General features: G+C 73.5%; 47 protein-coding genes (2 of these 47 only partly in view). 21 read left to right on the top strand and 26 right to left on the bottom strand.

Features of this window, described 5'->3' with window-relative positions; genetic code table 11:
• Positions 1-123, bottom strand: the 5' end (the start) of a protein-coding gene (locus ACGF3H_RS15325) for a SpoIIE family protein phosphatase (RefSeq protein WP_362498633.1). 2,559 nt of this gene lie to the left of the window's left edge; 123 of the gene's 2,682 nt are visible here — the first part of the coding sequence; its start codon is at positions 121-123; its stop codon lies off the left edge, out of view.
• A gap of 405 nt (positions 124-528) precedes the next feature.
• On the bottom strand, positions 529-732 hold the full coding sequence (locus ACGF3H_RS15320; protein ID WP_028964611.1) for a cold-shock protein: 204 nt from the start codon (positions 730-732) through the stop codon (positions 529-531).
• 379 nt (positions 733-1,111) lie between these two features.
• Between ACGF3H_RS15320 and ACGF3H_RS15315 the strand changes: the two genes are divergently transcribed.
• A complete protein-coding gene (locus tag ACGF3H_RS15315; RefSeq protein WP_362498576.1) occupies positions 1,112-1,846 on the top strand; it encodes a L,D-transpeptidase family protein in 735 nt (244 codons plus the stop codon).
• Positions 1,847-1,923: 77 nt separating this feature from the next.
• On the opposite strand, the gene ACGF3H_RS15310 is transcribed toward ACGF3H_RS15315, so the two are convergent.
• Positions 1,924-5,547, bottom strand: a complete 3,624-nt coding sequence (locus tag ACGF3H_RS15310) for an RICIN domain-containing protein (RefSeq protein ID WP_362498574.1) — start codon at positions 5,545-5,547, stop codon at positions 1,924-1,926.
• Between the two features lie 354 nt (positions 5,548-5,901).
• On the opposite strand from ACGF3H_RS15310, the gene ACGF3H_RS15305 reads away from it, so the two are divergent.
• Entirely contained in the window at positions 5,902-6,678 is a 777-nt protein-coding gene (locus tag ACGF3H_RS15305; protein ID WP_362498572.1) for a phytanoyl-CoA dioxygenase family protein, read from the top strand.
• 55 nt (positions 6,679-6,733) lie between these two features.
• On the opposite strand, the gene ACGF3H_RS15300 is transcribed toward ACGF3H_RS15305, so the two are convergent.
• Positions 6,734-7,720, bottom strand: a complete 987-nt coding sequence (locus ACGF3H_RS15300; protein WP_362498570.1) for an SMP-30/gluconolactonase/LRE family protein — start codon at positions 7,718-7,720, stop codon at positions 6,734-6,736.
• Positions 7,721-7,785: 65 nt separating this feature from the next.
• Between ACGF3H_RS15300 and ACGF3H_RS15295 the strand changes: the two genes are divergently transcribed.
• Positions 7,786-8,238, top strand: a complete 453-nt coding sequence (locus tag ACGF3H_RS15295; protein ID WP_362498567.1) for an Lrp/AsnC family transcriptional regulator — start codon at positions 7,786-7,788, stop codon at positions 8,236-8,238.
• A 75-nt stretch (positions 8,239-8,313) separates the two neighbouring features.
• Here the strand turns inward: ACGF3H_RS15295 and rox are convergent, their stop codons facing one another.
• Positions 8,314-9,774 (bottom strand): rifampin monooxygenase, encoded by a 1,461-nt coding sequence (rox, locus tag ACGF3H_RS15290; RefSeq protein WP_362498564.1) that lies wholly within the window; start codon positions 9,772-9,774, stop codon positions 8,314-8,316.
• A gap of 209 nt (positions 9,775-9,983) precedes the next feature.
• Positions 9,984-10,208, bottom strand: coding sequence for a hypothetical protein (locus tag ACGF3H_RS15285; RefSeq protein ID WP_362498562.1), 225 nt, complete (start codon positions 10,206-10,208; stop codon positions 9,984-9,986).
• Between the two features lie 235 nt (positions 10,209-10,443).
• Here ACGF3H_RS15285 and ACGF3H_RS15280 point away from each other — a divergent pair, with 235 nt between their 5' ends.
• Positions 10,444-13,080: a SpoIIE family protein phosphatase gene (locus ACGF3H_RS15280; RefSeq protein ID WP_362498560.1), complete on the top strand. Its 2,637-nt coding sequence runs from the start codon at positions 10,444-10,446 to the stop codon at positions 13,078-13,080.
• 37 nt (positions 13,081-13,117) lie between these two features.
• On the opposite strand, the gene ACGF3H_RS15275 is transcribed toward ACGF3H_RS15280, so the two are convergent.
• The 5 genes from ACGF3H_RS15275 to ACGF3H_RS15255 all read right to left on the bottom strand — a co-directional run bounded on the left by ACGF3H_RS15275 (position 13,118) and on the right by ACGF3H_RS15255 (position 19,667).
• On the bottom strand, positions 13,118-15,007 hold the full coding sequence (locus tag ACGF3H_RS15275) for an alkyl sulfatase dimerization domain-containing protein (RefSeq protein ID WP_362498557.1): 1,890 nt from the start codon (positions 15,005-15,007) through the stop codon (positions 13,118-13,120).
• Positions 15,008-15,056: 49 nt separating this feature from the next.
• Positions 15,057-16,232, bottom strand: a complete 1,176-nt coding sequence (locus ACGF3H_RS15270) for an acyl-CoA dehydrogenase family protein (RefSeq protein WP_362498554.1) — start codon at positions 16,230-16,232, stop codon at positions 15,057-15,059.
• Positions 16,233-16,261: 29 nt separating this feature from the next.
• Entirely contained in the window at positions 16,262-17,836 is a 1,575-nt protein-coding gene (locus ACGF3H_RS15265; RefSeq protein WP_362498552.1) for an AMP-binding protein, read from the bottom strand.
• A 202-nt stretch (positions 17,837-18,038) separates the two neighbouring features.
• Entirely contained in the window at positions 18,039-18,479 is a 441-nt protein-coding gene (locus ACGF3H_RS15260) for a hypothetical protein (RefSeq protein WP_362498549.1), read from the bottom strand.
• Between the two features lie 123 nt (positions 18,480-18,602).
• Positions 18,603-19,667, bottom strand: a complete 1,065-nt coding sequence (locus tag ACGF3H_RS15255; protein WP_362498546.1) for an aldo/keto reductase — start codon at positions 19,665-19,667, stop codon at positions 18,603-18,605.
• A gap of 131 nt (positions 19,668-19,798) precedes the next feature.
• Between ACGF3H_RS15255 and ACGF3H_RS15250 the strand changes: the two genes are divergently transcribed.
• The 13 genes from ACGF3H_RS15250 to treY all read left to right on the top strand — a co-directional run bounded on the left by ACGF3H_RS15250 (position 19,799) and on the right by treY (position 36,775).
• Positions 19,799-20,419, top strand: a complete 621-nt coding sequence (locus tag ACGF3H_RS15250; protein ID WP_362498543.1) for a TetR/AcrR family transcriptional regulator — start codon at positions 19,799-19,801, stop codon at positions 20,417-20,419.
• Between the two features lie 196 nt (positions 20,420-20,615).
• Positions 20,616-23,159 carry a discoidin domain-containing protein gene (locus tag ACGF3H_RS15245; protein WP_362498541.1) on the top strand — a complete coding sequence of 848 codons (2,544 nt, stop codon included), beginning with the start codon at positions 20,616-20,618 and terminating at the stop codon, positions 23,157-23,159.
• A 302-nt stretch (positions 23,160-23,461) separates the two neighbouring features.
• Positions 23,462-23,989, top strand: a complete 528-nt coding sequence (locus ACGF3H_RS15240) for a hypothetical protein (protein ID WP_362498538.1) — start codon at positions 23,462-23,464, stop codon at positions 23,987-23,989.
• 449 nt (positions 23,990-24,438) lie between these two features.
• Positions 24,439-26,577: a hypothetical protein gene (locus ACGF3H_RS15235; protein ID WP_362498536.1), complete on the top strand. Its 2,139-nt coding sequence runs from the start codon at positions 24,439-24,441 to the stop codon at positions 26,575-26,577.
• A 58-nt stretch (positions 26,578-26,635) separates the two neighbouring features.
• A complete protein-coding gene (gene pelF / locus ACGF3H_RS15230) occupies positions 26,636-28,153 on the top strand; it encodes a GT4 family glycosyltransferase PelF (protein ID WP_362498533.1) in 1,518 nt (505 codons plus the stop codon).
• Positions 28,150-29,556 carry a hypothetical protein gene (locus ACGF3H_RS15225; RefSeq protein WP_362498531.1) on the top strand — a complete coding sequence of 469 codons (1,407 nt, stop codon included), beginning with the start codon at positions 28,150-28,152 and terminating at the stop codon, positions 29,554-29,556. The genes pelF and ACGF3H_RS15225 overlap by 4 nt, the downstream gene beginning before the upstream one ends.
• A 93-nt stretch (positions 29,557-29,649) precedes the next feature.
• Positions 29,650-30,651, top strand: a complete 1,002-nt coding sequence (locus tag ACGF3H_RS15220; protein WP_362498528.1) for an SDR family NAD(P)-dependent oxidoreductase — start codon at positions 29,650-29,652, stop codon at positions 30,649-30,651.
• A 33-nt stretch (positions 30,652-30,684) separates the two neighbouring features.
• On the top strand, positions 30,685-31,398 hold the full coding sequence (locus ACGF3H_RS15215) for a sugar phosphate nucleotidyltransferase (RefSeq protein ID WP_362498526.1): 714 nt from the start codon (positions 30,685-30,687) through the stop codon (positions 31,396-31,398).
• 7 nt (positions 31,399-31,405) lie between these two features.
• Positions 31,406-32,332, top strand: coding sequence for an NAD(P)-dependent oxidoreductase (locus tag ACGF3H_RS15210; protein WP_362498524.1), 927 nt, complete (start codon positions 31,406-31,408; stop codon positions 32,330-32,332).
• A complete protein-coding gene (locus ACGF3H_RS15205; protein WP_362498521.1) occupies positions 32,329-32,991 on the top strand; it encodes a spherulation-specific family 4 protein in 663 nt (220 codons plus the stop codon). The genes ACGF3H_RS15210 and ACGF3H_RS15205 overlap by 4 nt, the downstream gene beginning before the upstream one ends.
• Complete coding sequence (locus tag ACGF3H_RS15200; protein ID WP_362498519.1) at positions 32,988-33,797, top strand: endo alpha-1,4 polygalactosaminidase; 810 nt, start codon at positions 32,988-32,990, stop codon at positions 33,795-33,797. The genes ACGF3H_RS15205 and ACGF3H_RS15200 overlap by 4 nt, the downstream gene beginning before the upstream one ends.
• Before the next feature lie 25 nt (positions 33,798-33,822).
• Positions 33,823-34,152, top strand: coding sequence for an antibiotic biosynthesis monooxygenase (locus tag ACGF3H_RS15195; protein WP_362498516.1), 330 nt, complete (start codon positions 33,823-33,825; stop codon positions 34,150-34,152).
• A gap of 241 nt (positions 34,153-34,393) precedes the next feature.
• Complete coding sequence (gene treY / locus ACGF3H_RS15190) at positions 34,394-36,775, top strand: malto-oligosyltrehalose synthase (protein WP_362499457.1); 2,382 nt, start codon at positions 34,394-34,396, stop codon at positions 36,773-36,775.
• 428 nt (positions 36,776-37,203) lie between these two features.
• Here treY and ACGF3H_RS15185 read toward each other — a convergent pair whose 3' ends face one another.
• Positions 37,204-38,142 (bottom strand): LysR family transcriptional regulator, encoded by a 939-nt coding sequence (locus ACGF3H_RS15185; protein WP_362499456.1) that lies wholly within the window; start codon positions 38,140-38,142, stop codon positions 37,204-37,206.
• Between the two features lie 117 nt (positions 38,143-38,259).
• Here ACGF3H_RS15185 and lpdA point away from each other — a divergent pair, with 117 nt between their 5' ends.
• Entirely contained in the window at positions 38,260-39,663 is a 1,404-nt protein-coding gene (lpdA, locus tag ACGF3H_RS15180; protein WP_362499454.1) for a dihydrolipoyl dehydrogenase, read from the top strand.
• Positions 39,664-39,696: 33 nt separating this feature from the next.
• On the opposite strand, the gene ACGF3H_RS15175 is transcribed toward lpdA, so the two are convergent.
• The 3 genes from ACGF3H_RS15175 to ACGF3H_RS15165 form a co-directional block, all read right to left on the bottom strand.
• Positions 39,697-40,125 (bottom strand): SSI family serine proteinase inhibitor, encoded by a 429-nt coding sequence (locus ACGF3H_RS15175; RefSeq protein WP_362499453.1) that lies wholly within the window; start codon positions 40,123-40,125, stop codon positions 39,697-39,699.
• Complete coding sequence (locus tag ACGF3H_RS15170) at positions 40,122-41,447, bottom strand: M14 family zinc carboxypeptidase (protein WP_362499451.1); 1,326 nt, start codon at positions 41,445-41,447, stop codon at positions 40,122-40,124. Before ACGF3H_RS15170 ends, ACGF3H_RS15175 begins: the two co-directional genes overlap by 4 nt.
• A gap of 191 nt (positions 41,448-41,638) precedes the next feature.
• Positions 41,639-42,190 (bottom strand): DUF1707 and FHA domain-containing protein, encoded by a 552-nt coding sequence (locus tag ACGF3H_RS15165; RefSeq protein ID WP_362499450.1) that lies wholly within the window; start codon positions 42,188-42,190, stop codon positions 41,639-41,641.
• A gap of 174 nt (positions 42,191-42,364) precedes the next feature.
• Here ACGF3H_RS15165 and treZ point away from each other — a divergent pair, with 174 nt between their 5' ends.
• Complete coding sequence (gene treZ / locus ACGF3H_RS15160) at positions 42,365-44,110, top strand: malto-oligosyltrehalose trehalohydrolase (protein ID WP_362499448.1); 1,746 nt, start codon at positions 42,365-42,367, stop codon at positions 44,108-44,110.
• A 25-nt stretch (positions 44,111-44,135) separates the two neighbouring features.
• Here the strand turns inward: treZ and ACGF3H_RS15155 are convergent, their stop codons facing one another.
• The 7 genes from ACGF3H_RS15155 to ACGF3H_RS15125 form a co-directional block, all read right to left on the bottom strand.
• Positions 44,136-45,077 (bottom strand): aminoglycoside phosphotransferase family protein, encoded by a 942-nt coding sequence (locus tag ACGF3H_RS15155; RefSeq protein ID WP_362499446.1) that lies wholly within the window; start codon positions 45,075-45,077, stop codon positions 44,136-44,138.
• Positions 45,078-45,123: 46 nt separating this feature from the next.
• Positions 45,124-46,254 (bottom strand): aminopeptidase P family protein, encoded by a 1,131-nt coding sequence (locus ACGF3H_RS15150; protein WP_362499444.1) that lies wholly within the window; start codon positions 46,252-46,254, stop codon positions 45,124-45,126.
• A gap of 162 nt (positions 46,255-46,416) precedes the next feature.
• Positions 46,417-47,001, bottom strand: a complete 585-nt coding sequence (locus tag ACGF3H_RS15145) for a PDZ domain-containing protein (RefSeq protein WP_362499442.1) — start codon at positions 46,999-47,001, stop codon at positions 46,417-46,419.
• Positions 47,002-47,151: 150 nt separating this feature from the next.
• Positions 47,152-49,368: a germacradienol/geosmin synthase Cyc2 gene (cyc2, locus tag ACGF3H_RS15140; RefSeq protein ID WP_362499440.1), complete on the bottom strand. Its 2,217-nt coding sequence runs from the start codon at positions 49,366-49,368 to the stop codon at positions 47,152-47,154.
• Between the two features lie 139 nt (positions 49,369-49,507).
• The gene (locus ACGF3H_RS15135; protein WP_362499438.1) at positions 49,508-50,704 is read right to left on the bottom strand and encodes a damage-control phosphatase ARMT1 family protein; all 1,197 of its coding nucleotides are present in this window, start codon (positions 50,702-50,704) and stop codon (positions 49,508-49,510) included.
• Positions 50,705-50,773: 69 nt separating this feature from the next.
• Positions 50,774-51,421 carry a ScbR family autoregulator-binding transcription factor gene (locus ACGF3H_RS15130; protein WP_362499436.1) on the bottom strand — a complete coding sequence of 216 codons (648 nt, stop codon included), beginning with the start codon at positions 51,419-51,421 and terminating at the stop codon, positions 50,774-50,776.
• A 189-nt stretch (positions 51,422-51,610) separates the two neighbouring features.
• Positions 51,611-52,264 (bottom strand): Tat pathway signal sequence domain protein, encoded by a 654-nt coding sequence (locus ACGF3H_RS15125; RefSeq protein ID WP_362499434.1) that lies wholly within the window; start codon positions 52,262-52,264, stop codon positions 51,611-51,613.
• Between the two features lie 457 nt (positions 52,265-52,721).
• Here ACGF3H_RS15125 and ACGF3H_RS15120 point away from each other — a divergent pair, with 457 nt between their 5' ends.
• A complete protein-coding gene (locus ACGF3H_RS15120) occupies positions 52,722-53,417 on the top strand; it encodes a DUF6230 family protein (protein WP_362499433.1) in 696 nt (231 codons plus the stop codon).
• Positions 53,417-53,875: a DUF6114 domain-containing protein gene (locus ACGF3H_RS15115; RefSeq protein ID WP_362499431.1), complete on the top strand. Its 459-nt coding sequence runs from the start codon at positions 53,417-53,419 to the stop codon at positions 53,873-53,875. The genes ACGF3H_RS15120 and ACGF3H_RS15115 overlap by 1 nt, the downstream gene beginning before the upstream one ends.
• Positions 53,876-53,924: 49 nt before the next feature.
• Here ACGF3H_RS15115 and ACGF3H_RS15110 read toward each other — a convergent pair whose 3' ends face one another.
• The 4 genes from ACGF3H_RS15110 to ACGF3H_RS15095 all read right to left on the bottom strand — a co-directional run.
• The gene (locus ACGF3H_RS15110; protein WP_362499429.1) at positions 53,925-54,884 is read right to left on the bottom strand and encodes an ABC transporter substrate-binding protein; all 960 of its coding nucleotides are present in this window, start codon (positions 54,882-54,884) and stop codon (positions 53,925-53,927) included.
• A gap of 77 nt (positions 54,885-54,961) precedes the next feature.
• Complete coding sequence (locus ACGF3H_RS15105; RefSeq protein WP_362499427.1) at positions 54,962-55,627, bottom strand: ABC transporter permease; 666 nt, start codon at positions 55,625-55,627, stop codon at positions 54,962-54,964.
• Positions 55,624-56,334: an ABC transporter permease subunit gene (locus ACGF3H_RS15100; RefSeq protein ID WP_362499425.1), complete on the bottom strand. Its 711-nt coding sequence runs from the start codon at positions 56,332-56,334 to the stop codon at positions 55,624-55,626. Before ACGF3H_RS15100 ends, ACGF3H_RS15105 begins: the two co-directional genes overlap by 4 nt.
• Positions 56,331-57,443, bottom strand: the 3' portion of a protein-coding gene (locus ACGF3H_RS15095; protein ID WP_362499424.1) for an ABC transporter ATP-binding protein. It continues 12 nt past the right edge of the window; 1,113 of the gene's 1,125 nt are visible here — the last part of the coding sequence; its start codon lies off the right edge, out of view — the gene reads right to left on this strand; the stop codon is at positions 56,331-56,333. The genes ACGF3H_RS15100 and ACGF3H_RS15095 overlap by 4 nt, the downstream gene beginning before the upstream one ends.

The following is a 57,443-nucleotide window of genomic DNA, read 5'->3' as shown; positions in this document are numbered from 1 at the left end:
CGCACGGGTGTTGTCGTTCCGGGACTGGATGACCAGGGCCACGAGGGCGGCGGCGACGGTGAGGACGACGACGATCACCTGGAACAGCAGCACCTGACCCGCGACGCTGCGCACTCCGAACAGGGACCGCAGCCGTTCCGCGCGTCGCGTCGGCGCAGTGTCGTCACCGTGCCGGCCGGAGGCGGTGCGCGGACGCCGCCCGCCGAGGGAGCGCGGCGACGTGGCCCGGGCACGACGGGGGTGTGCGCTCACGCTCCGTGTCCTCCCTCCCCAGTGTCCGGGCCCTGGGTGGGGTGCCGCCGTTCGCCGGGCGAGAAGTCCGGCGGGGAGCGGGGCGCGCCGCGGATCGAGTGACGCCGCCGTCGCCTGCCGGGCCGCTTTCCGGGATGCTCGTCGCATTCCTCACGAATGAGTCAACCGTACTCGCTCCGGCCCCACGACGCCGTGCGTCGTACGCCGCCCGGAAAAGCACACGGCGCCCGGAAGCGAAACGCTTCCGGGCGCCGTGCCGGGTTCAACGCATCCCGGTCAGGCGGGGGTGATGTTCTCCGCCTGCGGGCCCTTCTGGCCCTGGGTGATGTCGAAGGTGACAGCCTGGCCTTCCTGGAGCTCGCGGTACCCGCTGGCGTTGATGTTGGAGTAGTGCGCGAAGACGTCGGGGCCGCCGCCGTCCTGCGCGATGAAGCCGAAGCCCTTTTCCGAGTTGAACCACTTGACGGTACCGCTGGCCATGCCTTTGCCTTTCAGCCGATATCGGATCCGCACCGCGCGGACCCGGAGGTGGTCGTCCTGGTCCAAGGCACTGCACAGCAGACCGCCCGCACCACGGTGCGGGCGGCCGGGTCGAACCACGACATCTGCCGCTGACGCTACACGGCATGTCCGCGCCTCACCAGTGAGTAAGGGGTGTGAGCACGAACGGTGTTGCGTCCGGGTGCCCCTCCGCTCCCGGACGGTCCGACCTGATCAGCGCCGTCCGGGCCCCCTTCCGTCACTCCCCGCACACGGCGACGTCCGTGCGCCATACGGGCGAGACGCCGGGCATCGGCACGACCCGGTCGCGCGGGTGGTCAACCAATGAGGTGCCCACCTACCCGAACCGGAGGTCGAGATGAGCGTCAGGAAAGCCCTGACCCTGGTGATCGGCGCGGTGCTGTGCACCGCCCTGCTGGGGACGGGCTGCGCCTCGCGGACGCCCGGCACACCCCCCGCACGGCCGGCGTCCCCCCGTCCCGCTCCGGCGGGTCCCACGGCCCGGCCGCTTCCCGGGCTCGGTCCCGCCGTGCGGGCCCGGGTGCCCGCGGCCACGGATCAGGCCCTGGTGGTCCGGGGCGCGGCGGCGGACGCCAACCGGGCGCAGGTGGTGCTCTACGAACGGCACCCCGTGCGGGGCTGGCAGGCCGTGGCCGGTCCCTGGTCGGCGCACAACGGGCTGCGCGGCTGGACGAGGGACCACAGCGCGGGCGACCTGCGCACGCCCATCGGCGTCTTCGGGATCAGCGACGCGGGGGGCCGGCTGCCCGACCCGGGGACCCGGCTGCCCTACGACGAGGACCCGGAGTTCGCGCTCTCGGGCACCGGCCACCTGGGCGAGGACCTGGAGGGCTCGTTCGACTACGTGATCGCCGTCGACTACAACCGGGTGCCCGGCACCACCCCGCTGGACAAGACCCGGCCGCTGGGCGAGGACAAGGGCGGCGGCGTGTGGATCCACGTGGACCACGGCGGGCCGACCAACGCCTGTGTGTCGCTGGACGAGGAACACATGCGTGCGCTGCTGCGCGCCCTGGACCCGGACCGGCGGCCGGTCGTCGTCATGGGGCCCGCCGCGGCTCTGGCGCAGTAGCCACGCGGCGGCACCGGTCCCGCCGCGGCCCGGCGTGTGCCGGGGGCCGTGACGGGACCGGTGCGGGGTGCGCGGGGTCAGTTCCGCGTGGCCCGCCAGCGCTGACGGGCTCCCCCTTCGTCGGCGGACTGGACGACGAGGCCGTCGGCGGTGACGGTCAGGGCCAGTCCGCTGTGCCGCGCCTTCAGCGTGAGCGTCCCGTCCTGCGCGGTGACGGTCCACTGTTGGTTGGCGGTGCCGGTGCAGGTGTACTGGACCACCGTGGCCCCGGCGGCCTGCGAGCTGCCGGCCACGTCGGCGCAGAGGCCGCTGCCGGCGTTCTTCAGCCGGTAGGTGCCGTCGTCGTTGCGGGTGATGTTCCACTTCTGCGCGGGTGTCGTGGAGGCCGCGCCGACCCGCAGCGGTCCGGCCTCGGTGTCTCCGGGCGCCTCGAGCCGTTCGTCGCCTCCGGTGTGGGCCAGGGCGTACTGGCCGTCAGGGACCGGCGGGGGCACGACCTCCTCCTCACCCACGTCCAGGGCGAAGACGTGCACGGCGCTGTTGGCCGGCAGGGTGACGGCGGCGACGTCCTTGTCCGGGTCGATGCGCAGGGTCTTGGTGTAGAGGCGGTACTCGACGGTGTCGTAGGCGGGGCCGGACGGGGTGTTCTTGCCCTTGGTGGTGATCGCGGTCCTGGCCCCGTACCGGTCGGTCGGCAGACAGCACCAGTTCGGGAAGCCCAGCTCGGCCTCGGTGGTGGTGCCGTCGGTGTAGTGGACGGTCGCCGTGCCCTCGGCGCTGCCGCTGGTTCCGGTGCCGAGGAAGGCCAGTGCGTTGCCCTTCTCGTCGCCGGACACCTGGATGGTCTGGCCCTTGCCCGTCACGTTGTCGGGGGTGCCCGGTGCCGCGTCGGGCCAGGTGAAGGAGAAGCCGTTCGCCCGCACGGCGGCGCCGGGGGTGACGCCCTGCTGGGCCAGCCGTTCGGAGATGAAGCTGGAGCCGCCGCCGTCGATGTCACCGGGCGCCGGGGCGTCCTGCTTCGTCACGCCGACGTTGTCGGCGGCCGAGGCGAGCGAGGGGTGCGCCAGTGTGGTGGCGGTCCGCGTGCTCACGGAGTACGTGCTGTGCTGCCGGGTCGTGTACGACGCCCGGGCGGAGAGGTCGTACGCGCCCGGGGCGGCGCCCTTCGGGGGTGTGACGGTGAAGCGCGCGGTGAAGGTGCCGCCGTCGGGCAGGGCACGGGTGCCGGTGGGCCCGGCCGCGGCCACCTGCCAGCCTTCGGGGGCGGTGACGGCCGAGCCGGTCACCGTGACCGGCTTGCCGGTGGTGTTGGTGACCGCGACGTCGACCTGCTGGGACTGTCCGATGGTGCCGATGGCGGCGGTGCGGGCGTGGAGGGCGACGGCACGGTCCTCGGGGTGGGTGCCGCCGACGGAGCCGGCCCCGTCGATGCGCACGGTCAGCTGTTCGCCCGAGGAGACCTGGCCGGTCTTGACGTGGACGACGCCGGTGCCGGCGTCGTGGTACCAGCCGGACGGCGCGGCCTCCAGCGCGCGCTCGGACGCCACCTCCCGCAGTCGCTTCCCGCCGGCCCGGACGCCGGACGGGTCGGTGTCGGTGTGCACCGTCAGTCCGTAGCGCCGCTGGGCGGGCTTGCCGTCGTACGCGCCCCGGAGCGCGCCGATGCGGATGTCCACGGGGCCCCGGCGGCGGGCGTCCGGCGCGCTCACGGCGATGCGCTGCGTGGCCGACTCGCCCTCGGCGTGGGCCCGGGTGCGGCCGTCGTCCTCGTAGAGGGTGAAGGCGGAGTCGCCCTCGGGGTAGATGTCGAGGTCGAGACGGCCGGACTTCTTGCCCTGCGCCCAGTCGGTCGTGCCCTCGGGGAACATGGGCACGATCGCACCGGCGCGCACGAACAGCGGAAGCGTGTCCAGCGGTGCCTGGTAGCCGTCCAGGGTCTGTCCGCCCTCGTACACGCGGCCCGTCCAGTAGTCCACCCAGCGGCCCTCGGGCAGGAGGATGCCGTCGCGGACGTCGCTGTCCTCGTAGACGGGGGCGACGAGGAGGTCGTCACCGGCGAGGAACTCGTACTTCGCCTTGTCGCCCCAGGTGGCCGGGTCGCCGGGGTAGTTGAGGTACAGGGGGCGGGTGGGGCCGACGCCGGTCTTCGAGGCGTTCGCCAGGTGCGTGTACAGGTAGGGCAGCAGCCGCTCGTGCAGCAGCAGGTACTTCTTGTTGATCGCGGTGTAGGGCGCGCCGTACCGCCAGGGCTGCTTGTCGCTCGCCGCCCAGCCGCTCATGGCGTACGTCATCGGCAGCAGCATCTTCCACTGGAGGTCGCGCACGTAGGTCTCGGCGCTGCCGCCGAAGATGCCGTCGACGTCGCCGGTGGTGACGGGCTGCCCGGACATGGTGGAACCGGCGTAGGTGGGGATCTGCCAGCGGATGTAGTCCCACGAGCCGGACTGGTCGCCGCTCCACAGGGCGCCGCAGCGCTGGGTGCCGGCCCAGCCCTCGATGGTGAGCACGCTCGCCCGGTCGGCGCTGTGCTCCTCGATGCCGTTCCGCGCCTTCTCGCAGGCGTCCAGGGCGAAGCGGTAGCCGGGGCCGACCCAGGCGACGTCGGTCTTGCGGACCCGGACGCCGGCGGCGACCTCGGACTCCTGCTCGGTCAGGTCGGCCTCGGTCCACAGGCCGAGTTCGGCACCGTTGCCGTGCAGCATGTCGCCGGTCGCGGGGAGGTCCTCGTAGCCGCAGCCGTAGCCGTCGTTGACCAGCATCCAGCCGAGCGGCATGCCCTCCCGGGCGTAACCGTCGGCGATGGCGCGGGAGTCGCGCAGTGTCTCGCGTTCGCCGCGGTTGGCGTTGTGCAGGTAGCAGTCGGCGTCGCCCAGTTCCATGGCGTACATCGGCAGCATGGCGGGGCGGCCGGTGAGTTCGGTGTAGCCGTCGATGACCTGCTTGGCGTCGCCGACGAAGTAGTAGGCGTCGAAACGCTGTTCCTGGTGCGTGGTGCGCACCGGCGCGCCGAAGTCGTAGCGTCCGGGGGCGAAGGTGTTGCGCAGGACGCCGTAGCCGTTGCTGGAGAGGTAGAACGGCGCCGCGTTGGGGTTGCCGCCGTCGTTCCAGTCGTAGTCGCGGCTGATGTCGACGCTCTGGCCGCGGTGGCTGAAGCGGCCGTTCTGCATTCCGCCGCCGAAGAACTGCTCCTGGGCGCCCTGCCCGAGGGTCTGCGCGGTTCCGTCGGCGGACCAGGACAGCGGCGCGGTCTCCCGCCACAGCTGTCTGCCGTGCTCGTCGGCGAGGGCCAGGGTGACGGGCGACTTGGTGACGGTCAGGGTCGCCTCGTCGGTGCGGACGACGTAGGCGTCGTCGGTCTCGGTGTGTCGCGAATGGGCGCCCTTGTAGTCGGTCTTGACGACGATGTCGGCGTCCGGTGCCCCGGGGTCCGCGGGGTCGTCGTTCGCCGGGTCGGTGAAGTGCCCGTCGGGGGCGAGGCGGACGCGGAGGAGGTCGTCGTCGGGGAAGCTGATGCGCAGCTTCGCGTCGCCCGAGGAGACGGTGTACGTGTCGCCGTCCGCGGTGAAGCCGGTGGCGTCACCGAGCCGGCCGTCGGCGGCGGGGGACGCGTCGCGGGTGCCCGCGTACGACGGCACCGCGGCCGTGAGCAGCGCCGCGGCCAGGGCGGCGGCGAGCAGACGCGCTCGGGACTGACCGTTCATGGTGCCCTCCGGGGTCGGTCGGCGCTGCGGCCGCGTGCGCCTCGGTGGCGACGGTTGCGCCCTGAGGCGACAGGCATGACACAGCAGGCATTTCGGGCAGGACGACAGCGCTCCCCCAGTGAGCCGTCCGCGTCACCGCCGGAGCACTGTCGGTGCACGACTCTGGCGGGCCCCACCTGGACATGTCAATATGTGCTCGATACAAAGCCGTTTCGAGCAGTTCCGAGCACACATTGGCTGCCGGCCCGATGAACGGACCGTGCCGGGCGGGGCAGATGCTCCGCGGTCACACCCGACAGAAGCGGCGCGGTTCCTGTCGGGTGACCTGGGCCGGTGTCGCCGCATGCTGGGGGCATGGACGACACGATCTTGGTATCCCGCTTCCTCCGCGACGGCTTCGTCAAGCTGGAGGGCGCCGTCGCGCCGCGCGTGGCCGCGGACTGCGGGCGGCTGCTCTGGCGTGAGACGGGCTGCGACCCGGACGACCCGGCGACGTGGACGCAGCCGGTGCACTGGGTGGCGGGCATGGCACAGGGGCCGTTCGCCGCCGCCCCCAATGCGCCGGCCCTGCACCGCGCGTACGACCTGCTCGTCGGTGCGGGACGCTGGGAGCCCCGCTACTCGCTGGGCACGTTCCCGTTGCGCTTCCCGCACGAGGAGGAGCCGGACGACGCGGGCTGGCACATCGAGGGAAGCTATCTGCCGGAGGGCGAGAGCTGGTACTTCACGAACCTGCGCTCCCGTGGCCGGGCGCTGCTGATGCTGTTCCTCTTCAGCGAGGTCGGTGAGGAGGACGCCCCGACCCGGATCCGGGTCGGCTCCCACCTCGACGTGCCGCAGGTGCTGGAGAAGTACGGGGAGGACGGGGCGAGCGGCCTGACCCTCGCGCCCGACCTGGTGGCCGCGTCCGGCCACCGGCAGATCGCCCTCGCTACCGGCTCCCCGGGCGACGTCTTCCTGTGCCATCCGTTCCTGGTGCACGCGGCGCAGCCGCACCACGGGACGCGGCCGCGCTTCATGGCCCAGCCACCGCTGATGCCGGCCGCACCGTACGAACTGGAGCGGGCCGACGGCGCCTACTCACCGGTGGAGATCGCGATCCGCCGGGGCCTCGGACAGGACACCCCTTGACCGGACGGGGACGGCAGCGGCTTCGGCGCCGGACAGGCCTCCCTCCCCATGACCTTCAGCGTGCTGCCGCGTCCCGCCACGGCTGGTGTCCCGGTCCGGCCGGATGGGTGCCCGTGACCCCCATGACCAGGGAGTAGAGGCTGGTCTCCGCGGTGATGAACAGGCGGTTGCGCTTGGCGCCGCCCCAGGCGATGTTGGAGACCGCCTCGGGCACGTCGAGCCGCCCGATGAGCGTGCCGTCGGGGTCGTAGCAGTGCACCCCGTCGTTCATCGCGGCAGCCCAGAGCCGGCCCTCGTCGTCGAAGCGGAGATTGTCGAAGCGCGCGTTCGGGCGGCCGGCGGCGTCGGCGAAGACCTTGCCCTCGGACAGCGTGCCGTTCTCGCGCACGTCGAAGACCAGGATGCGGCCGGCCCGGGTGTCGGAGACGAAGAGCTGCTGCTCGTCGGCCGAGAAGACCAGGCCGTTCGGGGCTGCGAAGCAGTCGGCGACCAGGCGCACTTCGCCGCTGTCCGGGTCGATGCGGTAGACGTGGTTGGCGCCGATCTCGCTCTCGGCACGGTGGCCCTCGTAGTCGCTGGTGATACCGAAGTCCGGGTCGGAGAACCAGATCGAGCCGTCGGACTTCACGGCCGCGTCGTTCGGGCTGTTCAGGCGCTTGCCCTGCCAGCGATCGGCCAGCACGGTGCGGCTGCCGTCGTGTTCGGTCCTGGTGACCCGGCGGTTGCCCTGTTCGCAGGTGATCAGCCGGCCCTGCCCGTCGAGGGTGTTGCCGTTGGTGTGCCCGGCGGAGCGGCGGAAGACACCCACCTCGCCGGTCTCCTCGTCCCAGCGCAGCATCCGGTCGTTGGGGATGTCGCTCCAGACCAACTGCCGCCAGGCGGGCACGTAGACCGGCCCCTCGGCCCACCGGCAACCGGTCGCCAGCACCTCCAGGCCCGCGTCCCCGTTCATGCACCGCCCGGTACGGAACCGGTCGTCGAGCATTTCGTACACCTCGTCGGCCACGACTCTCCCCTTGTCCTCGCCAGTGCCGAATCTCATGCGGCACATCGGCAAGACTGCTGGATCAGATATGGTCCTTTCAAGCAGAAGCCGAATGGAGAGTCGTGGATCACATCGATCGCGTCCTGCTGGAGCTGCTCCAGCAGGACGCCACCCAGTCCTACGCCGCTCTGGGCCGGGCAGTCGGCCTGTCGGCGGGCGCCGCCCACGAACGGGTTCGCAAGCTGCGCTCGCGCGGCGTCATCCGGCGCACCGTCGTCGAGGTGGACCCGGCGGCGGTCGGCGGCAGCGTCCTGGCTTACGTGACGGTCGACTCCACCGCGTGGATGGGTGATTCCGCGGAGGACTTCGCCGCGATTCCCGAGATACTCGAGGCGCACATCACGGCCGGCAGCGCCTCGGTGCTGGTGAAGGTCAGGACCGCGACCACCGAGCAACTGCAGGACGTGCTCCGTCGGATCTACGCGATCGACGGCGTCAGCGGGACGCAGGCCACCGTCGTCCTGGAGACCTTCTTCGAGCGGCCCGTCTCCCCCGGAGCCACCGAGCAGCTCTGACCCTCGGGCCGCGTCGTCCCGACGCCCATGGAAGGCGGCCACGACGGGGCCGGGGCCGCCTTCGCGGGCCGACGGTCAGTCGGCCGGCCTGCCGAACCAGCGGGCGAGGTGGGCGTCCAGGTCCCGCTGGTCGTCGCCGGCCCAGGCGACGTGACCGTCGGGGCGCAGCAGGACGCAGGGGACGTCCAGTGCCGCCGTGGGGTCCGCGAGGTGATCGACCCGGTCCGACCAGGCCCCGGCGGTCAGGCGTCCGGTGCGGTCCAGCAGCAGTCCGCGACCCCGGTGCAGCAGGCCGTACAGGTGCCCCTGTTCCACGTCGATGTCGCGCAGGCGGCGGCCGAGGAGGTCGGGGCCCGCACCGAAGTCGTAGCGGATGTCGATCGCGGTGATCTTCTCGATGAGACGGCGGTTCACCTCGTCGATGTCCATCAGCTCGGTGAGCAGCCGGCGCACGGCCCGCGGGCCCGGTCCGGTGGAGTGCAGTTCCATCTGGGCGCGGGTGTTGTCCAGCACCGCCTCGGCGACCGGGCGGCGTTCGGCCTGGTAGGTGTCCAGGAGTGTTTCCGGCGCCCAGCCGCGGATCTGCGCGGCCAGTTTCCAGCCGAGGTTGAACGCGTCCTGGATCCCCAGATTGAGACCCTGTCCGCCGGTGGGCGGATGGATGTGCGCCGCGTCACCGGCCAGCATCACCCGCCCGGTCCGGTACCGCTCGGCCAGCCGGGTGGCATCTCCGAAGCGGGACAGCCAGCGCGGCGAGTGCACGCCGAAATCGGTGCCGGCGACGGTGCGCAGCTCCCTCTTGAAGTCCTCGAGGGTGGGCGGTTCCGCGCGGTCGCCGACTCCCGCGGCGGGGACCACGACGCTGTACGTCCCTCCGACGGGGCTGAGCCGGAATCGCTTCTCGGTCCGGCCGATCTCCTTCACCTTGGCGGCGATCTCCTCCTGCGGCACACCCACTTCCATCTCGCCCATCAGCGTCTCGGTCCGCGAGGGCTCACCGGGGAAGCCGACGCCGAGCAGTCTGCGCACCGTGCTGTGCCCGCCGTCGCAGCCGACGAGATGGCGCGCACGCAGTCGTTCGCCCCCGGCCAGCTCGACGGTCACCCCGTCGTCGTCCTGCTCGAGACCGGTCACCGCGCCACCGCGCCGGATCCGCGCGCCCAGCCGGGTCGCATGGTCCTCCAGCAGGCGGACGAGTACCGGCTGCGGAATGCCCAGCAGGTAGGCGTGGGCGCTGTCCAGGTCCTTCGGCGCGGGTTTGTCGATGCCGGCGAAGAATCCGCCGGCCGGGCGCTGTCGTCCGTGCTCGCGAACGCGCTCCAGCAGTCCGCGCATGTCCAGCAGCTCGAGACTGCGCACGTGCAGTCCGACGATGCGGACGAACGGCGCGGGCTCGGTCTCCTTCTCCAGGACGAGTACCCGTACGCCGTGCAGCCGCAGTTCGGCGGCCAGCACCGCGCCGGTCGGCCCGCAGCCGACGATGATCACGTCGAACACGGTCGCGCGGTCGGCGCCGGGGGTCTGCGAAGAGTCCATGGGTGTTGCCTTTCGGGAGTGCCTGGTGTGGAGGCGCTCCCGGCGACACCCGCGTCAGTCGCCGGCCGTGACGGTAAGGGGGAGCACCCACGTCGATACGTCGTTCATGGGTCTCACCTCCTCGGGCGGTGTCACGGTCCCCCGCAACCTACAAGTGCGGGCATCGCCGCGTCCACTCGTTTCGCGGCCGTGCGGTCACGGCGCCCGTGTCAGAACAGGCGCTCCTGCGCACCGGCCTGCCTGGCGCGCGGCCGTTCCCGGCGCGGTACGGGTGGCTCGGGTGCCGTGTCCCCGAACAGGGGAGCCGTGCCGTACTCGTCCGGCTCGGCCGGTACGGGGGTAGGACCGGTGCCCACGTTCAGCCGCAGCGGGGCTTCCCGGTCGAAGTCGCCCGGGGTCATCGCCGTCCACTCCCGGTCCTGCCGCTCACCCACGCACCGACACCTCTCTCCCGTCGCGAGCCGCGGTCGCCGCCGCTCGGCCTGTCGTGAGGGATTCTGCCCGGTCGTCGCCCCGTCTCACCGGGCGCGTCGGCCATCACGGGGTTCCGCCCGCCGGCGGGGCACCCGCGAGGAAGCCTCGGGACGCCGTGCGGGCGGGTCCGGTGGGTGGCGGACCCGCCCGCCCGGCGTCCCGCGATCCCGGCCGTGCCGGGCACACACTGGAGGCATGGACCATCCCGATCCGCCGAAGGCGGTGTCACGGCGCTTCCCCGGGGAGCCACGGAGCGCGGCGTCGGCCCGGCGCTTCGTCCGCGCGGCTCTCGGCGACGTCGCCCCGGACCTGGCCGACACCGCTCAGCTCCTCGCCGACGAGCTGGTCACCAACGCGGTGCTGCACGCGGGCACCGAGATCGAGGTGGGTGTCCGCGTGCAGGACGGCCAGGTGCGCGTGGAGGTCCGTGACGGCCGGCCCGGCCGTGGTCCCGTGCCGCGCCACTCCCCGCCGTACGCCGGTACGGGCCAAGGGCTGGCGCTGGTCGAGCAGTTGGCGTCGCGTCACGGGGCCGACACCGGCCACGGACACAAGACCGTGTGGTTCGAGCTGTGGCCGGACGGTCCGCCGCCGCCGTCGCCGGGGTGGGAGGCCGCCGCCCCGCCGTATCCGCACGGGACGACGGTGACACTCGTCGACGTGCCGAGCGCCCTGTGCTCGGCGTCCCAGCAGCAGCGGCACGCACTGCTGCGCGAGCTCACCTTCGCCGCGTTCGCCGGGGACCACCCCGACGTGCCGCCGCGGGAGCTCGCCGCCGCCCATGACACCAACAACATGATCAGCGCCGGTCTGACGGCCGCCCCGGCCCACCCGGTCGCCGACGCGGGCCTGCGCTCCGTGTCCCTGACGCTGCCGGCCGACGCGGCGCCGGCGGTACGCGCGCTGCGCAGCGTGCTGGAGGCGGCCGAGGAGGCGGCCCGTGAGGAGCGTCTGCTGACCCTGCCGGCGCTGCCGCGCGGACGCGCCTTCCAGGACTGGCTGTTCGACGAGATCGTCGGCCAGCTCGCCGGGGGCCGGCCGACCGCGTGGACCGTGCTGCCCCGCGAACCGGAGGTCAGCTCGTCGGACCTGGTGCCGTGGGACGTCTCCCACGTGCGGGCCGGCCGGCTCCCGACCATCGCCGCCGACGAGGCCAACCGGATCATCGCGGCGAACGGGCCGGCGGCGGACATGCTCGGCTGGAGCGCCGACGAACTGGTCGGGCGGAAGCTCACCGCCCTCATCCCCGAGCACCTGCGCGAGCGGCACACCGCGGCCTTCACGTCCCTGCTGCTCACCGGACGCACCCGCATCATCGGCCGGTCCGTGCCGCTTCCCGCGCTGCACCGCGACGGCCGGCTGGTTCCGGTCCGGCTGTACATCCAGACGCAGGAGACGGCCGACGGCCGCACCGTCTTCGTCGCCCAGCTCTCCCCGCGGGCCACCACGTCCCTCGACCCCGGACCGGCCGGCGGGCACCGCCGCAAACCGCTGCCGGATCCCGGGCGGAGACGCCCGCCGGCCGCTCCGGAAGGGATTCGCGGGACGGGCACCGGTCACGGCATGTCGGCGCTGGACCGGCTGTCCCTGCTGGCCGAGACGGGAGCCCGGCTCAGCGACACCACGGATCTGGACGAGGGCCTGCGCCGCGTCGGCCGGCTGCTCACCCGGCAACTGGCCGACTGGTGCGCGGTGGACCTGTTCACCGAGCACGCCCAGGTGGAGCGGGTCTGCGTCGTCCACCGGGACCCGCGCGGGCTGCGGCCCGAGACGTACGAGGGCCGGCTGCCGCCGGTGTCCGACGCCTCGCGCGGACCCCTGGCCCGGGCGCTGCGCGGGGCCGGCCCCCTGCTGCTCACCGGGGCGCCGACCCCGGGGCAGGCCGTGAGCGAGCTCGACCGGGACTACGCCGAGCTGTTCCGCCGGCTCGGCGCGGGCAGCGCCGTCGTCGCCCCGCTGCGGGCCCGCCGGGAGATCTTCGGCACGCTGACCGTCACCCGTACGGGCGGGGCCCCGCCGTTCACCGAGGAGGACCTGTCCCTCGTCGACGACCTGGTGCACAGCCTGGCGCTCGGCGTGGACAACGCCCGGCTGTACCAGCGGACCCTCAGCATCGCCGAACGGCTCCAGCTCTCGCTGCTGCCGGTGCTGCCGGACCTCGCGCACCTGCGGATGGCCGCCCGCTACGCCGCCTCCTCCACCACCGCGCAGGTCGGCGGTGACTGGTACGACGGCTTCGTCCTGCCCAGCGGGGACACCGCCGTGGTCATCGGCGACGTCACGGGGCACAACCTCGACGCGGCCATCGCCATGAGCCAGTTGCGGAGCATGCTCCGGGGCATCGCCGTCGACCGCCAGGAGCCGCCCGCGGAGGTGCTGCGCCGGCTGGACATGGCGAACCACAGCCTCCGCCAGGAGGCCACGGCCACCGGCGTCTACGGCATCGTCAAGGGCCCCGCCGAGGGCCCCTGGGAGCTGCACCACTCCTCCGCCGGTCATCTGCCGCCCCTGCTGACCACCCGGGACGGCGAGACCCGCTACCTGGAACAGGGCGCGGGCCTGCTCCTCGGCATGGATCCGGAGGCGGCCCGCCCGACGGCCCGCACCACGCTGCCGGCCCACTCGACGCTGCTGCTGTACACCGACGGTCTGGTGGAGCGCCGGGGCGAGGTGCTCGACGTCGCTCTCGACCGCCTGCGCCGGCACACCGCCGATCTCGCCCGCGAGCCCCTCGACACGTTCTGCGACGAGTTGCTGATCGGGCTGGGCGCCGACAGCGACGACGACATCGCGGTCCTCGCCCTGCGCCCCACCCCGCCCACGATCCGCTGATCCGCGGCGTGGCCGGGCGTCGCGCGGATCCGCAGGGTCATGGTGTGACGACGGCGAAGCGCGGGTCGGGGCGTTCCATGAGGGCGCCCAGGGTGGTCAGGGCGGTGACGTCGCCGTCCGTGGTGATGCGCCCGTCCCCGACGGCCTCGGGGAAGGTGGTGGTCCGGCTCACGACCGCGTCGAGGGTGGCGCGGGTGAGCCTCAGGATGAGGTGCGGGGCCTCGCCGCGCGGGGCGTCGCCGGGCATCGGGGTGAGGGCGCCGTTGGAGAGCAGCAGCGTCCACACGTCCGTGACAGGGCCGGTCGTGGAGTCGTCGCCGGTGAACTCCCAGCGCAGGAGGAGACGCCCGGCCGCGGCGGCGCGCGGGCCGTCGATCCGGACGGCCATGGACTGGAAGATCTGCTCGACGGTCAGCGCGGCGGTGATGCCCGACGACGCACCGCGGCCGGGGGCCGGCAGGACGCCGCCCCGCAGTTCGGCGGCGCCGGTCAGGTAGAAGTTGCGCCACGGACCGCACTCGGAACCGTGACCGAGCCGTTCGAACGTGTCGGCCTGCAGTGCGCGGGCCTCGCTGTGCCCCGGGTCGGTGAAGAGGACGTGGTGGAGCACCTCGGCGACCCAGCGCAGGTCACCGGCGTCGAAGGAGGCGCGGGCCTTGGCGACCACGGCGTCCGCGCCGCCCATGAACTCGGTGTAGCGCCGGGCGGCTTCGCGCGGCGGGTGCTGCCACAGGTGCGCCGGGTTGCCGTCGAACCAGCCCATGTAGCGCTGGTAGACGGCCTTGGCGTTGTGGCTGAGGGAGCCGTAGTGGCCGCCGATGTGCGCGCGTTCCTCCAGCGCGGGCGGGAAGCGGAGTTCCTCGGCGATCTCCGCGCCGGTGTGCCCGGCGTTGATGAGGCGCACGCACTGGTCGTGGAGGTAGGCGTAGGCGTCGCGCTGCTCCTCGAGGAAGCGCAGGGCGCGGTCCTGGCCCCAGGTGGGCCAGTGGTGGGAGGCGAAGACGACGTCGGTGGTGTCGGCGAACAGGCGGAGCGTCTCGGTGAGGTACCGGGCCCAGGCACTGGGGTCGCGGACCAGGGCGCCGCGCAGGGTGAGGACGTTGTGCAGGGTGTGGCAGGCGTTCTCCGCCACGCAGAGCAGCCTCAGGTCGGGGAAGTGGATGTTCATCTCCGCCGGCGCCTCGGTGCCCGGGGTGAGCTGGAAGACCATGCGGACGCCGTCGACGGTCTCGCTCTGCCCGGTGGTGTGCACGTCGAGGGTGGGGGCGATGAGGCCCACGCTGCCCAGGGAGGTGGTCTGGCCGAGTCCGCAGCCGATCTGGCCGTCGGGGCCCTTGGGCAGGCCGGTGCCGTACATGTAGACGGAGCGGCGGGACATCGCGGGGCCGGTGATGACGTTCTCGCCGGCCGCGTGCTCGAGGAATCCGGCGGGCGCGATCACCGGGAGCCGTCCGGCGGCGGCGTCCGCGGGGTCGGCGACGCCGAGGACGCCGCCGAAGTGGTCGATGTGCGAGTGGGTGTGGAGGACCACGGTGACCGGGCGGTCGCCGCGGTGCTCCCGGTACAGGGCGAGGGCCGCCGCCGCGACCTCGGCGCTGATCAGCGGGTCGATCACGAGGACGCCGCGGTCGCCCTCGACGAAGGTGATGTTCGACAGGTCGAGGCCGCGGACCTGGTAGACCCCGGGCACCACCTCGTACAGGCCCTGGCGGGCCGTCAGACGGCTCTGCCGCCACAGGGACGGATGTGCGGTGGGCGGACAGTCGCCGTCGAGGAAGGCGTAGGCGTCCGCGTCCCACACGGTGCGGCCGGCCGCGTCCCGCACCACGCCCGGTCGCAGGCGGGCGACGAACCCCCGGTCGGCGTCGGCGGAGTCCTGGTCGTCGTCGGCCGGTCGGTGGGCGGGGGCGGGCGCGGTGCCGGACATGCGGTCTTCCTCGGGTCGTGGGTGCGGGGCGGTCGGCGGGCGGGGCGGGTCAGGCCAGGGTCGCCAGTCCCTTGGCGATGCCGTTGCGCTGGATCTCCGACGTGCCGGTCAGCACGCGGAACATGCGCATCTTGCGGAAGAGGTACTCGATCTCGTGGCCCTGGGTGAGGCCGTCCTTGCCGTGGATCTGCACCGCCTCGTCGAGGAGGCGGAAGACCGACTCGGCCACGAAGAGCTTGCACATGAACGCCTCGGTGCGCACGTCGTCGCCGCGGTCGAGGGCGGCCAGCGCGGCGTAGGTCATGGAGCGTGCCGCGTAGAGGTCGGCGGCCATGTCGGCGAGCTTGTGCTGGATGGCCTGGAGGGCGAGCAGGGGCTCGCCGTTCACGGTGCGGGTGAGGGCGCGGTCGCGGGTGAGCTGGAGCGCGCGGCGGCCGGCGCCGATGGCCGACGGGCAGTGCAGGAGGCGGTTGACGGTCACGCGGCCCAGGGCGATGCGCAGGCCCTTGCCCTCCTCCCCCAGCAGGTTGGCGGCGGGGACCCGGCAGTCGTCGAGGACGATGTCGCTCTCGATGTGCTCGCCGGACATCGGGGTGGCGCCCTCGGTGACGGTGCAGCCGGGGCTGTCGAGGTCGACGAGGAAGGCGGAGTAGGACTCCTCGGTGTCCGCCATGCGTGCCACGACGATGGCGAAGTCGGCGAAGGGACCGGCGGAGCTGAACACCTTGTGCCCGGTGAGCCGGTAGCCGTCGCCGTCCCGGACGGCGGTGGTGCGCATGGCCCGCACGTCGGACCCGGCGTCCGCCTCGGTGAGGGAGAAGCAGCAGGCGCGCTCGCCGCGGACCAGCGGCAGGAGGTAGGTGTCGAGCTGGTGGGGTGTGGCGTGGCGGAGGATGTCGCCGGCGCGCAGCGGGCCGCCCATGTCGCCGAGGACGCTGTGGCCGAGCACGCGGCCGGAGGCGGCGACCTCCTCCTTGAGGACGGCCAGTTCGGTGTACGTCAGGGCCTGGCCGCCGTACTCCTCGGGGAGGTGGATGCCGTAGAAGCCGAGCTCCCGGCAGCGTTTCCACACCGGTTCCAGGTCGGCGCGGGTGAGGCGGGAGGTGCGGGTGATGCCGTTGTCCTGTTCGTACAGGGCGAGTTCGCCGTCCAGGTAGGTGCGCAGGCGGGTGACGAGGCCGGCGAGCCGGGGTTCGGCGGGGACGGGGCGGAAGGAGAAGGTCATGGTGGGGTGCTCCGGGTCTGCGGGTCGGTTCAGTGCACGCGGCGGGTGGCGTGCGCCCAGTACGGCTCGCGGACGGCCTTGCGGTCGAGCTTGCCGTTGCGGTTGTGCGGGAGTTCGTCGACGAAGTCGACGGAGCGCGGCTTCTTGAAGCGGTCCAGGCGCAGGCCGCAGAAGTCGGCCAGTTCGCCGGCGGTGACCTGTGCGCCGGGGCGGGTCACGACGACGGCCTTGACCGCCTCGCCCCACTTCTCGTCCGGGACGCCGACCACGCAGGCCTCCTGCACGGCGGGGTGCTCGTACAGGACGGTCTCGACCTCGGTGCTGTAGATGTTGAAGCCACCGGAGATGATCATGTCCTTCTTGCGGTCGACGAGGAACAGATAGCCGTCCTCGCGCATCCAGGCGAGGTCGCCGGTGTGCACCCAGCCGTCGCGGAAGGTCTGGGCGGAGAGTTCCGGTGCCCGCCAGTACCGGCTGACGCAGTCGGGGCCGCGCACGATGATCTCGCCGATCTCGCGGGGCGGGAGGGGCGTGCCCTGCTCGTCGACGATCCTGACCTCGGTGTCGTAGGCGGCCCGGCCGCAGGACTGGAGGAGTTCGGGGTCCTCGTCGACGGCCCGGGCGATGTCGGCGCCGGACAGGCCGGCGACCACGCTGGTGGTCTCGGCCAGGCCGTACCCCTGGGCGACGACGGGGCCGAACAGGGCGACGGCGTCCCGCAGGCGCTGCGGGGAGACGGGCGCTCCGCCGACGCGGACGCTGGTGAGGCTGGTCAGGTCGCGGTCGCCGGCCCCCGGGTGGGCGAGCACCGTGTTGAGCATCGCCGGGACCAGGAAGGTGGCGGTGATGCGTTCGCGCTCCACGGTGTCGAGGAACGCCTGCGGGCTCCAGCCCGGCAGCACGTGCGTGGTGGACCCGCCGAAGACGCCGGCCAGCAGGACCATGCCGGTGGCGTGCGTGATCGGTCCGCAGGCCAGGTAGCGGGTGTCGGGGCGGGGCCGCGACTCGTCGTTCATGAGGGTCTTGCGCATGTTGGCGAGCCGGTTGCCGAAGGTCTGCACGGCCGCCTTGAGCGAACCCGTCGATCCGGAGGTGAAGTTGAGGACGGCGGGCGCGTCGTCGGTGACGTCGACGGCCACCGGCCCGGCGTCGCCCTCGGCGAGCAGGTCCTCGTACGGCAGGGGTTCGCCCTCGGTCCCGCCGGCCCCCTTCTCGGCGTCCAGGGCGACCGGCACGCACGCGGTGCCCGCTGCCGCGAGTGCGGCCAGGGCGTCCTCGCGGTGGGCCTCGTCGAAGACCAGGACGCGTACGGGGGCGTCGCGCAGGATGTGCTCGATCTCTCCCCTGCCGAGGCGGGCGTTCACCGGGACCCGGATCAGTCCGGCCTTGTACAGGGCGAACTCGACCTCGACGAGCTCGCCCCGGTTCCAGGCGAGGCAGGCCACGGCGTCGTCGGGGCCCAGCCCCCGCCGGACGAGCGCGGAGGCCAGCCGGTTGGCCCGCTCCTCCAGGTGGGCGTAGGTCCAGGTGCGGTCGTCGCAGACCAGTGCGGGGTGTTCGGGCCAGTGGCGGGCGCTGCGCGTGAGGTAGATGCCGAGGTTCACCGACGGACTCCTGTGCGGGTGTGTCCAGACTGGTTGATTGTTTCCAGACAGAGTGTTCGTTAACGCATCACCTGTCAAGAGCCGGGGTCGATGGCCCGGGCGGGAGACGGCCTTTCGTGCACGGGAGCGAGAACGCGTGCGCGGGAACGACAAAGCGGCCGGCCACCGTCCAGACGGTGGCCGGCCGCTCGGGTCCGGTGTTTCAGGCCGCGCGCACGCGGTCCCGCACCGCGCGGAGGGGTGCGGAGGGGGTACGGGCGGCGCTGACCCGGTAGGTCGTCCTGGCCGGGTCGGTCAGCGGATCGCCGAGCGTGATCCGCCCGGCGGCGTGCAGCGCGTCGCACTCGGCGGTCGGCAGCGCGACGTAGCAACCACCCTTGCCCGTGGCGGAGTCCAGCGGCCGCCAGTAGCTGTACCTGCGCCGCCCCCCTTCCCTGACGGTGACGAACACGGGGGTGCGCGCGTCGGAGACGATCCGCAGGACGTCGGACTCCACGGGGCTCAGCGGGCCGCCCGGGCGGCCCCGCCGGCGCCCCGGGGCCGGCACGGCGCCGAGGGGAGGGACGGCACCGAGCCGGGCGGGGCGGCCGGTCGCGCGGCGGGCGACGGTCTGCTGGAGCAGGGCGGTGGGCGGCATCGGCATGGCCTTTCCAGGTCAGTGACTCGAGACCGCCTACCCGGTACGGCCGGTGTTGATCTCGCTTGCGCCCGCATTCTTCAGTACGGCACTGACAATGCCGCGGCCCCGCGCTCCCGTTGAGCGGTCTCAGCCGCTTGCCCGGGCCGCGCCCGCCCTGGTCAGGGGGTGCGGGTTGACGCGGGCGAAGCCCTCCTGCCGCTCGTAGGGGAAGTAGGGGTAGGGGGCGGCCTTGGCGCTCGCGGCGTCGAGGCGAGCCACCTGGTCCTCGGTGAGGGACCAGCCGACGGCGCCCAGATTCTGCCGGAGCTGCTCCTCGTTGCGGGCGCCGATCAGGACGGAGGAGACGGTCGGGCGCCGCAGCAGCCAGTTGATGGCGATCTGGGGGACGGTCCGGCCGGTCTCCTCGGCGACGGCGTCGAGGGCGTCCACCACCCGGTAAAGGTGCTCGTCGTCCACGGGCGGGCCGTAGTCGGCGGTGGCGTGCAGCCGGCTGCCGGCGGGCAACGGCCGGCCGCGGCGGATGCGGCCCGTCAGCCGGCCCCATCCCAGGGGGCTCCAGACGACGGCTCCGACGCCCTGGTCGAGCCCCAGCGGCATGAGCTCCCACTCGTAGTCCCGGCCGACGAGGGAGTAGTAGACCTGGTGGGCCGCGTACCGCTGATACCCGTGCCGGTCCGCGTCGGCGAGCGACTTCATCAGCTGCCAGCCGCTGAAGTTCGAGACACCGGTGTAGCGGAGCTTTCCGGCCCGTACGAGGTCGTCGAGCGTGGACAGCACCTCGTGCACCGGGGTTCGCGCGTCGTACGCGTGCAGCTGGAAGAGGTCGATGTAGTCCGTGCCCAGCCGGCCCAGGGCCTGGTCGACCGCCTTGATCAGACGCGCCCGCGAGGTCCCCGCGTCCGCCGGACCGTCGCCGGTCGGAAGGCCGGCCTTGGTGGAGATGATCACCTGGTCACGGCGGCCCTTGAGGGCGGCGCCGAGCACCTCCTCCGACGCGCCGCCCGAGTAGACGTCGGCGGTGTCGAACATGTTCACCCCCGCCTCCAGGCTGATGTCGACCAGCCGGCGCGCCTGCGTCTCGTCGGTGTCGCCCCAGGCGCCGAAGAGCTCTCCACGCCCGCCGAAGGTACCCGCGCCGAAGCTCAGTGCCGGGACCATGAGCCCGGACTCGCCCAGTCTCCTGTATTCCACAACCGCATCCCCTCGTCCGGTCGCCCCGTCGGTCGAGCCACGCGACGACACCCCTTTAACGGGACGTTCGTTCCGTTAAGATGTCGCCAGGCTAGCAGAAGACCGGCCTCTAATGGAACTGGAGTACCGTTATGACGTCCGACAGCGTGGAACCGGGCACCGTACGCCCGGGCGGCCGCACGGCCCGGGTGAGGGCCTCGGTACTGCGGGCCGCCGGCGACGCACTGGCCGAACACGGCCTGGCCGGGCTGGACCTCGCCGACGTGGCCCGTCGCGCCGAGGTCGGCAGGACCACGGTCTACCGCCGCTGGGGCACCCCGGCCAACCTGGTCGCCGATCTGCTGACGGACATGGCCGAGCAGTCGCTCCCCCGCTCGGAGACGGGCAGCCTGTCCGGCGACCTGCGGGCGAACGCACGGCTCGTGCAGCGCACGCTGGCCGACGCGCGGCAGGGCGCGCTGTTCAAGGCGGTGATCGCCGCCGCGACCTGCGACGCACAGGCGGCGGCCGCCCTCCACCGCTTCTACGACACCCGCGTCTCGGAGTGGGAGCCCTGCGCCCGGCAGGCCGTCGAGCGCGGTGAGCTGCCCGAGGGCACGGACACGCGCGAGGTGATCCGCGCCGTCTCCGCCCCCCTGTACTACCGCCTGCTGACCACCGGCGAGCCGCTCGACGAGGCGGCGGCGGACCGCGCCGCGGACGCCGCGGTGGCGGCAGCGCGGGCAGGGGCTTTCGCGTCGACCGGAGGCTGAGGAGGGCCCGAGGCGGAGAGCCGGGGGCGGCGGCCGGACTTTTTCTCTCGTCCAAAGCCTTGCCCGATCGATGCCTCACCACTTAAATCACAGCTTGAACTAAGCGGCACGACAAAGCCGTTCGCCCCGACAGCCGCTTTCGGCAGCCGGCCGCGACGGCCGTTCCCCCCTGTCCGCACCCGCAGAAAGCTCACGCATGAGACTCAGATCCCTGGGTGTCGCGCTCGCCGCCACCGCGGCGCTCGTCACCCTCCCCGCACACGTGACGGCTTCCGCGGCCGACACCCCTCTGTCCCAGGGCCGTACGGTCACGGCCTCGTCCACCGAGAACGCCGGGACGGCCCCCGGCAACGCCGTCGACGGCGACAAGGGCACGCGGTGGTCGTCGGCCGCGAGCGACAGCCAGTGGCTCCAGGTCGACCTCGGCGCCACGGCCTCCGTCACCCGGGTCGTCCTCGACTGGGAGGCCGCCTACGGCAAGGACTACCGGATCCAGCTCTCCCCGGACGGCAGCACCTGGACCGACGTGAAGACGGTGACCGGTTCGGACGGCGGCACCGACACCCTGGACGTCTCGGGCCAGGGCCGCTACGTGCGGATGCAGGGCGTCCACCGGGCCACTCCCTGGGGCTACTCCCTGTGGGAGTTCCAGGTCTTCGGCACCACGGGAGGCACCACGCCCGGCGCGTGCGGCACGGACGACGCCGCGCGCGGCAAGCCCGCCTCCGCCTCGTCCGTCGAGAACGCCGGGACCCCCGCCTCCGCCGCCTTCGACGGCGACACCGCCACCCGCTGGTCCAGCCAGGCGTCCGACCCGCAGTGGGTCCGGGTCGACCTCGGCTCGGTGCGGGACCTGTGCAAGGTGGACCTCAACTGGGAGGCCGCCTACGCCAAGGAGTTCCGGATCGAGGCCTCCTCGGACGGACAGAACTGGCAGACCCTCAAGAGCGTGACCGGCGCCACCGGAGGCAAGGCCTCCTACGACGTCAGCGGCTCCGGCCGGTACGTCCGCGTCCAGGGCACGGCCCGCGCGACCGGCTACGGCTACTCCCTGTGGGAGGTCGCCGTCCACACCGGCACCACCGGCACTCCCCCGGTCGAGGGCGGCGGCGACCTGGGACCGAACGTCATCGTCGTGGACCCCTCCACGCCGAACCTCCAGCAGAAGTTCGACCAGGTCTTCGCCCAGCAGGAGTCGAACCAGTTCGGCAGCGGGCGCTACCAGTTCCTGCTCAAGCCCGGCACCTACAACGGCATCAACGCCCAACTCGGCTTCTACACCTCGATCTCCGGGCTCGGCCTCAACCCCGACGACACGCAGATCAACGGTGACATCACCGTGGACGCGGGCTGGTTCAACGGCAACGCCACCCAGAACTTCTGGCGTTCCGCCGAGAACCTCGCCATCACGCCGTCCAACGGCACCGACCGCTGGGCCGTCGCCCAGGCCGCCCCGTTCCGCCGGATCCACGTCAAGGGCGGCCTCAACCTCGCCCCCAACGGCTACGGCTGGGCCTCCGGCGGCTACATCGCCGACTCGAAGATCGACGGCACCGTCGGCCCCTACTCGCAGCAGCAGTGGTACACCCGCGACAGCTCGGTCGGCGGCTGGACCAACGGCGTCTGGAACATGACCTTCACGGGCGTCGAGGGCGCACCGGCGAGCAACTTCGAGACCGGCCCGTACACCACGCTCGACACCACACCGGTCTCCCGCGAGAAGCCGTTCCTGTACCTGGACGGCAGCGAGTACAAGGTGCGCGTGCCCGCCAAGCGCACGAACGCGCGCGGGGTCTCCTGGCCCGCGAACGCCGGCGGCACCTCCCTGCCGCTCAGTCAGTTCTACGTCGTCAAGCCCGGCGCGACGGCGGCCACCATCAACGCCGCGCTCGACCAGGGTCTCAACCTGCTGTTCACGCCCGGTGTCTACCACCTCGACCGCACCATCGAGGTGAACCGGGCGAACACCGTCGTGCTGGGCCTCGGGCTGGCCACGATCATCCCGGACGGCGGCGTGGACGCCATGCACGTGGCCGACGTCGACGGCGTGCGGCTCGCCGGGTTCCTCATCGACGCGGGTCCGGTGAACTCCGCCGCGCTGCTGCGCATCGGCACGCCGGGCGGGAACGCCGACCACTCCGCCAACCCCACCACCATGCAGGACGTGTTCATCCGCGTCGGCGGCGCGGGACCGGGCAGGGCCACCGACTCCGTCGTGGTCGAGAGCGACGACGTGATCGTCGACCACACCTGGATCTGGCGCGCCGACCACGGTGAGGGCGTCGGCTGGGAGACCAACCGGGCCGACTACGGACTGCGCGTCAACGGCGACGACGTCCTCGCGACGGGCCTGTTCGTCGAGCACTTCAACAAGTACGACGTCTACTGGAGCGGGGAGCGCGGCCGGACGATCTTCTTCCAGAACGAGAAGGCGTACGACGCCCCGAACGAGGCCGCCATCACCCACGACGGCATCGTCGGCTACGCGGCCTACAAGGTCGCCGACTCGGTGAACCAGCACGAGGCGGTCGCGCTGGGCAGTTACTGCAACTACACGTCCGACGACACGATCGTCCAGCACCACGGGTTCCAGGTGCCGGTCAAGGCGGGTGTCAGTATGCGCCACCTGATGGTGATCTCCCTGGGCGGCAAGGGCCAGTACGCCCACGTGATCAACGACACGGGCGCGCCCACGTCGGGGACGGACACCGTGCCGTCCAAGGTCACCCAGTTCCCGTGACGGACGGGTGAGCCAGGTGTCCGTGCGCCCGGGGACAACGCGTCCCGGGCGCACGGACCGTTTCCGGCAGGCACGCGGAATCCGCCATTGCCGCCGGTGGGCCGGGGTGACGGAGCGGCCCGGCGCGGTTCCCCGCAGGGCCGGGGCACACACGGCGCTGTGGTGCGCGAACACCGGCCGGCACCCGTTGTGACGGTGCCGTCACACCGCCTTCACCGAACGCACACTTCCAGCCGAGCCGTGTTCCCGCTGTTCCCGGCGGTGCAGACGGTGCGCGGGGGCCGTGCCTAGTCTCCCGGGCCATGCGATCCACACGAACGAGACGCCTCGGCCTCGCCACGATCATCGCCCTCGCCCTCGCCCTGTTCGGCCTGGCGCCCGCCGCGAGCGCCGCCGAACCCGGCCCGGCGGAGCTGACGTTCAGCACCGACGCGGCGACCACGCAGCCGGGCGGCACGGTGAACCTGTCGATGACGATCAAGAACAACAAGACGTACGACATCTGGTTCGTCTACCAGACGATCGACCCGACCTGGCTGACCACCCAGCGTCCCGACCTCAAGTACAGCTTCACCGGCTGCACTCTGGCGGCGGAGACCGGAACCGTCCCGTGCAGCGGGACCGGGCCCGCCAACCTGGGCACCAACTACGGCGCCACCATCCCGCCCGGCCAGAGCCGCACCGTCACGCTGACGCTGCAGGTCGCCGCCGACTCCGGATGCAACGGCAACATCGGCTTCTACTCGTACTACTACGCCGAGTTCAGCGACAGCACGAGCGTCAACGGCGGCCCGGTCTACACGCCGGAGACCCGCGTCCTGTGCGCCTGACCGCACCCGTCCTCCCGTACTGAGCACCGGCGGCGGCCGGCCCCACCAGCGGGCCGGCCGCCGTCGGTCTGTGGATCACACGTGACCTGATCCCGTCCAGGGCCGGCCGGCCCGCTGGTGGAGACCTCTGGCGAAGGGCTTGCCCGGAACGTGACGTTCCGTGGCCACCCGATTCCGCTTCGCAGCAGCCCACAGGCCCTGCGGCGCCCACGGCCCGCCAGGACACCGCGCTCACCGGCGACCGCGGCGGGTGCCGTCGGCGACCGAATGGACACAAGTACTTTTCCGTCAAGTTCCGCAGCAGGCACACAAAAGCTCCACACAGACCTCACTATGTGACGCGACGGATGCGTTGACGACCGGCGTCTCAGGGGAGCGGCGGCGTTGTCATGGGGTGGGGGCTCCGAAAGGGGCGGCCGACCCCTGCTCGGGGGAGGGAATCTCACCGCATGAAGCGGACCATACGTACGACGGCGCTCACCGTGGGCGCGCTGATCGCGTCGCTGGCTCTACCGGCCGGCACGGCCCGGGCGGACGCCCCGGCACCGCGCATCGACCTGCGCGTGCTGGTCGTGAGCGACGGAGGACCTGCCACCGACGCCATCGCCGCCGAGCTGAGGACCGCGGGGACGCCGTACACCGAGATCGACCTCGGGGACGCGGACCGGCCGTCCATCGACGCCGGCTTCCTCGCGGACACCGTGGACGGACGGCCCCGCGCCAGGTTCCAGGCCGTGGTCATGCCCAACGACAATCCCTTCCCGGCGAACTCGGGCGAGATGGCGGCCCTGGCGGCCTACGAGAAGACGTACGGCATCCCACAGGTCGACGCGTACACCTACGCGCGTCCCGAGGTCGGGCTCCAGTACGCGGTCGGCACCGGGTACGCCGGCAGCCTGGACGGCGTGCGGGCCGAGGTGACGCAGGCCGGGCTGGCGGGCCCCTTCGGCTATCTGGACGGGGCGGTGCCGTTCGAGGACAACTCCCCCACCGTGGGCGAGTCGTACGCCTACCTGTCGACGCCCGCGCCGGGCGCCGACTTCGTGCCCTACGTCCAGGCGGCGATACCCGGGCGGGCGACCAAGGGCTCGCTGGTGGGCGAGTACCGGCACGACGGGCGGCGCGAACTGGTCGTGACCTTCGTCTACAACCAGTACCAGCAGCAGTTCCGGCTGCTCGCCCGGGGCATCGTGGAGTGGATGACCGGCGGGGTCCACCTGGGCGCCGACCGCAACTACTTCGCGGTGCACGTCGACGACGTGTTCGCGGCCGACGACCGCTGGGACACCCGGCTCAACTGCACACCCGGCGACGTGGACTGCGCGCCGGGCGAGGGGACGCCGAACCCGATCCGCATGATCCCCGCCGACGTCGACCACGCCACCGCCTGGCAGGAGAACAGGAACTTCACCTTCGACCTGGCCTACAACGGCTCCGGCAGCGTCGACCACCGCGAGGACAACAACGGTGCCGACCCGCTCGCCGACAAGCTGATCGCCGACCGCGGCGCGTTCCGGTGGATCAACCACACCTACACGCACGCCTTCCTCGGCTGCGTCCAGGACGTCAGCGTCGTGCCGTGGAAGTGCGCCACGAACGCCGACGGCAGCACCCGGTGGGTCTCCCGCAACGACATCGCGGACGAGATCGCCACCAACCGCGTCTGGGGCCAGGCCGCCGGACTGCCGCTGGACAACGACGAGTTGGTGACCGGTGAGCACTCGGGCCTCAAGGTGACCCCGCAGCAGCCCCAGGACAACCCGAACCTGGGTCCCGCCCTCACGGACAACCGCGTCGCCTGGCTCGGCTCGGACAACTCCCGCGACCCCGTGCAGCGCCGGGTCGGCAGCGCCACCACCGTCTCCCGCTACCCGATGAACGTCTTCTACAACGCCGGGCGGGCGGCCGAGCAGGTCGACGAGTACAACTGGATCTACACCAGCCGCGCCCAGGGCGGCAGCGGCATCTGCGAGGACAACCCGGCCACCTCCACGTGCCTGACCGCACCGCTGGACACCGCCACCGGCTACACCGGCCACATCGTGCCGCTGGAGACGCGCATCGCGCTCGGCCACGTCCTCGCCAACGACCCCAAGCCGCACTTCATCCACCAGTCCAACCTGGCCGAGGACCGTATCGCCTACCCGGTCCTCGACGGTGTCCTGGACGGCTACGCCGGGCTGTTCGCCGACAACACCCCCGTGGTGAACCTGCGCATGGAGGCCATCGGCGTCGAACTGCAGCGCCGCGCGGCCTGGCAGGCGGCCGTCGACGCCGGGCAGGTCACCGCCTACCGCGTCGGCGGCACCGTGACCGTCGAGGCGCCCGGAGGCGTCGCGGTGCCGGCCACCATGCCCGCCGGAACCCTGCGCGCGGGCACCGGCTTCGGGGACGCCTACGCCGGTGCGGTGTCGGGCTGGACGACCCCCGGGGCCGGGCAGCCCCTCGCCCTCACCCTGCCGTCGTCGGTCACCGCTCCCCAGGCGGCCACCGGCTCCGGCGACACGGCCGCCGCGACGCCGGCCGCTCCGCGCACCCGGGTACCGGCCGGCGTGAGCGAGCCGGTGCCCTACGGCACGGTGCGCTGAGCGCCCACCGCCACCCGCAGGACCCCGCCACCCCACATCCCGGCCGTGGAGCACATGGATGCACGTTCCCCACGGCGCGCGGCGCCCCGGCGCGCCGCGCGTCACCCTGCTCACCGAAGGCACCTACCCGCACAGTCACGGCGGAGTGAGCGTCTGGTGCGACCAACTCGTCACCGGCATGCCCGACCTGGACTTCGACGTCGTCGCCGTCACCGGCACCGGACGCGAACCGGTCGTCTGGGACATCCCCCGGCACGTCACCCGGGTCGTCTCCGTTCCCATGTGGGGTCCCGCCCCGCAGGGGCGCCCCCCGCGCGGGCGCGAGCGCACCCGGCTCGAGGCCGCCTACGAGCGGTTCGTGACCGCGCTGCTCGACCCGCGGGCCGAGGACGGGTTCGGCCCCGCCCTGTACCGGCTGGCGCGGGCCGCCTCGGACGGCCGGCTGAGCCCCTTCCTGCGCGACGACCGGGCGATCGGCATCCTGACCGCCGTCTGGAACCGGCCGGGGCTCGCCGTCCGCGAGGCCCGGCCGACCCTGCACGACGCGGTGACGGCGACCGCACTGCTGGAGCACGCCCTGCGTCCGCTGGCCGCTCCGTGTCCGGAACAGGGCGTGGCACACGCGGTCAGCGGCGGCGTCGCCGTCCTGCCCGGGCTGGCCGCGCTGGAACGGCACGGGGTGCCGCTGCTGCTGACCGAGCACGGCGTCTATCTGCGCGAGCGCTACCTCGGTTACCGCACCGCCCCCTACCGGTGGCCGGTCAAGGCACTCGTCCTCGGCTTCTTCCGGCTGCTGGCCGAGGAGACCTACCGCAGGGCCGCCCTGATCACCCCGGGCAACCGCTACAACCGGCTGTGGGAGGAACAGGGCGGCGCGGCCCCGGCATCCATACGCACGGTCTACAACGGCGTCGACCCGGCCGCCTTCCCGCCCGCCGGGCCGGAGCCCGCGGAGCCCGTGCTCAGCTGGGCCGGCCGGGTCGACCCGATCAAGGACCTGGAGACGCTGATCCGCGCCTTCGCCCTGGTGCGGGCCGAACTGCCCGCGGCACGCCTGCGGTTGTTCGGCGGCACCCCGCGCGGCGGCGAGGCCTACCGGGAGCGCTGCGAGGCGCTGGCGGCGCAGCTCGGTCACGGCGACGCCGTCACCTTCGAGGGCCGGGTCGAGGACATCAAGGACGCGTACGCCGCCGGGAACGTGGTGATGCTGTCCAGCATCAGCGAGGGGTTCCCCTTCACCCTGATCGAGGCCATGTCGTGCGGCCGGGCGACCGTCTCCACGGACGTGGGCGGCGTGCGGGAGGCCGTCGGTGACACCGGTCTCGTCGTACCGCCGCGTGACCCGGCCGCCATGGCCGCCGCCGCGCTGGAGCTGCTGGGCGACGCGGAGCGGCGCCGGGCGATGGGCGAGGCGGCGCGGCTGCGGGTCATCGAGCAGTTCACGCTCCGGCAGACCATCGACACCTTCCGGTCCGTCTATCTGGAGCTGTCGGCGTTCGGCTGCGCGCCCGCGGCGGCCGACGACGCCCCCTTCACGGCGGTCGGCGCGGCACCGGTGAGGAGCGCGACCGGATGAGCGGACCCATGGCGCTGGAGCCGGGCGGTGCGGAGCAGGACACCTTGGCGCTGCGCCTCGCCGAGGCCCGCCCGCCCGCCCCGCGCGCGGCCGACCACCACACGCTCGCCCTGGTCCGGCCGGGGCACGGCACGCGGCAGGAGGCGGTGGACCGGCTCGCCGCCGAACTCGCCGACCGCGTCGCCCCGGCCGTCCATCCCTACGAGGTGGCCGCGCTGCTGGAGTCGGAGGGCCTGACCGGCGAGGTGATCACGGAACGGTACGGACACCGCGACCTGTTCTCGCTCGCCACGGCCCTGTACGAGCGTGTCCCGCGGACCTTTCCGGAGCCGCCGCGGCCCGCCGACCCCTGGCGGCCCGACCACGTGCGCTGTGCGCTGCGCGGCGCCCTGTTCGCGCTGCCCGGCCTCGGCTACGCGCTCGCCGGACGCCTGCTGCCCCACGGCGGCACGGTGACGGCGCTGGTGGTGGCGGGGCTGGTGTCCTGGGCGTGGAACCAGGCGCTCGGCCACCGGGCGTATCTGCGGCTGGCCACCGGGCGCCGGGAGGCCGGCCGCACCCTGCTGAAGGGGGCGCCGCTGGGCGCCGTCGCCGCGGTCGCCGCGGGGGCGCCGCTCGCCGGGTCCGGGGCGGCGACGGCGGCCGTGGCGGTCCAGTCGGGGTACCTGGCCGCGGCCGGCGTACTGCTGGTGCTGGGCCGGGAGCGGCTGCTGCTGGCCGCGCTCGTGCCGGTGGTCGCCGGTGCGGCGGTGCTGCCCTGGTGGGAGGTCGGCGACCTGCCGCGCGCGGGCCTGCCGCTGCTGTCGCTGTGCGGCGCGGCCGCCGCGGCCGGCTGGGCGGTGCGCGGCACCCTGACGGCGGAACCGGCGCCGGGGGCGGTGCGTCCGCGGCCGTCGCGGTCGCTGCCGTACGGCCTGTTCGGACTGGCCGCCGGGGTGCTGGTGTTCCTGGCGGGCCGTGAACAGCCGTGGGCGGTGGTGGTGCTGACCGTGAGCATGGGCCCCGCGGAGTGGCTGCTGTACCGCTACCGCGGTCTGTCGGTGGCGGCGCTGCGGGCCACCGCCACCCCGGCCGCGTTCCGGCTGCGTTCGGCCGCCGTCCTCGCCGGCTGCCTGCTGGCGTACACCGGGCCGCTGGTGCCGGCGGCCCTGCTGGTGGACGCCGATCCGGTGGAGACGGCGCTGCTCGCGGCGGTCCTGTGGACCTCGCTGCTCCTGCAGGCGTTCGGCGTGGCCTGGCCCCCCGCCGCCCTGTGCCTCGCGGCGGCCGCGGGGGCCGGCGCGGTCGCGCTGTACGACGTCCCGCCCGGCGCGGCGGCCCTGCCGCTGTGCTGCGGGACGGCCGTGCTCTGTCTCACCGGCTGCGTGCTGCGGCTGCTGGGCCGGCCGGCCGCCCATGCCTGACCCCGCCCGCCCGTCCCCGTACCACCGGCGTGCCCCCGGGGGCCCGTCGTCCCGTCCCGCCACCGAACCGTCCACCGACCGGAAGGACCCCGCGTGACCTCCGCACCGCTCGCCGCCGTCACCGGAGCCGAGGGATTCATCGGCTCCCACCTCACCGAGGCGCTCGTGGCCTCCGGGCACCGGGTGAGGGCCATGGCGCAGTACAACTCCTTCTCCTCCTACGGCTGGCTGGAGACCCTCTCCCCCGACGTGCTCGACCAGGTCGAGATCGTCCTCGGCGACGTCCGGGACCCCGGCTCGGTCCGGCACCTGGTGGAGGGCGCCGACTGCGTTTACCACCTGGCCGCCCTCATCGCGATCCCGTACTCCTACCGGGCACCGCACAGTTACGTGGACACCAACGTCACCGGCACCCTCAACGTGCTGGAGGCCGTGCGCGCCCAGGGCACGCCGCGGCTGGTGCACACCTCCACCAGCGAGACGTACGGCACCGCGCAGACCGTGCCGATCACCGAGGACCACCCGATCAACACCCAGTCGCCGTACGCCGCTTCGAAGGCGGGCGGGGACCGGCTGGCCGACAGCTACCACGCCAGCTTCGACACCCCGGTGGTCACCCTGCGGCCCTTCAACACCTACGGCCCCCGCCAGTCCATGCGGGCGGTGATCCCCACCGTCATCGGGCAGGTCGCGGCCGGGGAACGGACCATCACCCTCGGGGACCTGCGTCCCACCCGGGACTTCACCTTCGTCGAGGACACCGCGCAGGCGTTCCTGGCGGTGGGCACCGCGCCCGCCGAGCGGGTCGTGGGCCGCACCTTCAACGCCGGCACCGGCGGCGAGATCTCGGTCGGCGACCTGGTGGCGCTGATCGGCAAGGTGATGGACAGCGCGCTCGACGTCCGGGAGGACGCCCAGCGGCTGCGGCCCGCGAACTCCGAGGTGATGCGGCTGGTCGCGGACGCGAGCCGGCTGCGGGAGGCGACCGGCTGGGGGCCGGCGCACGACCTGGAGCAGGGCCTCGCGCGCACCGTGGAGTTCTTCCGCGACCCGGCCAACCTGGCCCGCTACAAGACCGGCATCTACAACATCTGACCCAGACCGGCACGTTGACCGAGGGGGAACCTCATGCACGCAGTGATCCTGGCCGGAGGCAAGGGCGTCCGGCTGCGGCCCTACACCACCGCGCTGCCCAAGCCGCTCGTGCCCATCGGCGACCAGCACGCCATCCTCGAGATCGTCCTGCGCCAGCTCGCCTCGGCCGGGTTCACCGGCTGCACCATCGCCATAGGCCACCTCGGTGAGATCATCCGAGCCTACGTCGGCGACGGCTCCCAGTGGGGCCTGACCGTGGACTACTCCACCGAGGAGAGTCCGCTGGGCACGATCGGGCCGCTGCTGACGATGCGCGAGCGGCTGCCGGAGCACTTCCTGGTGATGAACGGCGACATCCTCACCGACCTCGACTACGCCGACGTCCTGCGCCGGCACAGCGGCTCCGGTGCCCCGCTGACGATCGCCACGTACGCCCGCAAGGTGCACATCGACTTCGGGGTGCTGACCACCGACGCCAGCAGGGTCGTCGCGTTCACCGAGAAGCCCAGCATGGACTACCGCGTCTCCATGGGCGTGTACGGGCTGTCCCGGGCCACCCTCGACGGGTACACCGCCGGACTGCCCCTCGGGTTCGACGAGCTGGTGCTGGACCTGCTGCGGGCCGGCGACCCGCCGCACGCCTACGAGTTCGACGGCTACTGGCTCGACATCGGCCGCCCGGACGACTACGACCGGGCGAACGCGGAGTTCACCAGCCGCAAGTCCCTGCTGCTCAAGGGAGCCTGAGCACCACATGCGCATCCTTGTTGTGGGCTTCACCGGTTATCTGGGCGCCCACGTCGCCGAGCGGCTCCGTGCCCTGCCGGGCACGCGGGTCCTCGGCGCCGGCCGCTCGCCCGGCGCCGACGTCCCGGTCGATCTCGCCGCCGACTCCGTCGAACGGCTCGCCGGGGCGCTGGCGGGGGCGGCTCCCGACGCCGTCGTCAACTGCGCGGGCGCCACGGGCGGCGACGCGGTGACGCTCGCGGAGCTCAACGCCCGCGGCCCCGCCGCCCTGTGCGCGGCGCTGCGCCGGGCCCGCCCCACGGCCCGCCTGGTCCATCTCGGTTCGGCCGCCGAGTACGGGCCGGGCGCGCCGCACGGCAGGACGGCGGAGTCGGCGCCCACCCGCCCCCTGACCGCCTACGGCGCGACCAAGCTGGCCGGGACGGTCACGGTCGGCGCGTCCGGCCTGGACGCCGTGGTCCTGCGGGTCGGCAACCCGGTGGGGCCCGGCGCCCCGGCCACCGGCCTGCCCGGCCGGGTCACCGCCCTGCTGCGCGAGGCGGGCACGGACCCCGAGGCGGTGCTCCGGCTCGGCGACCTGTCGGCGTACCGGGACTTCGTCGACGTCCGCGACGTCGCGACGGCGGTCGAACGGGCGGTGACCGCGCCCGGCCCCCTGCCCGCGGTGCTCAACGTCGGCGGCGGGGACGCCGTGCCGGTGCGCGACCTGGTGCGGAAGCTGGCGGAGGCCGCCGGTTTCCGCGGCCGGATCGAGGAGCGGGGCGCGGGGTCCGTCCGTTCGGGGCAGGTGTCCTGGCAGTGTTCCGACATCTCCGCCGCGCGGGCCGCGCTCGGCTGGGAGCCGGAGCACACCCTCGGCGACTCCCTGTCCGCGCTGTGGTCGGCCGGGGCGCCGGCACCGTCCCTCCGCGCCGAAAGCGACCTCCCCTCGTGAACCTGCTGATCCCCCTGTACGTCCACCCCGCCGAGGACCCGGGCGCCTGGCACCGGCTGATCACCTCGGCCGACCGCACCTACGGCGTCGTCCTCAACCCCGCGAACGGGCCGGGTGAGGCGCCCGATCCGGCGTTCACCGCGGCGGCGGGGGCGCTGCGCGCGGCGGGTGCGCGTCTGCTCGGCTACGTCGACACGGACTACGGCACCCGCCCCGCGGCCGACGTCGTCGAGGACGCCCGCCGGCACCGGGAGTGGTACGCGGCCGACGGGTGCTTCCTGGACCGGGTGAGTGCGGCCAGGGAGGAACTGCCCGCCCACAGGAGGCTGGTGCGCGTCCTGCGGAAGCAGGGCAGCACGTGCGTCGTGCTGAACCCGGGGGTCCATCCGGCGCCCGGCTACGCCCGGCTCGCCGACCTGGTCGTCACCTTCGAGGGCCCCTGGTCCACGTACGTGTCGGCGTTCAGCCGGCCCGACTGGACACGTCGCCACCCGCCCGAACGGTTCTGCCACCTGGTGTACGGCGTGCCCGAGGCCCTCGCCCCGCTCGCGGTGCGCACCGCCCGCGAGCGGGGCGCCGCGGTCAGCGGGCCCGTGACGGGAGAGCCGCCCAACCCGTGGGCCCGCCTGACGCCCGTCCTGACCGGGGCCGGGCGATGAGGAGGCGGCCGGCGGCCGCGTTCGCCGCACTGCTGCTCGCGGTGGTGACGGCCTGTTCGGGAGGCGGGGGCGGCGAGGATGGCGGGCCGCGGCCCGCGCCGCGCCGTGAGCTGTGGCAGCCGCGCCCCGGGCTGGCCTGGCAGTGGCAGCTCGACGGCCGGGTGGATCCGTCGGCCGACGTCCCCGTCTACGACATCGACGGCTTCGAGAACAGCGCGGCGGACGTGGCCCGGCTCCACCGCGCCGGCCGCAAGGTGATCTGCTACGTCAACGTGGGCGCCTGGGAGAGCTTCCGCCCGGACCGGGACGACTTTCCCCGGGCGGTGCTGGGCGCGCCCAACGGCTGGCAGGGCGAGCGGTGGCTCGACATCCGCCGGGTCTCCGTCCTGCGGCCGATCATGGAGCGGCGGTTCGACATGTGCCGGGACAAGGGGTTCGACGCGGTGGAGCCCGACCTGGTGGAGGGCTTCGGCAACGAGACCGGCTTCCCCCTCACCGCCCGGGACCAGCTGGCGTACAACCGTATGATCGCCCGGATCGCCCACGAGCGCGGCCTGTCGGTGGGGCTCAAGAACGACCTGCCGCAGATCCCTCAGCTCGTCGACGACTTCGACTTCGCGGTCAACGAGGAGTGCGCGCAGTACGGCGAGTGCGAGCGGCTCACGCCGTTCGTCGAGGCCGGCAAGGCGGTCTTCCACGTCGAGTACGCCGAGCCGGCCGGCCGGTTCTGCCCGCAGTCGCGCAGGTTGGGACTGTCCTCGATGCAGAAGAAACCGGAGCTCGGGGTCTGGCGCCGGGCCTGCTGACCACGGGGTGCGGCAGGATGGGGCCATGAGCGTAGTCAAGATCAACGTACTGACCGTGCCGGCCGAGCAGCGCGAGACGCTGGAGAAGCGCTTCGCCTCGCGTGCCCACGCGGTGGAGAACTCCGACGGCTTCGAGTGGTTCGAGCTGCTGCGCCCCGTCGAGGGCACCGACACCTACCTCGTCTACACGCGGTGGCGCGACGAGGAGGCCTTCCGGGCCTGGATGGAGGGACCCATGAAGGCGGCGCACCAGGGCGGCGGCGCGGAGGGCGGCGAGCGTCCTCGGCCCGCGGCGAGCGGGTCCACGCTGTGGTCGTTCGAGGTGGTGCAGCAGGCGGCTCCGAAGGGCGAGTGAGACGCGGCGGTGGGGGCCCCCCCCCCGGCCCGGCCCCCCCCCCGCTCCGCTGTGCGCGGCCTGCGGGGCGGGCCCGTGGCACCGTCCGCCCGGTGCCGCGACCGCAGGCACGCCATGGCGAGCCCCGCGCCCGCGCTCATCACCCCCATGGCGGCGTGAACCGCTCGAAGCCGGCCACGGGCGGGTGCGCCCGGGACGGGCAGATGACACGAAAGGCGGCGAGGCGGGTACGTAACATCTCATGACACCTGAGCGACCCGACCCGGTGCCCACGTCCCTCCCGGCTCCCCTCGCCACCTACCGGCTGCAGCTGCAGCCCGGCTTCCCCTTCGCCGCCGCGGCGGCGGCCGTGCCGTACGTGGCCTCGCTCGGTGTGACCCATCTGCACCTGTCACCCGTCCTGGAGGCGGTCCCGGGCTCGCTGCACGGCTACGACGTGGTCGATCCCGAGCGGGTGCGCGAGGAGCTGGGCGGCGAGGACGGGCTGCGGGCTCTGGCGGCCACCGCGCGGGAGCACGGCCTCGGGCTGGTCGTGGACGTCGTGCCGAACCACATGGCGATGTCCCCCCGTCACAACCGCGCCCTGTGGGAGGTCCTGCGGGACGGGCCGAAGTCGCCGTACGCGCGCTGGTTCGACATCGACTGGGAGGCGCAGGGCGGTCAGGTGCTGCTGCCCGTGCTCGGCGCGCCCGTCGGCGAGGTGCTGGACGACCTGCGGCCCGACGGCGACGTGCTGCGGTACCACGATCACGTCTTCCCGCTCCGGGAGGGCACCGGGGACCTGCCGCTGCCGCAGCTGCTGGACGCGCAGTGGTACCGGCCGGTGTGGTGGCGGCTGGCCCGCACCGAGCTGAACTACCGGCGCTTCTTCAGCATCTCCGAGCTGATCGGGGTGCGGGTGGAGGACCCGGAGGTGTTCGAGGCCACGCACGCCACGGTCCTGCGGCTGCTGCGCGAGGGCGTGATCGACGGGCTGCGCGTCGACCACCCCGACGGCCTCGCCGACCCCGGCGGCTACCTGCGGCGGCTGCACGAGGCGAGCGGCGGCCGGTGGACGGTCGTGGAGAAGATCCTGGCGGACGGGGAGCGGCTGCCCGCGGCCTGGCCCGTCGCGGGCACGACCGGGTACGACGCCCTGCGGCACATCGACGGTCTCTTCACCGACCCGGTGGGCCACGGGGAACTCCTGGAGCGGTACCGCGGGTTCGCCGCCCCACAGCCGGACCGGGGCGGGGACTGGGCGGCGACGGAGCGGCGGGCGGCGTACGAGGTGCTCGACCACGAGCTGGCCACCGAGACGGACCGGCTCACCCGGGTGGCGCACCGGCTGTGCGTCGCCTCCCCGGACGCCGCGCTGCGCGACCGGGCGCCGTGGGCGTTGCGCACCGCGCTGCGGGAGCTGCTCGTCCGCCTGGAGGTGTACCGGCCCTACACGCCGGTGGACGCGGCGTCGGTCGTGACCGAGGAGGCGGCGGCCGAGGCGCGCAGCGCGTTCACGGTGCCGGAGGAGGCCGGCGCGGTGGACGTGGTGCGGGGCCTGCTGCTGGGGCGGTTCGGCGACGGTCCGGACCATGTGGAGTTCCGTACGCGGTTCGCCCAGACGGCGTCGGCGCTGCGCGCCAAGTCGGTCGAGGACACGGCGTTCTACCGCCACGTTCCGCTGCTGTCGGCGACCGAGGTGGGCGGGAACCCGGGGAGTCCGGCGGTGTCGCCGGAGCTGTTCCACGCGTACTGCGCGCGCGTGCAGCGCGACTGGCCGACGACCGGCACGGTCGTGTCGACCCACGACACCAAGCGCAGCGCCGACGTGCGCGCCGCGCTGGCGGTGCTGAGCGAGTGCCCGGAGCGGTGGGCGGACGTCCTGGCGGAGGTCGCCGGCGACGGTGAGCGGGTGCCGGACGGTCAGCTGGCGTGGGCGGCCTGGCAGACGGTGTTCGGGCTGGGGCCGGCGGACGGGGAGCGTGTGGGGCAGGCGCTGCTGAAGCATGTGCGCGAGGCGGGGATGCACACGAGCTGGACCGAGCAGGAGCCGGCGTACGAGGAGGCGGTGGCCCGGTTCGTGGCGAAGGGGCCGTGCGGTCCTTCCGGCGAGCGGGTGGCCGCCTTCCGGGCCGGCCTGGAGCCACACATCCGGGCCAACGTCCTCGGCACGGCCCTGACGCACCTCACGATGCCGGGCGTGCCGGACCTCTACCAGGGCACCGAGGGCGAGTACCGGGCGCTGGTGGACCCCGACAACCGGCGGCCCGTGGACTTCCCGCCCACCGGCGCCGGGGACAAGGACGCGGTGACCCGGGCGGCGCTGGCGGTGCGGGCCCGGCGGCCCGGCGCGTTCGGCGACGCGGCGACGTACGAGGCGCTGCCGGCCGACGGCCCCGCCGCGGGGCACTGCGTGGCGTTCGTCCGCTCCGGCCAGGTCCTGACGGCCGTGACGCGGCTGTCCCTGCGGCTGGCCGAGTCGGGCGGCTGGCGCGGCACGACGCTCGCGCTGCCGCCGGGCCGCTGGGCCGACGCGCTGTCACCCGGCCGGGAGTTCGAGGGCCGCGCGCGCGTGGAGGACCTGTTCGCGGACCTGCCGGTGGCCCTGCTGGAACGGACCGGGACACCACCGGGAACGGCCTGACGGCCCCACCGGGCACGTGGCGGCACGGCCATCGCCGCCCGCGAGCCGGGTCCGCCCGGCGGTGACGGCCCCGGCGCCACGGAGCCCGAGGGACACGCGCGTGCCGTACGGCGCCCGCACCGTCGCCCCACCGGCGCCGGACGCGCCCGGAAGCGCACAACAGCACCCGACGCGGCCACCGCGGGGAGGCGACCCGGGCGGGACGGGGTCCACCGCCCCCGCCACGCCCCCGCAGGGACCCCGCCCCGCCGACGCCAGGCACGCCCGAGAGCACACAACAGCACCCCGCGCGGCCCCGCCGGGAGGCGACCCGAGCAGGACCGGCCCACCGCTCCCGCCACGCCCCCGCAGGTACTTCCGGGACCGGCCGGCCGGCACGCCCGATGCCACGGAAGGCCCGTCCGGCCCGGTCTTCGGTCCGGGCGCTCTCAGCCCGCCGCCGCGTCCGTGGAGTCGCAGGCGGTCTTCGGGCGTGCCGGGGTTCCCCGGGTCGGCCATGTCGCGCGGAGGAGGTCGACGAACGCCTCGGCGGCGCCGGTCGGGGGGACGCGGGAGAAGACCGTCATCGGCCGCCGCCACGGCGGGTCCGGCGTCAGGACCACGCAGTCCTCCCCCACCGCCCCGCCCACGATGTGCGAGGGCGCCGTGCACACCCCGACACCGGCGGCGGCCATCCGCACGGCCGTCGACGTGTGCTCGGTGAAGACGGCGGTGAGCGGCCGGAAGCCCGCCCGCCCGCACACCAGGTCGAGGAAGCGCTCGCCCTCGACGAGGGGTTCCATGGCGCACCGCACCCAGGGCCGGTCCGCGAGTTCCGGCAGCGTCACCGTCGTACGGCCCGCGAAGCGGTCGTCGAAGGGCACCACCAGGACGATCTCCTCCTCGCCGACCGGGAGGACGGTGCCGGACCAGTCGTGGGGCGCCGGGCCGACGGCGAGGTCCGCGGTGCCGCGCTCGACCTCCTCCTCCAGCGCCTCGGTCGTCGCGTACTCGTGGAGGTGCAGCAGGACCCCGGGGTGCACGGCGCGCCAGCGGGCGAAGACGTCCGGCAGGATGCCGACGGCGACCGAGTGCACGGCGGCGACGTGCAGTTCGCCGCCCTCGGCCCCGGCGGCGGCGCGGGCCGCGCGGCGGGCCTGGGCGGCGCTGCGGACGGCGAGTTCGGCGTGCGGCCGGAAGGCGCGGCCCATCGGCGTCAGGCGCACCCCGCGCGGCATGCGCTCCAGCAGGGGGCCGCCGACCGACCTCTCCAGGGCCTTGATCTGGTGCGAGAGCGCGGACTGCGTGACATGCAGCGATTCGGCCGCCCGGGTGAACGACGCCTCGTCGACGACGGCCATGAAGTACTCCATCTGGCGCAGACTCATCCCCGCTCCTCCCCCGGGCCTGCCCGGCCCGGCGCCGCGCCGCCATGAACGTCCTGCATCGAACCCACAAGAACATTGCCTTGGACTCATGGCAAGGCCCGGGCGGAGGCTGGGGCCATGAACACACACGACGTGATCGTCATCGGCGGCGGGACCGGCGGTTACAGCACCGCGCTGCGTGCCGCGGCCCTGGGTCTGGACGTCGCCCTGGTCGAACGCGACAAGGTCGGCGGGACGTGCCTGCACCGGGGCTGCATCCCGAGCAAGGCGATGCTGCACGCCGCCGAACTGGTGGACGGCGTCGCGGAGGCGCGTGAGCGCTGGGGGGTCAAGGCGAGCCTGGACGGTGTCGACTGGCCGGCCCTGGTCGCCACCCGCGACGACATCGTGGCACGCAACCACCGGGGCGTGGAGGCGCACCTCGCGCACGCCGGCGTGACGGTGGTGCGGGGCAGCGCGCGGCTCACGGGACCGCGCTCCGTGAGCGTGGACGGCGGCCCCGGCCTCACCGCACGGCGTGGCATCGTGCTGGCCACCGGTTCACGCCCGCGCACGCTCCCGGGGCTCGACCCGGACGGGCGGCGCGTGGTGACGAGCGACGACGCGCTCTTCGCGCCCGGGCTGCCGGCGTCCGTCCTGGTCCTGGGCGGTGGCGCGATCGGCGTCGAGTACGCCTCGTTCCACCGTTCGATGGGCGCGGAGGTCACCCTCGTGGAGGCCGCCGACCGGATCGTTCCGCTGGAGGACGCGGACGTGAGCCGCCATCTGACGCGGGGTCTGAAGAAGCGCGGCGTCGACGTGCGCGTGGGCGCGCGATTGCTGGACGCCGAGGTGCTGGGCGACGGCGTCCGCGCGCGCGTGCGCACGGCGCGGGGCGAGACCGTGGTGGTGGAGGCCGAGCGGCTGCTGGTGGCCGTCGGCCGGGCACCCGTCACCGACGGGCTGGACCTGGGCGCGGCGGGCCTCGGCACCGACGAGCGCGGCTTCGTCGTACCGGCGGACTGGGACCGGCTGGAGACGGCGGTGCCCGGTGTCCACGTGGTGGGCGACCTGCTGCCGCCGCCGTCGCTCGGGCTGGCCCACGCGTCCTTCGCGGAGGGCCTGCTGGTGGCCGAGACGCTGGCGGGCGTGCCGTCCGCACCCGTCGACTACGCGGCGGTGCCCCGGGTGACGTACTCGGCGCCGCAGACCGCCGCCGTGGGACTGAGCGAGGCGGAGGCACGTGCGCGGGGGTTCGAGCCGGCCGTCAACGTCATGCCGCTGACGGCCGTGGCCAAGGGAATGGTGCACGGGCAGGGCGGGATGGTGAAGGTCGTCGCCGAGGCCGGGGGCGGCCGGGTGCTCGGGGTGCACCTGGTGGGCCCGCACGTGTCGGAGATGATCGGCGAGAGCCAGCTGATCGTCGGCTGGGACGCCGAGCCCGCCGACGTGGCCCGGCACGTGCACGCCCACCCCACCCTGTCGGAGGCGGTCGGCGAGGCGTTCCTGACCCTGGCGGGCCGCGGACTGCACCAGCAGTGACGGCGGGCTCGCCCGGTCACCGGCCCGCCCGGCTCACCTCCGCGCCTCGTCCAGGGCGAAGACCGCTCCCGTCCGCGCGGTCATGACGCAGGTGTTGGGGAAGGTCCGCGTGTAGTCCACGGCCCGTCCCCGCCACTGCCCCTCGGCGTGCGCGGTCACCGGTGCGTAGACCATCGGACAGTAGGTGTCCCGCAGCGGGATGCGGTCGAAGTCGCCGCCCGCCGCCTCCAGCTCCGCGCACGCCTCGGCGGCGCGGGCGTGTCCCCGGGGCGGATCGCACCGGAGCATGGCGCCGCGGGTGGCACCGGTGGGGGCGTCGCCCCGGGTGACGGTGACCTGGAGCCAGTCGTTCCCGGGTTCGTGCCGTGCCGTCGCCGTCGCGGGGGCCGCGCCGGCCGCGAGGAGGACGGCGGTCAGGAGGAGGCCGGCCCTGGCGGCGGCGGCCGTGATGATGTGGGTCATTCCCGGTGCATCGGCACGGCGGGCTCGGAGCCCCAGCCCGGCTCACCCGAACGGGAGACGGCGCCCGTGCGCCGCCCGGCGAGGTCGAACGCGGCGAGCACGACGCGGGTCTGGTACTCCACCTGGCGGGCGACCGGGATCCAGCGGGCCGCGCAGCCGTCCAGGTAGTCGGCGCACCACTCGTCGACGAGCCGGTCCAGCTCCGGCAGGACGCCCGCCGGATCGTTTCCGCCGCCGGTCACGAGCTGGTGCAGCAGACCCGCCGTGCGCAGGGCCAGGCGCCGGCCGGCGATGCGCAGGGCGACCAGGTGCGCGGTGCTCATCGGCGGCAGCGAACGGCCCGTCCCGTCGTCGGCGTCGGGGTCCCACGCGTCGGCGAGCCTGGGGCAGACCAGCAGGTAGTCCTCGACCGGCGCCAGCAGGCGGGCCGCGTCGGGGGTGCCGGCGGCGTGCGGTCTGAGCAGGGCGAGGAGGCGGTGCAGGCGGCGTGTGTCGCGGCGCAGGGTCCGGCTCACGGAGCGCAGCACCGCGTCGCGGTCGGCCGGGGGCGAGTCGTCCTCCACGGCCGCCACGCCCCACATGGGCGCCTCGACCACCGCGGTGACGGTGCCGTACCGCCGCGGGTGGCACCAGGTGGAGTCGACGGCGGCCTCGGTGATGGCCTGGGTCAGGTCGCCGAGGCGGGGCGGCGGTATGCGGTAGAGGGCGGGGCCGAGACCGGGCCAGTACAGGGTGTCGTAGGCGCCCAGCTCGCGGGGGATGCCGAGGCGGGCCGCGGTGTGGGCCATGCGCTGGGCGAAGCCCGGCAGGTCGTGGGTCAGTTCGGCGAAACCGCCGCCGACGTCGACGCCGTGCAGGGAGCAGTGCAGGAAGGGCCGCAGCTCGTCCTGGAGCGCGAGCAGGGTGCGGGTCTCCGGCAGCACCGCGCGGTCGGGGCCGTCGGGCAGCCACTCGGGCTGTTCCAGGAAGCCGGGCCGGAAGAAGTTCCGGGCGTAGCGGCCGAGGGTGTACGGGCCGGACAGCCAGCCCTCGTTGCGGCGCAGACCGTCGGGGTCGGCGCACAGCAGCAGGTTCCAGGTGGCGTCGGCGCCCTCGGTGAGCCGCGGGTCGGCCAGGGCCCGTTCGGCCAGCCGCAGGACGGTGGCGCCGCCCACGGGCTCGTTGGCGTGCGGTCCGGCGACGACGAGGGCCTGGCGGGTGCCGTGGCCGACGGAGAGCAGCAGCAGCGGCGTGCCCGCGCGGGAGGTGCCGACGCGGCGCAGCCGTGCGCCACGGGGATGGCGGGCGACGAGTGCGGCGGCCCGGGCGCCCAGCTCGTCCACGGTCGGGTAGCGCAGGAGGGGCGGCAGGGCACACCTCCACGATGGGAGCCGTCGGTTCACCTGACGTGCGCGGTGTACGCACAGTCAGTCACGACTTGAGGGGTACGTCAACACCAGGAAGGGCAAAGGCATTCAAGCCACACCCGGACACGCGACGCGGCGTGAAACCCAGGCCAGAGATGTGCGGGGGGTCAGTTCACGGCCAGACGGAACGCCATCTGGCCGAAGCCGATCTGGTCCCCCTCGCGGACCACGGCCGCACCGATGACCCGCCGTCCGTTGACCGTCGTGCCGTTGGTCGAGCCCAGGTCGCGCAGCACCCACACGCCGCCCTGGCGGACGAGTTCGGCGTGCACGCGGGAGACCGTCTCGTGGGTCAGCCGCAGCCCGTTCGCCGGGTCGCGCCCTATGCGCAGCGGATGGCCGGTGCCCGGGTGCGGCAGCTGCAGCTTGGGCAGCCGTTCGGCCTGCCAGGCCCGGCGCAGCCTGACGCCGAAGCCGGACACCGCCCCGACGGCGCCGAACACCAGGCGCGAGACCTTGCTCTCCATGGGCAGGTCGGCGGTGAGCGCGGCGAGTTCGTGGGAGTGGTGGGCGGCCAGCGCCAGTTCCATGCGGCGCACGAAGGTGTCGTGCGACAGGCGGCCCAGGGCGACGCCGTCCCGGAGCGCGTTCAGCGCCTTGTCGCGCTCCGCGTCGGACAGCCGCGCGGGGTACGTGTTGAACTCGAAGGACGACGTCACGCAGGTGATTGTCGGTCAGCCGGGCCGGGGTGTCCAGAAAACCGGGAAACGGCGGCCGCGGGACCGCGGGTTCACGACACCCGGCGCGGACGGGAACGTTCACCAGCGGATCGATCGGTTTTGCAGGACCATGGACGGGCTACGTCACGGTGAGCAGACGAAGGGGAACCGTCCGTGCAGTTCGAGGTGTGGGCACCGCAGGCCGGCCGCGTGACGCTGACGTGCGACGGCGTCACGCGCGACATGGAGCGCGATCCGGAGAGGCAGGGGTGGTGGTGCGCCCGGGCCGAGGCCGGGGAGGGCTCGCGCTACGGCTTCGCGGTGGACGACGGGCCGGTGCTGCCGGACCCGCGCTCACGGCGGCAGCCGGACGGCCCGGACGGGCTGAGCGCGGTCGTCGACCACGGGCGCCACGCCTGGCGCGCCGAGTGGGCCGGACGCCCGCTGCCCGGCGCGGTGCTGTACGAGCTGCACGTGGGCACGTACACGCCCGAGGGCACCCTCGACGCCGCCGCCGGGCGGCTCGAGCACCTGGCGGAACTGGGCGTCACCCACGTCGAGTTGATGCCGCTGTGCCCCTTCCCGGGGCGGCACGGCTGGGGATACGAGGGCGTGTCGCTGTGGGCGGTGCACGAGCCGTACGGCGGGCCCGACGCGCTGAAGCGGTTCGTCGACCGGGCCCATGAACTCGGCCTGGGCGTCGTCCTCGACGTGGTGCACAACCACCTGGGCCCGTCCGGCAACCACCTGCCCGCCTTCGGTCCGTACTTCACGGACACCCACCACACCCCCTGGGGCGTCGCGGTCAACCTGGACGCGCCCGGATCCGACGAGGTACGGGCGTATCTGGTGGACAGCGCGCTGGCCTGGCTGCGCGACTACCGGATCGACGGCCTGCGCCTGGACGCGGTGCACGCCCTGGCCGACACCCGCGCGTGCCACTTCCTGGAGCAGCTGTCGACGGCCGTGGACGACCTGGCCGCCGACCTGGAGCGGCCGCTGTTCCTGATCGCGGAGTCCGACCTGAACGACCCGCGGATCATCACCCCGCGCGCGGAGGGCGGCCTGGGCGTGCACGCACAGTGGAACGACGACTTCCACCACGCCCTGCACACCGCCCTGACCGGCGAGTCGCAGGGCTACTACGCCGACTTCGCGCGCGACCCGCTGGCGGCGCTCGCCAGGACGCTCACCCGCGGCTACTTCCACGACGGCACCTACTCCAGCTTCCGGGGCCGGAGTCACGGCCGGCCCCTGGACCGGCAGCGCACGGCGGCGCACCGGCTGACCGGCTACAGCCAGACCCACGACCAGATCGGCAACCGCGCCCAGGGCGACCGGCTGGCGTCCCTGGTCTCTCCCGGTCTGGCGGCCTGCGCGGCCACGCTGACCCTGACGGCGCCGTTCACCCCGATGCTGTTCATGGGTGAGGAGTGGGCGGCGGGGACGCCGTGGCAGTTCTTCACCGACCACACCGACCCCGAGCTCGCGGAGGCCGTACGCAACGGCAGGCGGCGGGAGTTCGCGGCGCACGGCTGGAAGGAGGAGGAGGTGCCCGACCCGCAGGACCCGGCGACGCGGGACCGCTCCTGCCTGGACTGGTCCGAACCCGGACGCGATCCGCACGCGCGCGTGCTCGCCTGGTACCGCCGGCTGATCGCCCTGCGGCACGAGCAGCCGGACCTGACCGACCCGGACCTCGCCGACACCAGGGTGGCCTACGACCGTGAGGCGCGGTGGCTGGCCTTCCGGCGCGGCGACATCCGGGTGGCCGTCAACCTGGGCGCCGGACCCGCGGCGATCCCGCTCGGCCCCCGCCCCGCGCGCGTGCTCGCGGCGTGGGAACCCGTGCAGGGGGTGGGCGAGGACGGGGTGCTGCGCGTGCCGGGCGAGTCAAGCGTGGTGCTCGTGCAGGAGTGACGGGCCGACGGGTCCCCGGGGTGTACTAGTCGGTGCCGCCCGCGCCGTCGTCGCCGTCCTCGCGGAACTCGGTCACCCGTTCCAGCAGGATCGGCTCCCAGGCCCGGCGCAGCCGGGTCCGCAGCAGCGGCAGCGGCGTGTCCGACCGGCCGGCCAGGGCGTCGGTGAGGTGGACGACGGTGTCGCAGCGGGCCAGCCACAGGCCGCGCAGGCAGGGCCGGGCGCCGTAGCCGGCGAGGGTGGCGGCGCGCACCGCGGCGGGAGAGCCCACGGAGAGCGCGAGTCCGGCGATGTCCTCGGCCGGGTCGCCGAGGACCGCGTCCGCCCAGCCGAGGACCCCGCGCACCCGCCCGTCGGCGCCGACGATCAGGTGCTCGCCCGCCAGGCCGTGGTGGACGAGGACGGCGGCACCGGGCTGGGCGCCCAGCTGGGCCGCCGCGGCGGTCGTCAGCCGCTCCGGCCGGGCGGGGTCGAACTCGTCGGCCGCGGCGAGACGCCGGCCGGCCCGTTCGGCTGCCCGGCGCAGCGTCTCCAGGGAGCGCGGGGCGGCCCGCGGCACGCCGAGCGTCTCGGCCTGGCGGACCGGCACCTCGCGCAGCCCGGTGAGCAGCGCCGCCAGGTCGGCCTCACCGACGGCGGACACCGTGTGCTGCTCGCCCGACCCGCCGGGCATCCTGGCGTCCAGCGTGTACGTCAGCCCGGGCGCCCACTCGCCGTGCGCCACGCTCGTCGGCACCGCGACGGGGAGGTGCGCACGGACCAGGTCGCGCAGGCGCAGCTCGCGGCGCTGGCGCACGGCGGTCTCGCGGTCGGTGGTGAGCCGCAGTACGTGGCGGGCGCCGACCCACCAGGTGGCGGGCCCGGTGCCCTCCGCGACGGGCCGGACGTCCGGTGCCGCGCCCTCGCTGAGCAGGGTGCGGACCAGTCGGCGGACCGTGTCCGCGGTCGGTGTCGGTGCCTGGGTCATGGTCGCGCCGTCGTCTTCCAGCAGGTCCGGGTCGGTACGTGGCAGCTCACTCCACTATGACCATCTCCCGGGTCGTGTCGTTGAGGCGCCGGCCGCCGTCCTCGGTGACCGTGACGATGTCCTCGATGCGCACGCCGAAGCGGCCGGGCAGGTAGATGCCGGGCTCGACGGAGAAGCACATGCCCGGCACGAGGGGCTGCTCCTCGCCCTCGATCATGTAGGGCGGCTCGTGCGTGGTGACGCCGATGCCGTGCCCGGTGCGGTGGATGAAGTACTCCCCGTACCCGGCGTCGGCGATGACGGAGCGCGCGGCCCGGTCGACCTCCTGGCAGGCGACGCCGGGCCGCACCGCGCGGAAACCGGCCTCCTGGGCCTCGCGGACCAGGTCGTGCACCCGGCGCTCCTCCTCGGTGGGCTCGCCCACGTGGACCGTGCGGGAGGTGTCGGAGCCGTAGCCGTCCTTGAGGCCGCCGAAGTCGAGGACGATCATGTCGCCGTCCTCGATGACGCGGTCGCCGACCTCGTGGTGCGGATTGGCGCCGTTCGGTCCGGAGGCGACGATGGTGAAGTCGACCTGGGAGTGGCCGAAGCGCCGCAGCAGGTCGGCGAGGTCCGCGGCGACGTCGGACTCCCGGCGTCCGCCGAAGGAGACCGTGCGGATCTCCTCGAACGCCGCGTCCGCCGCCGCGCCGGCCGCCGCGAGCAGGTCCAGCTCCGCCGCGTCCTTCACGGCCCGCAGCATCGGCAGCGCCTCGGTGAGGGACGCGTACGACGTGCCGGGCAGCGCCCGCTGGAGGGCGAGCAGGTGCATCGCCCAGGCGTTGTCGCTGATGCCGAACCGCCCCGAGCCGTCGAGGAGTGCGGCCGTGGCGGCGTACGGGTCCTTGCCGTCCGTCCAGTCGCGCAGGGTCAGGGCGGGGGCGCCGACGGCCTTCTCGGCGTCGGGGGCCTCGAGCGTCGGCACGACGAGGACGGGGTCCCGGCCGGCGGCGAGGACGAGCAGCGTGAGGCGTTCGGTGGCCGCGGTGGGCGCGTAGCCGGTGAGCCAGACGAGGTCCGGGCCCGGCGCCACCAGCAGCCCGGCCAGTCCGGCGTCGGCGGCCGTCCGCGCGGCGCGCTCCATGCGGGCCCGGTAGTCGTCGGCGGTGAAGGAAGCAGCGGGCGTACTGCCGGTCATCCGGGCCTCCTGGGCGGGCGAAGGGGTTACGGGCAGCATCCTGCCCGGGGCTCGGGGGCGACGCGAGCCGTCGGCGCGCCGCTTCGGCGGGCCTCACTCCCGCCGGCACCGATCCTAGTCGCCGTGTACGGGTCCACCACATGCTTCGTCCCTTGCGTACGCTCACGTGACGACCCCGGGTACGGCCGTCAGCTGCTGGTAGCCGCCGCTCTCGTGGCGCACGGTCAGCTCGACCTCCCTGCCGGGCCTGGCGCGGGCGACGGCGCGTGCCAGGTCGGCGGCCGAGTCGATGCGGGTGGTGCCGAGCGCCAGGAGTACGTCGCCCCTGACCAGGCCCGCCGTGTAGCCGGGGCCGGGCACGTGGACGCCCACGACGAGGGCGCCCGGCTTCTCGTGGTCCACGGCCTCCACGCCGAGGGTCGCGCCCGCCGGCGCGGCGGACGGGCCTGTGGTGGCCGTCGGACGTGCCGTGGCGCCCCGGCTGCCGGGCGGTGTTCCGGGCCCGGGTGCGCCGGCCTGGCGTTGCAGTTCGGCGAGTCTGCTCATGCCGATCACCGTGGCGCCCACCGTGCCGAGTCCGACTCCCGCCAGGAGCAGGACCGTGGCGGCGAGCAGGCCGCACAGCAGGGTGGTGAGCCGCCGGCGGCGCCCGCGCGCGGCGTGCGGGCGCCGTACCGGGACGGGCGTGCCGCCGGTCCCGGGTTCCCGGCCGGGCATCGGCTTGGGTCGCAGCGCAGTCTGTTCCATGGATCGCCTCCGGGCAGTGCTCTACCCGGCCTCACGGCCCGTGACGAGCCACGAACGAGTGAGACTGACCGGCGGCGTCCGGGCCACCCGGGGGCCTTCTGCCGTGTCCCTGCCCAGCAGGGGGCCCAGTCGGCCGCCTGCCGGGTCGGGTCAGCCGAGCGCGGGAAGGGCGACGCTGCGCGGGACGGGCACGGCCGGGGGCCGGTCCGGGAGGAAGTTGTGGGTGCGCCCGGCCAGGTACTCCGCCTTGTAGCGTGCGGCGTTCCGGTGCCAGTTGAGGATGCCGGCCATCCAGTTCTGCAGGTCGGTCACATAGCCCCGCATGACGGCCCGCGCCTCGTCCGACAGCCGGAAGTCGTCGCAGACGACGGGCAGTTCGTGCGCGACCACGTGCTCGAACTGACGCATGCGCTGGTTCATCAGGTCCTGCACGACGGGGAGCGCGGTCGGATAGTCGATGCCGAAGAAGTTCTGCACGACGAGGACCGCGTTGTGCATCTCGCCCTCGTACTCGATCTCCTTCTGGTACGAGAAGACGTCGTTGACGAGGCAGGCGTAGTCGATCGCCGCGTTCTCCAGGGACCGGACGGGGCCGCTGCGGTACACCTCGGGCGGCACGGCGGGGCCGTGTCCGGCACGGCACAGGCCCAGGGTGAGATCGGAGCCGAAGGTGGCGCGGCGCATCTCCAGGTAGTCGACCGGGTCGGGGACGCGGTTCTGGATCTGGTTGGACAGCTCCCAGACCCAGGCCTCGGTCATCGTGTCGACGGCCGACCTGAGGGGGCGCCGTTCCTCCGGTGTCATGTGTGCCGTGGTGCGCGCCCAGAGGTCGGTCAGTGCGCGCTCCAGGGCGTCGGCGGGCGGTGGGACCGGCTCGCCGTCCAGCGGCATGCAGGCCGACAGGCGAGCCGTGGCCAGCCGGGCGGCGGCCAGGTCGAGGCGGCGGCCGTGGACGAGCGGGAAGTAGTCGTCGCCGTAGGTGCCGAAGGCCAGCCACTGGGAGGCGAGGTCGAGCTGCTCCCGGGTGGCGTCCGGGTCGATCCCCGCGGCGCACAGCGCGAGGTCGCAGCTCGCGAGCTTGTCCTCGTCCCAGACACCCTCGCCGAGGAGGCCGGTCGCCCGCGACCACTGGGACAGGTTCCGCCGGGCGGCGTCGAGGTGGGGGCTGAGCTGCAGCTCGAACGGCATCCGGATGTCGGGGACGACCGACGGACCGACCTTCTGGAACGGCACGTGCGTGTAGGCGCGCAGTCCCCCCCTCTGCCCGAAGGGTGCGGGAGCTGTCCCCGTGGCACCGGCCGTCGCGAGCAGCGCGCCCACGTCGGCGGCGGAGGTGCCGGGGCCGGTGAGGGCCTGCCAGGGACTGGTGGGCAAAGCGCCCTTGTTCATGTAGCGGCTGGAGCGCATGTGCCACTCGTGGCCGCCGGACTGCCAGTCCTGCAGGCCCTTCGCGTACGCCCCGACGGCCGCGACTTCTGCGGGGCTGAGCCCCTGCTCCAGGGCCACCGCGGGCACCTCGGTGAACGCGGTGTGTTCGAACTGGCGGAGCCGGGAGGTGAGGACGTCGTTGACCATGTCGGCGGCCTGCTGGGTGGTGCAGCCGAAGAACGTCTCCAGGACGAGTACGCCGTTGCTGAGCTCGCCCTCGTCCTCGACCTCCCGCTGGTAGGAGAACAGGTCGTTGCGCAGGTGCACGGCGTCGGAGAACGTCTCCATCAGCACCCGCAGCGGCCTGGTCCCGGCGACGGCGGCGGGCACTTCGGCGGTGGCGTACTCCACGAGTCCGGCCGACCAGGGGGCGCCGCCCACCTTGCGGCGCATCTCGATGTACTCGACGGGGTTGGCGATCCGCCCCTCGTTGATGTTGGACAGCTCCCACATCGACTCGTTGAGGAGGTGCTCGGTGGCGACGGCGAAGCGGCGGCGCCAGCCGGCCGACATGGCGGGCACCGTGCGCCTCCACAGGTCGGCGAGACCGGCCTCGACCGGATTCTCCGGCTCGGGCATCCCGGTGGCCGGGTCGAGCGGCATGAACAGGGGCAGCCGGTCCAGATGGGCCTTGCCGGCGACGCGGTCCTGGCTGCGCTTGAACCTCTCCAGGAAGTGGTCGTCGAAGAAGAAGACCCACACGTACCAGTCGGTGATCAGGGAGAGCGCGGGTCCGTCGCAGTCGGGGTGGGTGTAGGCGCAGAGCAGGCCGTAGTCGTGCGCGTCGAGGTCGGACTGCTCCCAGACCCCGGAGCCCTCCAGCATGCCCATCTCGCGCGCCCACGTCGTCGAGTGGGCGCGGGCCTCGTCGAGATGCGGATTGAGCCGCGCGGGATGCGGCAGGTAGAAGTGCGGCAGTCGGAAGGGCTGTTGCGTCATGGCCCGGCCCTACCCATGGGCCTCGGCAGGCATCCGGGGGCGGGGACATGATCACACCATCGCGTGAATCGGGGCCGAACGCGGGACCTTTCGCCGGTGCGGCGTCCCCCGGCGCGTCCTCCGGATCGGGCCGGGGGGCTCAGCCCCTTACCTGGATCAGCGCGTGTGTCCCGCTGGTCCGCCACCGCTGCCCCTCGCTCGCGGTGAGAGCGGCCTCCGTGTCCGCGTCCAGGCCGGTGATCACGTCGGACTTCAGGGTGCGCAGTGCGGCGACCGGGCCGGGGAAGTACGCGGTGACGTCCGCGAAGGGCGTCGTCGGGGGCCACCACCGGTCGCCCACCAGGCGGCGGTAGTTGAGGTCGCCCTTGAGGACGGTGAGCGTGGCCGCGGCGAAGTCCGCGCGCAGGTCGTCGGGCATGTCCGACCAGGGCAGCGGGGCGCCGGAGAAGGGGTGGGCGCGGACGGTGACGCGGCCGTCGGTCAGCGCGGACCACAGGGTGCGGCCGTGCTCCCCGGCCGCACCGCCCGCCGCGATCAGCCGCCGCAGCGCGTCGAGCACGTCGGCGGTCGTGGCGTCGGAGACGTAGTACGGGTACGGCTTGACGTGCAGGACCGCCCGGCCGATGTGGCCGTGCCCGAGGAGGTGGGAGACGAGGAGCAGGTCGGGGACGAGCTCGCGGCCGGCGTTGTCGGCGACGAGGCAGAGGGTCCCGGCCGTCCCGCCGTTCCCGGCGGGCGTCAGCAGTGACAGGAGCCTCTCTCCCTCGTCGGCGACCAGCGCCGGCGCGGCGCCCCCGGCACCGGCGCCGGTCGCGGACAGGCGGAAGCTCAGGTCGGCGCGGTTGCCCCAGAGGGAGCCGTGCAGCAGCGCCCGGAGCCGTTCACCGGCGGGGCGGGCGGCGAGGCCGTCGAGCGCGGTGAGTTCCTCGGCCGTCTCGGGCGCGTCCAGCTCGGCGAGCTTGGCGGGCCGGAAGGGGTCGATTCCCTGCCAGGTGCCGGGGACGAAGTAGCCGACGGCGTCGAGGAGCCGGCGGTAGAAGTGGCTCTCGGCCCACAGCCAGGGCACGTCGAACCAGGAGCGGCCGACGTGCTCGGCCAGTCCCCAGGCCGCCCAGCGGTCCCGGTCGTGGGCGTCGGCGGGCAGGGGCTCGATCACGCCCTCGGTACAGCTCGCCAGCAGCGCGTCCAGGGCTCGGTGCCGGGCGGGGTCGTAGGGGAACGCCTCCCTGACCTGCCGGATGATGGCGGGATGCCGGTCGGCCAGCACGCCGTGGGGGAAGGACCCGGGTGCGTCACCGACGATGACGGGAGCGGTCCGGGAGGGGGTGTCGGGCATACGCCTCACCGTAGCGCGCGGCCCGGCCGGCCCCGGCGGGCGCGGGCCGGAACCCGCCGGGTGTCGCGCTCAGGCCGCGCCGGCCTCGCGTTCCAGGCGGGCGGCGAGGCTGAGGTAGCGGGCGCGGCGGGTCACCGGCACCATGCCGCGGATCAGTACGTGCCACATCTCCGCCATCCGGCGGGGCTGCCGGGCGGCCGGTTCGAGGGTGAGCCCCACGACACGGGAGCCCACGAAGGAACAGACGATGGTGTGGGCGACCGACTCGACGTCGATCTCCGGGTGGAGGTCGGCCTGCCCGACGGCGTCGAGGAGCCGGGACGAGGCGATGTCCACCCATTCGGTGAAGGGGTGCGGCAGCGGCGGCCGGACCGGTGCGCCCGCCGTGGCGAGCCGCAGCCCGGCCCGCAGGACCGGCCCCTCGGCGGAGAGCCGGGCCATGACGAACGTCAGGCGCATCAGGGCCTCCAGGGCGGTGTAGCCCCGGCCGTCCAGTTCCGTCGCCAGGCGGCGCCAGGTTCTGGACTGGAGCTCCATGATGGCGTGGGCCAGGTCTTCCTTCGCCGCGAAGTGGAAGTACAGGGCGCCTTTGGTGACGCCGGCGTGTTCGACGATCTCGGCCAGGCTGGTCGCCTCGTAACCGTGACGGTCGAACAGGTCGGCGGCGGCTTGGAGGATGGTCGCGCGGGTCTGCTCGGCGCGTAGCTGCCTCGCCATCGGTTGAACTCTCCTGGGCTGGAACTCGACGGGTCATGCCGTCTGCCTTAACCCCCAGTACACGATAACTCACGGTCCGGCGCCCGCCTTTCGCCCCCGGTGGAACCGGACGCGTGCCACCGGGTGGAGGCGGGACGGCCTGCGCGTCGGATGCGCAGACCGCCCCGCCGTCCGACGGCGTGCGCCCGCTCAGTTGACGAAGACCGTGGCGCCCCCGTCGGTGACCGGGGCGTAGGTGGCGGTGAAGTACCCGTTGGCGAAGCAGAGGCCGGAACCCGACACCTTGGTGAAGTGCTGGTCGGCGAAGGCGATGCTGTTGCCGGTGTTGCTGGCCGTGCCGGAAAGACCGGGCGCCTCGTAGACGCAGTTGACGCTGCCGAGAAGCGTGCGCAGCGTGACCGTGGTGCGGACGGCGGAGCCGCTGGGCGGGGTGACGGCGACGGCGCCGGCGGAGGAGACGGTGGTGGTGTACGGCAGGTTGGACACCTTGATGCCGGTGACGCCGAGGACGCCCGTGACGTTGCTGGTGCAGCTGCCGCTGTCGAAGGTGTGGGCGGTGAGCGACTCGGTGGCCGTGCCGGGGGCCGTCGGGTTGGCGGTGACGGAGACGGTGAACTGCGAGGCCGTGCAGGAGACGCCGCTGGTGCCGGTGGCGCTCGAGTAGAACGTGGCGCTGGTGCCGCTCGCCAGGGAGGCGGTGAGGGTGTCGCCGACGGCGACCGGCGTACCGCCGGCGGCGCCCGTGGTCAGGACGGGCGTGTCGGCCGCGGCCGCGGGCAGTGCCGTGGGGAGCGTCAGCGCGGCGACGGCTGCGGTGAGCGTGAGCAGAGTACGAGTACGCATGCGGCTACCTCTTCCGGAAGTGGGGTTCGGTGAGACAGGTGTGGGCCGGCCGCGGGGTGCGGCCGGGCCGATGCGACGAGATGCCGGGCTGAGCCCGGGAGGTGCGGTGAAGCCCTTTCGGGGCCGGGAACGCGGACGGTGCCGCGGGAACGGATCCAGCGCCACGGATCCGGGAAACTCTTCCGTTTGTAAGGCTGATGCTCCGTCAGAGTCAAGCGCTGGTACGGGCATTGGACCCGCCACACGGCCGGGACACACGATCTCCGCTCTTTACTCACACCATGCTTGACCCCTCCGTGTAACCACCGGTAACTTCCCGAATGGCTACTGGTGCGTAACGTGAAAGCCCTTGCATCCGCCGGGAGTTGCCGGGAGGCGTGCGCACCAGCCGCTGTCCGCGCCAGGACAACGTGCCACTGAGACCCGATCCGCATTGACTATGCCTCTGGGAGCAGACATGGCCCCGTCCCCGGACGTCACCCCGTCCGCCGGCAACACCCCCGAACCCGACAGCAGACCGGAAAGCGGTTCCGCGCCCCAGGACGCGGACGGCACGAGGCGCGGGCGGGTCAGGCTGCGCCGGGCCGCCGTGCTCGCGGTGCCTGCCGCGCTGGTCACCGCGGGCCTGGCGATCCTGACCGCCCAGGGAGCCCTGGGTGTGCAGTTCGCCATCTCCGGCATGCCGTTCACCGTCACCGCCACCGAACTCGATGGCACGGGGTTCGCCCAGTTCGGCGGCCTCGACAACATGGCCGAGGGCAGCCCCAACGCCGGCGACACCGGTGGTCAGGTCCTGGTCGTCACCTCCGTGATCAAGGACGCCACGCTCACCAAGCTGTGCCAGAGCGTCGACCTGGGCGGCACCAACCTGCTCATCACCGCCGGGGGCGGGGACACCAAGGTGGCCGCGAGCGACCTGACCACCGACTCGACGCTGCTGTCCGGCGACGCCGCCTTCAACAACATCGAGATCGGCAACGACGCCGGCACGCTGGACAAGGCCGGGCCGAAGGGCCGTGGCCCGGCCGGTGTCTTCAGCCAGCAGGCCGACACGGTGCACATCAAGAACCTGCGGCAGACCAACTACGCCACGACGGCGGGCGTGTTCAAGCTGCCCGGGCTGAAGATGCGCTTCAGCGACTCGGGCTGCTGATGTCCGGCGACCGGCGCAGGGGCTTCAGGACCGCCTTCCGCGACTGGCGGTCCGGCCGGCCGTTCTGGGGCGGGCTGCTGCTCGCCCTGGGCGGGGCGGAGGTCCTGTTCACCATGAAGGCGTCGCTGAAGGTCGTCCTGCACGTCGGCATGCAGGGCGTGGCCGGCTACCTCCTGCCGGTCGTCATGCTGCTGTGCGGGCTGCTCGCCCTCGTCACCCCGGGGCAGCGGCTCTTCTACTCGCTCATCGGCGTGCTGGCCTCCCTGGGCACGTGGCTGACCTCCAACCTCGGCGGCTTCCTCGTCGGCCTTCTCCTCGGCTGCGTCGGCAGCTGCCTCGTCTTCGGGTGGATGCCGGACCAGGAGTCCCGCCGCGAACGGCGACGGCGCCGGAGACAGGCCCGCGCCGCGCGTTCCTCCGCACAGCCGCTCGAGCAGCGGGCCGGCGGGCCCGCCTGAGGACGACCGGGTGAACGACGCCGCGGCCGGGGCCGCGGCGTCGGGGGCGTCAGGCGAGGCCCGCGGACTTCAGCCACTCCTTGGCCACGTCCAGGGGGTCCTTCTTGTCCAGCTGGACCTGCGCGTCCAGGTCGAGGAGGGTCTCGGTGTCCAGCTTCGCGGAGACCGCGTTCAGCGCGGCGACGCCCTCCTGGGGCAGCCCCTCCTTGTTGACCAGCGGCGTCACGTTGGCGAAGCCGAAGAGGTTCTCCGGGTCCTTCAGGACGACGAACTTCTCCTTGACGATGGTCGGGTCCGTGGTGAAGACGTCCGCGGCCTGCACGGTGTTCTTGGCCAGCGCCGACTGGGTCAGCGGGCCGCCCGCGTCCAGCGCCTTGAAGGACTTGAACTTCAGGCCGTAGACGGACTCCAGTCCCTTGAGGCCCTGCTGCCGGGTCTGGAACTCGGGCGAGCCGCCGATCGCCAGCTCGGGCGCCGCCTCCTTGAGGTCGGCGAGGGTGGAGTCGGCGGTGAGGCCGTACTTCTTCGCCGTCCCGGCGTTGACGCTGACCGAGTCCTTGTCCTCGGCCGGCGACGACTCCAGCAGCGTCAGGCTCTTGTCGAGCTTGGCCTTCACCGCGGCGTTCACGGCGTCGGCGGACTTCTGCCCGGCCTTGGGGTCGAGGTAGGCCAGCAGCGAGCCGTTGTACTCCGGCAGCACCGTGACCGCGCCGTTCTTCATCAGGCCGTACGTCGTCTCGCGGCTGCCGATGTTGTGCTTGTACGTGACCTTGAGGCCCTTGGCCCTGAGGGCCTCGCCGTAGATGTCGGCGAGCAGGGTGCTCTCGGCGAAGTTGTTCGAGCCGACGACGACGGTGCCGGCCTCCGCCTTCTCCCCGGCCAGGGGGTTGTCGGAGGTGTCGTCGGAGGAGGAACAGCCCGCGAGGAGCGCCGCCGCGGCGGTGAGCGCGACGGCCGCCGCGCCGGTGTGCCTCGTCCTGGACCTGCTGCTCTTCGCGGTAGAAGTCATCCACCGATCCAAACGAGCCGCTCGTCGGTCAGTCAACTACGGCCGGGTCACGGTTTTCCGTACTCCGGATGCGGACGTCAGCGCCTGCGCACCCCCGGCGACACCGCGAACCGGTTCGCCGCCCAGAACAGAGCGAGCGTGACCAGTGCCAGCAGCGCCACCAGGGTGGCACCGCCGACCACCTTCTCGTAGTCGCGCTGGTAGAGCCCGTCGATGATGTACCGGCCGAGCCCGCCCAGGCTGACGTAGGCGGCGATGGTGGCCGTCGAGACGACCTGGATGGCCGCCGAGCGCAGTCCGCTGAGGACCAGCGGGAGGGCGACCGGCAGTTCGACGCGGAACAGGATGCGCGTCTCGTGCATGCCCAGGCCCCGTGCGGCGTCCACCGGGGCGGGGTCGACGGAGCGGACGGCCTCGTAGGTGGTGACCAGGATCGGGGGTACGGCGAGGACGACCAGCGGGATCATCACCGGCAGCAGGCCGATGCCCACCACCACGGCGATCAGCACCAGCAGGCCGAAGCTCGGCAGGGCCCGGGCCGCGGTGGCGACGAAGGCGACGGCGTTGCCGCCCCGCCCGGTGTGCCCGGTGAGCAGCCCGACGGGCAGACCGATCGCCGCGGCGAGGACGAGGGCGAGGAGCGTGTACTGGACGTGCTCCAGCAGGCGTTGCGGGATGCCGTCGTAGCCGTGCCAGTGGGCGCTGTCGCTGAAGAAGGCGTTGACGAAGTTCAGTACGTTCACCGGGCCGTCTCCTTCGCCGCGGACCGTTCGGCCGGCGGGGTCGCGCCGTTCCTCCCGCGCGGGCGGCTGCCGCGCGGCATCCACGGGGTCAGCAGCGTGCGGGCCAGGACCAGTACCGCGTCGCACAGGATGGCCAGGACGGCCGTCGTGACCACCGAGTTGACGGCGAGTTCGGGCCGGTCGTACTTCTGCGCGTCCGCGAGCAGGTTGCCGAGGGCGCCCTGGTTGCCGATGAGGGCGCCGACGCTGACCAGCGAGATGCTGGAGGCGGTGGCCACCCGGAGCCCGGCGAGGATCGCGGGCACGGCGATGGGCAACTGCACCTGGAGGTAGCGCCGTACGGGGCCGAAGCCCATGGCCGTCGCCGCGGCCAGCGTCTCCTGCGGCACCGACCGCACACCGTCGACGATGGCGGGGACGAGCACCACCAGGCTGTAGACGGCCAGCGGGATCATCACCGTCAGCTCGGTCTGGCCGGTGTAGTCGATGAGGACGACGAAGACGGCCAGCGACGGAACGGCGTAGAACACGGTCGTCACGCCGAGCACGGGCGGATAGAGCCAGCGGAAGCGCACGCAGAGCTGGGCGACGGGCAGCGCGAGCAGCAGGCCGGCCAGGACGGGCAGCAGTGCCTCGCGCAGGTGCAGGCCGATCAGGCCCGAGTAGGTGTTCTGCAGGTCGCTCGGGATGTCGAAGAAACCGTTCACGAGGCGACCTTGGCGTCGTCGGCGCGGCCCGCGGCATGGGCGGTGCGGATCGCCTCGCCGATCGTCTGCTGGGAGACCACGCCGGTCACCCGGCCGTCGGCGTCCACCGCGACGGCCCAGCCGGTGGGCGAGAGCACGGCGCAGTCGAGGGCGGCCCGCAGCGAGTCGGTGCCGGGCACGAACGGCCGCCCGTACGGCAGGAGGGCGTCCGGCGCGATGGCCCCCGCGGTCAGGTCGCGCGGTTCGCCCCAGCCGAGGGGTCTGCCGCCGGCGTCGGTGACGAGCAGGTAGGGGGCGTCCGCCGCGGTGAGGCGTTCGGCGCCGGCGTCGAGCGGCACGACGACGTCGGTCGTCAGCTCCAGTGCGGCGGACGGGAAGAAGGACAGCCGGCGGATGCCCCGGTCGGCGCCGAGGAAGTCCTCGACGAAGGCGTCCACGGGGTCGGACAGCAGCTCGGCGGGGGTGGCGAACTGGGCGAGCCGCCCGCCGGTGCGCATCACCGCGACCATGGTGCCGAGTTTGACGGCCTCGTCGATGTCGTGCGTGACGAACACGATGGTCTTGCCCAGCTCGTCCTGGATGCGCAGCAGTTCGTCCTGGAGGCCCTTGCGCACCACGGGGTCGACGGCCGAGAACGGTTCGTCCATGAGCAGCACCGGCGGATCGGCGGCGAGCGCCCGCGCCACGCCGACGCGCTGCTGCTGTCCGCCGGAGAGCTGGTACGGGTACCGCTTGCCGAGGGAGGTGTCGAGTCCGACCCGTTCCATCAGCTCCGCCGCCCGGGCACGGGACTTCTGCTTGCCCCAGCCGAGCATGCGGGGCACGGTCGCGATGTTGTCGAGGATCGTCCGGTGCTGGAAGAGGCCGGCGTTCTGGATGACGTAGCCCATGGACCGGCGCAGCGTGGTGACGGCCTGGTGCTGGATGTCCGCGCCGTCGAGGAGGATGGTGCCCTCGGTCGGCTCGACCATCCTGTTGATCATCCGCAGGGTCGTCGTCTTGCCGCAGCCCGAGGGACCGACCAGGACGGTGATCGACCGGTCGGGGATCTCCAGCGACAGCCCGTCGACCGCCACCGTGCCGTCCGGATACCGCTTGGTGACTGATTC

Origin of the sequence: Streptomyces sp. NPDC048185, from assembly GCF_043202495.1 — a bacterium.
GTDB lineage: Bacteria > Actinomycetota > Actinomycetes > Streptomycetales > Streptomycetaceae > Streptomyces.
This window is presented reverse-complemented; position numbering and strand designations above follow the sequence as displayed.

Bases quoted from the DNA above. Each gene is read 5' to 3' on its own strand.
- ACGF3H_RS15320 (WP_028964611.1), bottom strand. From the start codon at position 732: ATGGCCAGCGGTACCGTCAAGTGGTTCAACTCGGAAAAGGGCTTCGGC.
- ACGF3H_RS15315 (WP_362498576.1), top strand. From the start codon at position 1,112: ATGAGCGTCAGGAAAGCCCTGACCCTGGTGATCGGCGCGGTGCTGTGC.
- ACGF3H_RS15310 (WP_362498574.1), bottom strand. From the start codon at position 5,547: ATGAACGGTCAGTCCCGAGCGCGTCTGCTCGCCGCCGCCCTGGCCGCG.
- ACGF3H_RS15305 (WP_362498572.1), top strand. From the start codon at position 5,902: ATGGACGACACGATCTTGGTATCCCGCTTCCTCCGCGACGGCTTCGTC.
- ACGF3H_RS15300 (WP_362498570.1), bottom strand. From the start codon at position 7,720: ATGAGATTCGGCACTGGCGAGGACAAGGGGAGAGTCGTGGCCGACGAG.
- rox (WP_362498564.1), bottom strand. From the start codon at position 9,774: ATGGACTCTTCGCAGACCCCCGGCGCCGACCGCGCGACCGTGTTCGAC.
- ACGF3H_RS15280 (WP_362498560.1), top strand. From the start codon at position 10,444: ATGGACCATCCCGATCCGCCGAAGGCGGTGTCACGGCGCTTCCCCGGG.
- ACGF3H_RS15275 (WP_362498557.1), bottom strand. From the start codon at position 15,007: ATGTCCGGCACCGCGCCCGCCCCCGCCCACCGACCGGCCGACGACGAC.
- ACGF3H_RS15270 (WP_362498554.1), bottom strand. From the start codon at position 16,232: ATGACCTTCTCCTTCCGCCCCGTCCCCGCCGAACCCCGGCTCGCCGGC.
- ACGF3H_RS15260 (WP_362498549.1), bottom strand. From the start codon at position 18,479: ATGCCGATGCCGCCCACCGCCCTGCTCCAGCAGACCGTCGCCCGCCGC.
- ACGF3H_RS15250 (WP_362498543.1), top strand. From the start codon at position 19,799: ATGACGTCCGACAGCGTGGAACCGGGCACCGTACGCCCGGGCGGCCGC.
- ACGF3H_RS15245 (WP_362498541.1), top strand. From the start codon at position 20,616: ATGAGACTCAGATCCCTGGGTGTCGCGCTCGCCGCCACCGCGGCGCTC.
- ACGF3H_RS15240 (WP_362498538.1), top strand. From the start codon at position 23,462: ATGCGATCCACACGAACGAGACGCCTCGGCCTCGCCACGATCATCGCC.
- ACGF3H_RS15235 (WP_362498536.1), top strand. From the start codon at position 24,439: ATGAAGCGGACCATACGTACGACGGCGCTCACCGTGGGCGCGCTGATC.
- pelF (WP_362498533.1), top strand. From the start codon at position 26,636: ATGCACGTTCCCCACGGCGCGCGGCGCCCCGGCGCGCCGCGCGTCACC.
- ACGF3H_RS15225 (WP_362498531.1), top strand. From the start codon at position 28,150: ATGAGCGGACCCATGGCGCTGGAGCCGGGCGGTGCGGAGCAGGACACC.
- ACGF3H_RS15215 (WP_362498526.1), top strand. From the start codon at position 30,685: ATGCACGCAGTGATCCTGGCCGGAGGCAAGGGCGTCCGGCTGCGGCCC.
- ACGF3H_RS15210 (WP_362498524.1), top strand. From the start codon at position 31,406: ATGCGCATCCTTGTTGTGGGCTTCACCGGTTATCTGGGCGCCCACGTC.
- ACGF3H_RS15200 (WP_362498519.1), top strand. From the start codon at position 32,988: ATGAGGAGGCGGCCGGCGGCCGCGTTCGCCGCACTGCTGCTCGCGGTG.
- ACGF3H_RS15195 (WP_362498516.1), top strand. From the start codon at position 33,823: ATGAGCGTAGTCAAGATCAACGTACTGACCGTGCCGGCCGAGCAGCGC.
- treY (WP_362499457.1), top strand. From the start codon at position 34,394: ATGACACCTGAGCGACCCGACCCGGTGCCCACGTCCCTCCCGGCTCCC.
- ACGF3H_RS15185 (WP_362499456.1), bottom strand. From the start codon at position 38,142: ATGAGTCTGCGCCAGATGGAGTACTTCATGGCCGTCGTCGACGAGGCG.
- lpdA (WP_362499454.1), top strand. From the start codon at position 38,260: ATGAACACACACGACGTGATCGTCATCGGCGGCGGGACCGGCGGTTAC.
- ACGF3H_RS15175 (WP_362499453.1), bottom strand. From the start codon at position 40,125: ATGACCCACATCATCACGGCCGCCGCCGCCAGGGCCGGCCTCCTCCTG.
- ACGF3H_RS15155 (WP_362499446.1), bottom strand. From the start codon at position 45,077: ATGACCCAGGCACCGACACCGACCGCGGACACGGTCCGCCGACTGGTC.
- ACGF3H_RS15150 (WP_362499444.1), bottom strand. From the start codon at position 46,254: ATGACCGGCAGTACGCCCGCTGCTTCCTTCACCGCCGACGACTACCGG.
- ACGF3H_RS15145 (WP_362499442.1), bottom strand. From the start codon at position 47,001: ATGGAACAGACTGCGCTGCGACCCAAGCCGATGCCCGGCCGGGAACCC.
- cyc2 (WP_362499440.1), bottom strand. From the start codon at position 49,368: ATGACGCAACAGCCCTTCCGACTGCCGCACTTCTACCTGCCGCATCCC.
- ACGF3H_RS15135 (WP_362499438.1), bottom strand. From the start codon at position 50,704: ATGCCCGACACCCCCTCCCGGACCGCTCCCGTCATCGTCGGTGACGCA.
- ACGF3H_RS15130 (WP_362499436.1), bottom strand. From the start codon at position 51,421: ATGGCGAGGCAGCTACGCGCCGAGCAGACCCGCGCGACCATCCTCCAA.
- ACGF3H_RS15125 (WP_362499434.1), bottom strand. From the start codon at position 52,264: ATGCGTACTCGTACTCTGCTCACGCTCACCGCAGCCGTCGCCGCGCTG.
- ACGF3H_RS15120 (WP_362499433.1), top strand. From the start codon at position 52,722: ATGGCCCCGTCCCCGGACGTCACCCCGTCCGCCGGCAACACCCCCGAA.
- ACGF3H_RS15115 (WP_362499431.1), top strand. From the start codon at position 53,417: ATGTCCGGCGACCGGCGCAGGGGCTTCAGGACCGCCTTCCGCGACTGG.
- ACGF3H_RS15110 (WP_362499429.1), bottom strand. From the start codon at position 54,884: ATGACTTCTACCGCGAAGAGCAGCAGGTCCAGGACGAGGCACACCGGC.